Annotated in this window: 51 protein-coding genes and 1 tRNA gene; 16 read left to right on the top strand and 36 right to left on the bottom strand. The window is 63.6% G+C overall.

Features of this window, described 5'->3' with window-relative positions; genetic code table 11:
- From NZ993_04820 to rplU, 3 genes are all read right to left on the bottom strand, one after another.
- The coding region (locus NZ993_04820; protein MCS7155114.1) for a type I restriction-modification system subunit M N-terminal domain-containing protein at window positions 1–455 on the bottom strand (455 nt) is incomplete at its 3' end.
- Window positions 456–649: 194 nt separating this feature from the next.
- Window positions 650–904, bottom strand: a complete 255-nt coding sequence (gene rpmA, locus NZ993_04815; GenBank protein ID MCS7155113.1) for a 50S ribosomal protein L27 — start codon at window positions 902–904, stop codon at window positions 650–652.
- Window positions 905–913: 9 nt separating this feature from the next.
- Window positions 914–1,228, bottom strand: coding sequence for a 50S ribosomal protein L21 (gene rplU, locus NZ993_04810; protein MCS7155112.1), 315 nt, complete (start codon window positions 1,226–1,228; stop codon window positions 914–916).
- 109 nt (window positions 1,229–1,337) lie between these two features.
- On the opposite strand from rplU, the gene NZ993_04805 reads away from it, so the two are divergent.
- From NZ993_04805 to rpe, 3 genes are read left to right on the top strand one after another with little or no spacing between them, the layout of a single operon-like run.
- Complete coding sequence (locus NZ993_04805) at window positions 1,338–2,648, top strand: glycosyltransferase family 4 protein (GenBank protein MCS7155111.1); 1,311 nt, start codon at window positions 1,338–1,340, stop codon at window positions 2,646–2,648.
- Window positions 2,645–3,403, top strand: coding sequence for a PASTA domain-containing protein (locus NZ993_04800; protein MCS7155110.1), 759 nt, complete (start codon window positions 2,645–2,647; stop codon window positions 3,401–3,403). Before NZ993_04805 ends, NZ993_04800 begins: the two co-directional genes overlap by 4 nt.
- Complete coding sequence (gene rpe, locus NZ993_04795; protein MCS7155109.1) at window positions 3,393–4,076, top strand: ribulose-phosphate 3-epimerase; 684 nt, start codon at window positions 3,393–3,395, stop codon at window positions 4,074–4,076. Before NZ993_04800 ends, rpe begins: the two co-directional genes overlap by 11 nt.
- Here the strand turns inward: rpe and NZ993_04790 are convergent.
- Window positions 4,073–4,513, bottom strand: coding sequence for a helix-turn-helix domain-containing protein (locus NZ993_04790; protein MCS7155108.1), 441 nt, complete (start codon window positions 4,511–4,513; stop codon window positions 4,073–4,075). The genes rpe and NZ993_04790 overlap by 4 nt on opposite strands.
- Before the next feature lie 131 nt (window positions 4,514–4,644).
- Between NZ993_04790 and NZ993_04785 the strand changes: the two genes are divergently transcribed.
- Window positions 4,645–4,728 (top strand) — tRNA-Leu (locus NZ993_04785).
- Between the two features lie 55 nt (window positions 4,729–4,783).
- On the opposite strand, the gene NZ993_04780 is transcribed toward NZ993_04785, so the two are convergent.
- Window positions 4,784–7,585 carry a TonB-dependent receptor gene (locus NZ993_04780; GenBank protein ID MCS7155107.1) on the bottom strand — a complete coding sequence of 934 codons (2,802 nt, stop codon included), beginning with the start codon at window positions 7,583–7,585 and terminating at the stop codon, window positions 4,784–4,786.
- 186 nt (window positions 7,586–7,771) lie between these two features.
- On the opposite strand from NZ993_04780, the gene NZ993_04775 reads away from it, so the two are divergent.
- A complete protein-coding gene (locus NZ993_04775; protein MCS7155106.1) occupies window positions 7,772–9,916 on the top strand; it encodes a TonB-dependent receptor in 2,145 nt (714 codons plus the stop codon).
- Between the two features lie 57 nt (window positions 9,917–9,973).
- On the opposite strand, the gene NZ993_04770 is transcribed toward NZ993_04775, so the two are convergent.
- A complete protein-coding gene (locus NZ993_04770) occupies window positions 9,974–11,167 on the bottom strand; it encodes an acyl-CoA dehydrogenase family protein (GenBank protein MCS7155105.1) in 1,194 nt (397 codons plus the stop codon).
- A 181-nt stretch (window positions 11,168–11,348) separates the two neighbouring features.
- Between NZ993_04770 and NZ993_04765 the strand changes: the two genes are divergently transcribed.
- The 5 genes from NZ993_04765 to NZ993_04745 all read left to right on the top strand — a co-directional run bounded on the left by NZ993_04765 (window position 11,349) and on the right by NZ993_04745 (window position 13,190).
- A complete protein-coding gene (locus tag NZ993_04765) occupies window positions 11,349–11,678 on the top strand; it encodes an FxLYD domain-containing protein (protein ID MCS7155104.1) in 330 nt (109 codons plus the stop codon).
- Window positions 11,679–11,747: 69 nt separating this feature from the next.
- Window positions 11,748–12,338, top strand: coding sequence for a sigma-70 family RNA polymerase sigma factor (locus tag NZ993_04760; protein MCS7155103.1), 591 nt, complete (start codon window positions 11,748–11,750; stop codon window positions 12,336–12,338).
- A complete protein-coding gene (locus NZ993_04755) occupies window positions 12,335–12,565 on the top strand; it encodes a zf-HC2 domain-containing protein (GenBank protein ID MCS7155102.1) in 231 nt (76 codons plus the stop codon). The genes NZ993_04760 and NZ993_04755 overlap by 4 nt, the downstream gene beginning before the upstream one ends.
- Window positions 12,562–12,783, top strand: coding sequence for a DUF1858 domain-containing protein (locus NZ993_04750; GenBank protein MCS7155101.1), 222 nt, complete (start codon window positions 12,562–12,564; stop codon window positions 12,781–12,783). The genes NZ993_04755 and NZ993_04750 overlap by 4 nt, the downstream gene beginning before the upstream one ends.
- Window positions 12,780–13,190 (top strand): DUF302 domain-containing protein, encoded by a 411-nt coding sequence (locus NZ993_04745; GenBank protein ID MCS7155100.1) that lies wholly within the window; start codon window positions 12,780–12,782, stop codon window positions 13,188–13,190. The genes NZ993_04750 and NZ993_04745 overlap by 4 nt, the downstream gene beginning before the upstream one ends.
- On the opposite strand, the gene NZ993_04740 is transcribed toward NZ993_04745, so the two are convergent.
- The 9 genes from NZ993_04740 to NZ993_04700 all read right to left on the bottom strand — a co-directional run bounded on the left by NZ993_04740 (window position 13,187) and on the right by NZ993_04700 (window position 24,941).
- Window positions 13,187–16,582: a chromosome partitioning protein ParA gene (locus NZ993_04740; GenBank protein MCS7155099.1), complete on the bottom strand. Its 3,396-nt coding sequence runs from the start codon at window positions 16,580–16,582 to the stop codon at window positions 13,187–13,189. The genes NZ993_04745 and NZ993_04740 overlap by 4 nt on opposite strands.
- A gap of 97 nt (window positions 16,583–16,679) precedes the next feature.
- Window positions 16,680–17,975, bottom strand: a complete 1,296-nt coding sequence (locus NZ993_04735; protein ID MCS7155098.1) for a tetratricopeptide repeat protein — start codon at window positions 17,973–17,975, stop codon at window positions 16,680–16,682.
- Window positions 17,976–17,997: 22 nt separating this feature from the next.
- Entirely contained in the window at window positions 17,998–19,266 is a 1,269-nt protein-coding gene (locus NZ993_04730; protein MCS7155097.1) for a hypothetical protein, read from the bottom strand.
- 1 nt (window position 19,267) lies between these two features.
- Window positions 19,268–20,428 carry a hypothetical protein gene (locus NZ993_04725; protein MCS7155096.1) on the bottom strand — a complete coding sequence of 387 codons (1,161 nt, stop codon included), beginning with the start codon at window positions 20,426–20,428 and terminating at the stop codon, window positions 19,268–19,270.
- A gap of 95 nt (window positions 20,429–20,523) precedes the next feature.
- Window positions 20,524–21,324, bottom strand: a complete 801-nt coding sequence (locus tag NZ993_04720; protein MCS7155095.1) for a glycogen/starch synthase — start codon at window positions 21,322–21,324, stop codon at window positions 20,524–20,526.
- 88 nt (window positions 21,325–21,412) lie between these two features.
- A complete protein-coding gene (locus NZ993_04715) occupies window positions 21,413–21,712 on the bottom strand; it encodes a hypothetical protein (protein MCS7155094.1) in 300 nt (99 codons plus the stop codon).
- A 122-nt stretch (window positions 21,713–21,834) separates the two neighbouring features.
- On the bottom strand, window positions 21,835–22,260 hold the full coding sequence (locus NZ993_04710) for a F0F1 ATP synthase subunit epsilon (protein MCS7155093.1): 426 nt from the start codon (window positions 22,258–22,260) through the stop codon (window positions 21,835–21,837).
- An 11-nt stretch (window positions 22,261–22,271) separates the two neighbouring features.
- Window positions 22,272–23,768: a F0F1 ATP synthase subunit beta gene (gene atpD / locus NZ993_04705; GenBank protein MCS7155092.1), complete on the bottom strand. Its 1,497-nt coding sequence runs from the start codon at window positions 23,766–23,768 to the stop codon at window positions 22,272–22,274.
- Between the two features lie 96 nt (window positions 23,769–23,864).
- The gene (locus NZ993_04700; GenBank protein MCS7155091.1) at window positions 23,865–24,941 is read right to left on the bottom strand and encodes a M42 family metallopeptidase; all 1,077 of its coding nucleotides are present in this window, start codon (window positions 24,939–24,941) and stop codon (window positions 23,865–23,867) included.
- Between the two features lie 61 nt (window positions 24,942–25,002).
- Here NZ993_04700 and NZ993_04695 point away from each other — a divergent pair, with 61 nt between their 5' ends.
- Together NZ993_04695 and NZ993_04690 are read left to right on the top strand one after the other, a co-directional pair.
- On the top strand, window positions 25,003–27,198 hold the full coding sequence (locus tag NZ993_04695; protein MCS7155090.1) for a PIG-L family deacetylase: 2,196 nt from the start codon (window positions 25,003–25,005) through the stop codon (window positions 27,196–27,198).
- Between the two features lie 3 nt (window positions 27,199–27,201).
- Window positions 27,202–28,275 (top strand): DUF1611 domain-containing protein, encoded by a 1,074-nt coding sequence (locus tag NZ993_04690; protein ID MCS7155089.1) that lies wholly within the window; start codon window positions 27,202–27,204, stop codon window positions 28,273–28,275.
- Here NZ993_04690 and NZ993_04685 read toward each other — a convergent pair.
- The 11 genes from NZ993_04685 to NZ993_04635 form a co-directional block, all read right to left on the bottom strand.
- On the bottom strand, window positions 28,272–28,616 hold the full coding sequence (locus NZ993_04685; GenBank protein ID MCS7155088.1) for a histidine triad nucleotide-binding protein: 345 nt from the start codon (window positions 28,614–28,616) through the stop codon (window positions 28,272–28,274). The genes NZ993_04690 and NZ993_04685 overlap by 4 nt on opposite strands.
- Window positions 28,617–28,623: 7 nt before the next feature.
- Complete coding sequence (locus tag NZ993_04680) at window positions 28,624–29,469, bottom strand: TonB family protein (GenBank protein ID MCS7155087.1); 846 nt, start codon at window positions 29,467–29,469, stop codon at window positions 28,624–28,626.
- Window positions 29,439–29,849, bottom strand: coding sequence for a biopolymer transporter ExbD (locus tag NZ993_04675; GenBank protein MCS7155086.1), 411 nt, complete (start codon window positions 29,847–29,849; stop codon window positions 29,439–29,441). Before NZ993_04675 ends, NZ993_04680 begins: the two co-directional genes overlap by 31 nt.
- A gap of 12 nt (window positions 29,850–29,861) precedes the next feature.
- Window positions 29,862–30,569, bottom strand: coding sequence for a MotA/TolQ/ExbB proton channel family protein (locus NZ993_04670; protein ID MCS7155085.1), 708 nt, complete (start codon window positions 30,567–30,569; stop codon window positions 29,862–29,864).
- 31 nt (window positions 30,570–30,600) lie between these two features.
- On the bottom strand, window positions 30,601–31,671 hold the full coding sequence (locus NZ993_04665) for an SPOR domain-containing protein (GenBank protein MCS7155084.1): 1,071 nt from the start codon (window positions 31,669–31,671) through the stop codon (window positions 30,601–30,603).
- A 9-nt stretch (window positions 31,672–31,680) separates the two neighbouring features.
- Window positions 31,681–31,881, bottom strand: a complete 201-nt coding sequence (locus tag NZ993_04660) for an HU family DNA-binding protein (protein ID MCS7155083.1) — start codon at window positions 31,879–31,881, stop codon at window positions 31,681–31,683.
- A 14-nt stretch (window positions 31,882–31,895) separates the two neighbouring features.
- A complete protein-coding gene (locus tag NZ993_04655; GenBank protein MCS7155082.1) occupies window positions 31,896–33,653 on the bottom strand; it encodes a hypothetical protein in 1,758 nt (585 codons plus the stop codon).
- Window positions 33,654–33,655: 2 nt separating this feature from the next.
- The gene (locus NZ993_04650) at window positions 33,656–36,676 is read right to left on the bottom strand and encodes a tetratricopeptide repeat protein (protein MCS7155081.1); all 3,021 of its coding nucleotides are present in this window, start codon (window positions 36,674–36,676) and stop codon (window positions 33,656–33,658) included.
- Between the two features lie 44 nt (window positions 36,677–36,720).
- Entirely contained in the window at window positions 36,721–37,584 is an 864-nt protein-coding gene (gene ispE, locus NZ993_04645) for a 4-(cytidine 5'-diphospho)-2-C-methyl-D-erythritol kinase (protein MCS7155080.1), read from the bottom strand.
- Between the two features lie 73 nt (window positions 37,585–37,657).
- Window positions 37,658–38,599 (bottom strand): site-specific integrase, encoded by a 942-nt coding sequence (locus NZ993_04640; GenBank protein ID MCS7155079.1) that lies wholly within the window; start codon window positions 38,597–38,599, stop codon window positions 37,658–37,660.
- Window positions 38,600–38,605: 6 nt separating this feature from the next.
- Entirely contained in the window at window positions 38,606–39,958 is a 1,353-nt protein-coding gene (locus tag NZ993_04635; protein MCS7155078.1) for an aminopeptidase P family protein, read from the bottom strand.
- A gap of 241 nt (window positions 39,959–40,199) precedes the next feature.
- Between NZ993_04635 and NZ993_04630 the strand changes: the two genes are divergently transcribed.
- The gene (locus NZ993_04630) at window positions 40,200–40,412 is read left to right on the top strand and encodes a cold-shock protein (GenBank protein MCS7155077.1); all 213 of its coding nucleotides are present in this window, start codon (window positions 40,200–40,202) and stop codon (window positions 40,410–40,412) included.
- A 309-nt stretch (window positions 40,413–40,721) separates the two neighbouring features.
- Here the strand turns inward: NZ993_04630 and NZ993_04625 are convergent, their stop codons facing one another.
- From NZ993_04625 to NZ993_04605, 5 genes are read right to left on the bottom strand one after another with little or no spacing between them, the layout of a single operon-like run.
- Window positions 40,722–41,816: an AI-2E family transporter gene (locus tag NZ993_04625; protein ID MCS7155076.1), complete on the bottom strand. Its 1,095-nt coding sequence runs from the start codon at window positions 41,814–41,816 to the stop codon at window positions 40,722–40,724.
- Window positions 41,817–41,818: 2 nt separating this feature from the next.
- Complete coding sequence (locus NZ993_04620) at window positions 41,819–42,394, bottom strand: regulatory protein RecX (GenBank protein MCS7155075.1); 576 nt, start codon at window positions 42,392–42,394, stop codon at window positions 41,819–41,821.
- Between the two features lie 56 nt (window positions 42,395–42,450).
- Window positions 42,451–43,512: a recombinase RecA gene (gene recA / locus NZ993_04615; protein ID MCS7155074.1), complete on the bottom strand. Its 1,062-nt coding sequence runs from the start codon at window positions 43,510–43,512 to the stop codon at window positions 42,451–42,453.
- A gap of 50 nt (window positions 43,513–43,562) precedes the next feature.
- Window positions 43,563–44,096: a hypothetical protein gene (locus NZ993_04610; protein ID MCS7155073.1), complete on the bottom strand. Its 534-nt coding sequence runs from the start codon at window positions 44,094–44,096 to the stop codon at window positions 43,563–43,565.
- On the bottom strand, window positions 44,068–45,222 hold the full coding sequence (locus NZ993_04605; protein MCS7155072.1) for a glycosyltransferase: 1,155 nt from the start codon (window positions 45,220–45,222) through the stop codon (window positions 44,068–44,070). The genes NZ993_04610 and NZ993_04605 overlap by 29 nt, the downstream gene beginning before the upstream one ends.
- 132 nt (window positions 45,223–45,354) lie before the next feature.
- On the opposite strand from NZ993_04605, the gene NZ993_04600 reads away from it, so the two are divergent.
- Entirely contained in the window at window positions 45,355–47,070 is a 1,716-nt protein-coding gene (locus NZ993_04600; GenBank protein MCS7155071.1) for an amidase, read from the top strand.
- Between the two features lie 1,609 nt (window positions 47,071–48,679).
- Here NZ993_04600 and NZ993_04595 read toward each other — a convergent pair.
- The 3 genes from NZ993_04595 to rnhA all read right to left on the bottom strand — a co-directional run bounded on the left by NZ993_04595 (window position 48,680) and on the right by rnhA (window position 52,368).
- A complete protein-coding gene (locus NZ993_04595; GenBank protein ID MCS7155070.1) occupies window positions 48,680–51,370 on the bottom strand; it encodes a protein kinase in 2,691 nt (896 codons plus the stop codon).
- 86 nt (window positions 51,371–51,456) lie between these two features.
- Window positions 51,457–51,897: a tRNA (adenosine(37)-N6)-threonylcarbamoyltransferase complex ATPase subunit type 1 TsaE gene (tsaE, locus tag NZ993_04590; GenBank protein MCS7155069.1), complete on the bottom strand. Its 441-nt coding sequence runs from the start codon at window positions 51,895–51,897 to the stop codon at window positions 51,457–51,459.
- On the bottom strand, window positions 51,898–52,368 hold the full coding sequence (gene rnhA / locus NZ993_04585) for a ribonuclease HI (GenBank protein MCS7155068.1): 471 nt from the start codon (window positions 52,366–52,368) through the stop codon (window positions 51,898–51,900).
- Between the two features lie 441 nt (window positions 52,369–52,809).
- Between rnhA and NZ993_04580 the strand changes: the two genes are divergently transcribed.
- Both NZ993_04580 and NZ993_04575 read left to right on the top strand, forming a co-directional pair.
- Window positions 52,810–53,964: a citrate synthase gene (locus tag NZ993_04580; GenBank protein MCS7155067.1), complete on the top strand. Its 1,155-nt coding sequence runs from the start codon at window positions 52,810–52,812 to the stop codon at window positions 53,962–53,964.
- 103 nt (window positions 53,965–54,067) lie between these two features.
- The gene (locus NZ993_04575) at window positions 54,068–54,874 is read left to right on the top strand and encodes a hypothetical protein (protein MCS7155066.1); all 807 of its coding nucleotides are present in this window, start codon (window positions 54,068–54,070) and stop codon (window positions 54,872–54,874) included.
- 2 nt (window positions 54,875–54,876) lie between these two features.
- Here NZ993_04575 and NZ993_04570 read toward each other — a convergent pair whose 3' ends face one another.
- Both NZ993_04570 and NZ993_04565 read right to left on the bottom strand, forming a co-directional pair.
- On the bottom strand, window positions 54,877–55,365 hold the full coding sequence (locus NZ993_04570; protein ID MCS7155065.1) for a hypothetical protein: 489 nt from the start codon (window positions 55,363–55,365) through the stop codon (window positions 54,877–54,879).
- A gap of 127 nt (window positions 55,366–55,492) precedes the next feature.
- Window positions 55,493–56,429 (bottom strand): hypothetical protein (locus NZ993_04565; protein MCS7155064.1); only part of this gene is annotated, 937 nt, incomplete at its 5' end.

The raw sequence follows: 56,429 nt of genomic DNA, 5'->3' as shown, positions 1-56,429 counted from the left end.
CCCAAGCGGTGGCGCGAGAGCACATCAATGAGCCGAGCCAAGTATTCGTCGGGCACGATGCGCTGCCCGGCAGCAGTGGCGTTGAAGTCCACCATGTCGATCACGCCGGAGAGCATCGGGTTTTCCCGTGCCACCGCGCGGACAGCATCGGTGAGGTATTGCCCCAGCCCACTGGTCGCGCGGCGGCGGATCGCCTCCCAGCGGGCATTTTCGGGGATGTAGAAGCGCACTAAGGTGATCTTCCCGTGCGCGCGCTCCTCTTCCACGAGACGCTGCGCCACTTCCGTACTGCCGAACTCCTCGGAGAGGCGATGAAGCTCGTCCTCGAAGACGTCCGAGAGGCGCTTGAGGAAGACCAGCGGCAGGATGTAGTCTTTAAACTTTGGCGCATCCACTGGCCCCCGGATTGCGCAGGCAGCGTCCCAGAGCCAATTTTCTAAATCCGAGAGCCGCATCCTAGGCTGTTGCTCCTCCCAAAAGCTAAGTTGCTTTAAAGCCTTGGCTTGCACAGAAACAGGCTTGCTCAAAGAGCCCCCCTCTTTACAAGCCGGAGATGTCTCGGCTGTAATTTAGCTTTACAGCGAACTCGAGGCAAAAAAGCCGGCCTCCAAGGGAGGCCGGCCTTGCTTGCATACGAGAAAGGCTTTCGTCAGAGCGGATCTACGTGCACAAAGGTCCGATCTTTGGCGCCGCGGCTAAAACGCACCTGACCGTCGATGAGGGCGAAGAGCGTATCGTCGCCGCCGCGGCCCACGTTGCGGCCAGGATGAAACTTCGTGCCCCGCTGGCGAACCAGTATGCTGCCGGCCGTCACAAACTGCCCGCCAAAAGCCTTCACCCCCAGCCGCTTGCTGATGCTATCGCGGCCGTTTCGGGTGCTGCCCATGCCCTTTTTATGCGCCATGGCCGCCTCCTACGCCTCTAGGCTCGTGATCTCGATCTCGGTATAACGCTGCCGATGCCCCCGCTTTACGCGGTAGCCTTCGCGGCGCCGCTTCTTGAAGACGATCACCTTGCGATCCCGGACCTCGCCCAGCACACGGGCCCGAACGGAGGCGCCCTCTACATGGGGCGTTCCCACCCGGACCTGCCCGGAGTCGTCGGCGATCAAAAGCACGCGATCAAAGCTCACCTCGGCGCCTGGCTCCAGCTTGAGCCGGGGCACAAGCAAACGGGCCTTGGGCTCTACGCGGACCTGATGACCCTGAATGTCTACTAGCGCGTACATGTTTACCGCTTCCGCATACCTAGAACGTCCGCAAAGGTACACCCAAGCAGGGGGGTTTGTCAAACCAGCCGGCTTGGCGGCTTGCGCTGGACCGGCGTATCTTCGCTTTGTGTCCGCGGAGAGCTCGACATCGGTTCACTTGTGCTTCGTCAACCGGTACTTCTATCCGGATGACTCCTCCACAGGCCAGCTGCTCTTTGAGCTGGCCGCGGCGCTTGCCCGGCGCGGTTTTTCCGTTACGGTCTGGTGCGGCTATCCGGCCTATAGCGCCCGCGGGCGCGCGCTCTCGGTTCCGGCCCGAGAGACGATCGAGGGCGTGCGCATCGAGCGGATCCGTGCCACACGCCTATCGAAGGACCGCTTGGGCGGCCGCGTGCTCAACGACGTAACCTTCTTTTTAGCCGTTCTGGCGCGGCTGCTGCGTCTACGGAGGGCCGAGCACCGCCGGACGCTCTTCCTGTACGGCACCAACCCCCCGTTTTTGGCGTGGGCCGGGAGGCTCTGCCAAGGGCTTAAGCCGCATCGCTACGTGGTCCAACTGCACGACGCCTATCCGGAACTGGCCGTGCGCTTTGGGGCCCTGCCGCGGGGCTCGGCCCTGTATCGGATCTGGGAGGCCGTAAACCGCTCCCTGTACCGCGGCTGCCGGCATACGGTGGTGCTCTGCCAGGCGGCCGAGCGCTTTCTAGAGGAGCGCTACCCGGAGGTGCGCGGCCGCACGAGCGTAATCCCCAACTGGGCCGACGGTGCCTTTTTGCGCCCCATCCCGAAGGAGGCCAACCCGTTCGTGCGCGAGCACGGCCTGGAGCGGCACTTCGTGCTCCTGTATTCGGGCAACCTGGGCCTGGGCTACGAATACGAAACGCTCCTGGAGGCGATGGCCCTGCTGCGGGAGGATCCGGCGTATCTATTGCTCTTTATCGGGGAGGGCGGCAAGCGGCCGGCCCTGGAGGCCGAGGTGCGGCGGCGCGGCCTGGAAAACGTGCGCTTTCTTCCGTATCAGCCCCGAAGCGTGCTGCCGTATTCGCTCGGGGCCGGAGACGTCTCCTGCGTTACGATCGCGCCGGGCGTTGAGGGGCTTTCGTTTCCCTCGAAGCTCTACTCGGCCCTGGCTGTGGGCTCGCCGGTGCTCGTAGTGGCCGAGCGGGGATCTGAACTGCGGCGCATCGTCGAAGAGGCCGGCTGCGGGCTGGCCTTCGACTACGGCGCAAGCGCGGCCTTAGCTGAGGCCGTGCGCCAGCTGCGGGCCCAACCAAGCTGGCGAGCCGAGCTGGGCGCCCGGGCCCGGGCCCTTTTTGAGGCACGCTACACGCTGGAGCAGGCCGCCTCGGCCTACGCGGCGCTCTTTGGGAGGCTAGCCCGGGAAACTGAACCGGAGCCGCATCGTTCAACCGTGGGCCTGCCGGTGGACGCACCATGAAAAAAGGCGCTCACAAACTGCCCTGGAAGCGAGCCCTGGGCGTCGGGGCCGGGCTTCTGCTTTTCGTGCTGCTGCTGGACACCGTGCTTATGCCCTGGTATACGCGGCAGCGCGTATCGGTGCGCGTGCCTGCGGTCGTGGGCTTAGCCGTTCAAGACGCGCTGCAGAAGCTTAAGGCCTACGGGCTGCGGGCCGAGCTTATCGAAGTGCGCTACGATCCGGACTTCCCGCGCGATCACGTGCTCAACCAGGCCCCCGCACCCGGGTCCGAGGTCAAACCGGGCAGGCGCATCTACCTTACGGTCAACAGCGGCGAAGTGCCCATGGCCACGGTGCCCAACCTCAAGGGGGTGTCGCTGCGCAACGCCCGGCTGCAGATCGAAAACTACGGCCTGAGCGTGGGGGAGATCACCTACGTCAACTCGCCTTTTCGGAACACGGTCATCGATCAGTCGCCGCCGCCTCTGAGCCGCGTTCCCCGCGGCTCGCCGGTGAACCTGGTCGTCAGCAGCGGTCTAGGCGATAGCACCGTGGTCGTGCCCAACGTGGTGGGGCTGGAGCTGACGGAGGCCACGCAGGTGCTACAGGGGGCTGGGCTTCGGGTGGGGCTCATCAGCTTCGAAGAGCAGCCCGATGCCCCTGCCAACAGGGTGATCCGCCAGCTTCCTCCCGCGGGGGAGTCCCTGCTAGAGGGCGCCGAGGTGAACTTGATCGTCTCCCGACCCCGCGCCGGAGCAGAGCGCGATGGCCGCTAAAGTCCGCATAGCCCCCTCTGTGCTGAGCGCCGATCTTGCGCGGCTGGCTGAGGTCGTGCGCGCCGTCGAGGCCGGAGGGGCCGACTGGCTGCACTGCGACGTCATGGACGGGCACTTCGTGCCAAACATCAGCTTCGGCCCTATGCTGTTGGAGGCCCTGCGGCGCATCTCGGCGCTCCCGCTCGATGTGCACCTCATGATCGCGGATCCGGACCGGTACCTGGAGGTCTTCGCCCGGGCCGGGGCCTTTCAGATACACGTGCACGTGGAGGCCTGCGTGCACCTACACCGGACCGTAACGCGCATCCGCGAGCTGGGCTTGCGCGCGGGGGTGGCGATCAATCCGGCCACGCCGCTGGGGGCGCTCGAGGAGATCCTGCCCGAGGTGGACGCGGTGCTGCTCATGTCCGTCGATCCGGGCTTTGGGGGTCAGAGCCTGCTACCCCGCACCTACGAGCGGCTGCGCCGGCTGCGCGAGCTCTGCCGCGCCCTGGGCGTGGCCCCATTGGTGCTCGTAGACGGGGGCGTGGACCCGCGGAACGCCCCGCACCTGGTGGAGGCGGGGGCCGATGTGCTCGTGGCCGGCCACAGCGTCTTCGCGCAGGCCGATCCGGAGCAGGCCGTACGGGCCCTGCGGGAGGCGGCCCAACAGGCCTTCGCTCGATGGGCTTAGGAAGGGCCGCGGCGCAGGCGCAACCGGTGGCGCCGAAATAGCGAGCGCATGCCCCAGTACGTATAACACACCCCAAAGCGATGCTCTACCCAGAGGGCGGCCTCCTTCCAGGAGCTGAAACCCTGGCGGCGGGCGTGCTGGATGAGCTCCGCAAGCTGCTCCGCGTTTAGGCGCGGCGGCCGGCCCTTTCCTCCCCCCTGCTTGTGCAGCCGTAGCTCCTGTAAGCCCCCATCTCGGTACCAGCTCACCCACCGCTGCAGCGTTCGGTAGTGGACCCCAACCACTAAGCTTACCTCGGCGAGCGTGCGCCCCTGACGCAACAGCATAAGGGCCTGCAGTCGGGCCCGCATGTCCGGATCGCGCTCATGGCGAAACAGAACCACAAAGGTCTGTAGATCATCCTGCCACGGGATCACCAGTGGGCGTCCGCGCCCCATCCGTGAGCTCCCTACGCGCAAAAGCGATGAGACCGGAAAAAGCGCTGCAGTATACGACCGAGCCTGAGCCGAGCGCAAACGCATTCGTTCTTGACAGCCCTCCCCTGGGCTTTGTAAGTTTACCGCGTCGTGCCCAGGTGGCGGAATTGGTAGACGCGCTACATTCAGGGTGTAGTGGGCGTAAGCCCGTGGAGGTTCGAGTCCTCTCCTGGGCACAATAAGGAGGGCCGCCACATGAGGCGGCCCTTCCCTTTTCCCCAAAATCGTCTCTTAAAACTCTACGCGCAGCCCGAGTTGCCCTTGCCGGGGGGCGAAGGTGCCGTTGGGCTGGCCGAAGTTGGCCAGCGGGTTTCCGCGCTGATCGTAGCGGGTGCCGAAAAAGCCCGAGTAGTTGGTCCAGTTGAAGAGGTTAAAGACCTCGGCGCTCAGCGTAAGGCGGGCTCCCCGGTACGGACGGGACCAAGACAGGCGCAGGTCCACGGTCCGATACCAGTAGGCCCACTCCGCCGGCGGCATCATGGTGCGCACCCCGTCGGGCCAGTCGTCGACGGTAGTGTTGTTGTCGTTTAGATCCCGACCGTCGATCACGCCAAAGGGCCGCGGGCTGGCCAGGATCACGATGCCAGAGAGCTGAAAGCCATAGGGCAGTCGGCCGATGCCGGAAAGCACAAGCCGGTGGCGCTCCTCGCCGGCCAGGCGCTGCAGCCGATACGAGCTGCGCTCCGGATAGGCCGGGGGCGTGACCCCGTCGAAATCCGCCTGAGCCCAACCCAGCGTATAGGCGAGGTTCAACCGCACAGGTCGGCTCTGGTAGGTAAGGCTAGCGATGAAGGCCCGATAGCGGGCCCGGCCGAAATCGTCCCAAGCCAGGATGTCGCCGTAGCGGCTTGTCAGGCGTCGAGTGCGCGTGCTGGGCTTCAAGGGGTTGAGGTTAAGCTGCACATACAGATTGCGGGCCCGCTGGTCGGTGTAATCGACGTTCAGGGCCAGCTCGGGGCTCAGCTGATGGCCCAGTCCGATCGAGTACTGCCAGATCTCCGGGGTGCGCATGCGGTCTTTGATGACCGTAATCGACAGCGTGCCCGCCGGCGCTTGCCCCTGAAGCACGCGCTGGCGCAGGACGGCCACGTCCAGGGTGCCCGGATTGAGGAACGTGTACGTGCGCCAGGTGGCGGCCTGTTTTTCGTTGAAGGCCATGAAGTTGGGCACCCGATCGTACATGACCCCGAAGCCCCCGCGCAAAAACGTCCGGCCCGTTCCCAGGGCGTCCCAAGAGAGGGAAAGCCGGGGGGAGAAGTTGTCGAGGTCGTTTTTGCGGTCTCCCGTATTGAGGTACTCCGGGATCTTGCTCAAAAGCTCGGGATCTTGCGCCCACGGGGCCCGGAAGCGCTGATTGAGCGTGTGGATGTCCGCATCATAGCGCAGGCCGACGTTCAGGATTAGACGCGGCGTGGGCTGCCACTGGTCGTTCAGGTAAGCGCCCACCACCCACCCGCTCTGGCGCACCCGGGCGTCGACGTCCGAGTTGGGGTCCGTGTAGCCCACGGCGATCGTGGCCTGCCGGGGCAGGCGGCTTGTGTCCGTGGCGAAGACGAAAAATCCGTCGCGAAAGGCCGTTCGGTACGGCTCGGATACGACGCGCGTCAGCTCCAGACCGGCCTTGAGCGTGTGCTGACCGCTGCTGTGTTGGGCCACGTACGTGGCCTTGTTGGTGAGTCGAAAGTACTGCTCCAAAATCACAAGCGGGAACAGGTTGTTGCGGCCCCGTACGAGCAGGCTCGGATACTGTAGCGTAGGGCCCGGCACCAGAGGGGATTCGTTGTGATACCAGGACAGGAAATGCAACGTGAGCTCGTTCATGAAATCCGCTCGCGGGATCCAGGTGTTGCGCAGCTGCACGGAGTTGATGAAATACCGGGCCCGCAAGCCCGCATCGCGGGCCACGGTGCCGCCGAAAAAGGATTCGTTTTCGTGATACCGGCTCGCCCAAGTGGCGTCCAGCGTGTGCCGGCCGTTGAGCAGATACGTAAGGCGCAGCACGCCCGTGTGATTGTAAAAGGGCGAGGGGAACCAGCCGGCATACGCCCTCCACAGATCGGGGTTGTAAGCCGGCCTTCCCGGGCTGACCTCGACGGCGTTGATCGTGCGGCCCAGCTCGTAGTTTAGGGCGAAGAAGAGCCGATCCCGCACTATCGGACCCCGCAGGTTCAGGCCCACCTGCTGCCGGTTGTAAAAATCCGGCCGCTTGAAGGTGCCCTGGGCGCGCAGTTGGCGCTGGTAGTCGTTGATGTCCTGCAAGGCTTTGTTTTGGTAGTAGAGGAAGGCCGAACCTTCGAGCGCATTTGTGCCGCGCTGCGTAATGGCGCTGATGATATAGGCGCCCCCGCGCGCGTATTCCGCGTCATAGGAGTTCAGGTACACGCGAAACTCCTGCAGCGCCTCTGGGGGCAACGGAGAGCCCGTCTGGGGGATGCCCACGATGTTGCCATTAAAAAGGCTCTTCCACTCCGATCCGTCGACGTACAAGTTGATGAAGCGCAGATCCGGTACAGCCCCGGCCGAGGGCAGAGACCGACCGCCGATCGTGGCGTAGGTGCGGATCCCCGGGGCGATCGCGGCCAGGTTCATCGTGTTGCGCGTATCCAGGGGCAAGTTGAGGATCTCCTGGCGCAACACGGGTATCGAGACGTCCACGCGCCGCACCTCAAAGGAGCCCACGCGCTGGCCCACGACCTCAACTTGGCCGACCTGCACGGCCTCGGGCCGAAGGCTGAAGTCCAATACGGCGCGCTGGCCCAGGACGAGCTGCACATCCAGACGCGTTTCGGTCCGGTACCCCAAATGCCGGGCCATGACGTCGTATAGCCCCGGGGCGAGCCCCAGGATCCGATAACGGCCCTCGGAATCCGTCACCGCCCCCCGCTGCTGGCCCGTCTCCTTGTGCACAACCAGGACTTCGGCATTCGGCAAGGGCCGGCCCTCGGCGCCGTAGACCCGACCCTCCAAAACGACCGTGGTCGTCTGCGCCCACGCCCAGACGGGCACCAGAAACCAAAACAGCAAAGCGACCATGACCGCCCTCCTTCCCTGAAGCCGGCACAAGCTAGCAGAACGAGCGCTACTCGATCAAGCGAAGACCACACCCGACGCATCCGCAAACGAGCCAGCCCGCACCGGTTGCGCCGCACGGCCAGAAAGGTTACCTTTGCGTTTACTAATTTGGATTGAGTCTAAATAAGAAACAAGGAGCACACCCACATGGCGGCGCTGGGATTCTTGTTAGGTCTGCTCGTCGTCTCCGACAGCCTACCCAAGCCCGTTTTGCAGGGTCAAGCCCTGCCGGTTGTTACGATCATCGGAGATGCGGAGTCGGCCCTTCGGGCCGTTGCGGGCTCCGGCACCCTGGTTTCGGCCCGGTGGATAGCGGCGCTGCAGCCGATAAGTCTGGAGGAGGTGCTGCGCACCGTGCCCGGTCTGTATGTGCGGCCGGAGGAGGGCTTCGGGTTGCGTCCGAACATCGGGGTTCGGGGCCTCCCGCCTACGCGCAGCACCAAAGTCTTGCTCCTGGAGGACGGGGTCCCCTTTACGCTGGCCCCTTACGGGGATCCGGCCACGTACTATCATCCCCCTCTAGATCGGTTTGCCTCGATTGAAGTGCTCAAAGGGGCTGCTCAGATCCTGTATGGACCGCAGACGATCGGCGGCGTGATCAATTATCTTACGCGCCTGCCCGAGGGCCCTTTGGGCGGGCAGCTGCGTCTTTCGGGTGGCACGCGCGCCTACGCGAACGCCCACTTTACGTATGGCGGCACCTGGGCCGGGGGGGCTAGCGGGTTTCTGCTCGACGTGCTGCACAGGCGCGGGCGGCTCAACCGCGAGCACACCTTTAGCCGGATAACCGATCTTACGGTCAAAGCTGTGCAGCGCACCGACGGGCTCGGGCGTGTCGTGCTCAAGCTCAACGCCTATTGGGAGAACTCGCAGGTGACCTATCCGGGCCTAACGCAGGCTCAATTTGAGGAGAACCCATATCAGAACCCCTTTCGAGACGATAACTTCCGGGTCAAGCGTTTGGGCGCGCACCTGGCTTATCAGCAACCCCTGGGGGGCCGCTGGATGGTGCTCAGCAACAGCTACGGGTACGTGATCGATCGGCACTGGTGGCGCCAGGGCACGCTCGTGTGGCGAAACGGCCAGTGGGTGACGGAGGATAACTCCGCCGATCCGGGTAACTATCCGGGCGTGCGGGTTATACCGAGCCCGAACCGCAACGACGGCCGGCTGCGGCACTATGAGGTCTTGGGCCAGGAGCTGCGCTTGCATCACAGCGGACGCACGATGGCCTTACGGCACGAACTGGATCTGGGCCTGCGGTATCATCAGGAATTTCAGCACCGCTATCAGATCCGGGGCGACGCTCCAGGGGCGCGCACGGGAACGATCGTGGAGGACAACGACCGCTACGCGTGGGCTTATTCCGGATTCCTGCAGGATCGCATCCTGTGGAGCGACTGGGTCCTGACGTTGGGGGCGCGCCTGGAGGCCGTCCGGTATCGCCGCGTCAACCAGCTCGGCAACCGGGGTTTGGGATCAAGCGGCCGCGCGCGCCTGTGGGCCTTTGTGCCCGGAATGGGCCTGACGTATGCGCCGGCCTCGGGCTGGACGATCTTTGTCGGCCTGCATCGGGGCTTTGCCCCGCCCCGGGTCGAGGACGCGATCACCAATGAAGGGCTAAGCGTGGAGCTGGATCCGGAGCTAAGCTGGAACGCAGAGCTCGGATTGCGCTACCAGCGGACCGAAAGGTTGCGATTTGAGCTTACGGCCTTCAGGTTGGACTTCGAAAACCAGATCATCCCCGCCTCCCTGGCCGGAGGGATAACGAGTGTGCTCACGAACGCCGGGCGCACCCGGCATGCCGGTCTAGAGCTTTCAGCACGGCTTTCGGGCGCGCTCTTGGGCGCGGCCCTGGCCCCCGTCTCGGCTCATCTGGCCTATACGTACCTACCGGTGGCCCAGTACGTAGGCGAGCGCTATAGCATCTTGAACCCGCGCGTGCGCATCACGGGCAACCGGCTGCCGTATGCGCCTGAACACCTTCTGGAGGCCGGCCTGTGGGTTGCGCTCCGAAGCGCCTTGCAGCTGGGGCTTGAGTTTTCGCACGTAAGCGCCCAGTTCTCCGATGATCTCAACACACTCGAGCCCACCCCCAACGGCCGGCAGGGCCTGATTCCGGCCTATTGGCTTTGGAACCTCGCGCTTGAGTACCGCACGCCGATTCGGGGGCTGAGCTTAAGCGGTGCGGTCAAAAACCTAACGGATGCGCTTTACATCGTCGACCGCAGCCGGGGTATTTTGGTGGGCACCCCTCGGACGGCGCAGTTGGGGATTCGATGGGCGTTTTAGAGCCGAAGCGGACTTCTTTCGGCCGGGGTCGGGAGCCGGACTCCCGACCCCGGGTTTTTATTTAAAGGCAGGAAAGCCCGTGATATCGGCGCCCAAAATGAGCGTGTGGATCTCGTGCGTGCCCTCGTAGGTGATCACGGACTCAAGATTCATCATATGGCGCATGATGGGGTATTCGCCCATGATGCCGTTAGCGCCCAGGATCTGCCGGGCCGTTCGGGCCACTTCGAGGGCCATCGCCACGTTGTTGCGCTTGGCCAGGGAGACGTGCGTATACGACATCGTGCCCTCGTCCTTCATGCGCCCCAGTCGCCAGGCCAGCAGCTGGGCCTTGGTGATCTCCGTAAGCATAAAGACGAGCTTTTCCTGGATCAGCTGGAAGCTCGCGATCGGGCGGTCAAACTGCGTCCGCTCTTGCGCGTACCGGAGCGCTATGTCGTAGCAGTCCATCGCCGCCCCGATCGCCCCCCAGGCGATGCCGTAGCGGGCCTGCGTCAGGCAGGAAAGCGGAGCCTTTAGCCCCTGCGCGTACGGCAGCTGGTTCTTAAGCGGGATCCGGCAGTCCTCAAAAAGGAGCTCGCTCGTTACGGAGGCGCGCAGAGACCATTTGCCCTTCATGGTGTGCGCGGAGAAACCCGGGGTGCCCTTCTCGACCAAAAACCCCCGGATCTCCCCTTCGTCGTCCCTAGCCCATACCACGGCCAGGTCGGCGATGGAGCCATTAGTGATCCACATCTTGGCCCCGTTGAGGATCCAGTGGTGGCCATCCCGCCGCGCGCGCGTGATCATGCCTCCGGGATTGGAACCATAATCGGGCTCGGTGAGGCCAAAACAGCCGATCACCTCGGCACGGGCCAACTTGGGAAGCCAGTAGCGCTTCTGCTCTTCGGAGCCGTATCGGTAGATCGGGTACATGACCAGGGCCCCCTGCACGGAGGCGAAGCTGCGGATGGCCGAATCGCCCCGCTCAAGCTCCTGCATGATCAGCCCATAGGCGACGCTGTTGAGCCCGGCGCAGCCGTACTCTTCGGGCAAGTTGGCCCCCAGAATGCCCAGCTCGGCCATTTCCGGCACAAGCTCTATCGGAAAGCGCTCCTGTTGCGCGCACTGATCGATAATCGGCACCACGCGCTCCGAGACCCACTCGCGAACCGTGTCTCGGATCATGCGCTCCTCTTCCGAGAGCAGGGCATCCAGTTGATAGTAATCCAGCCCCGTAAAGGGGCGCGTAGCTACGAGGTGCTGCGGCATAGCTCACCTTTCTGGGTTTGACGGAAAAGCTAAACCCAATAAAGCTTCAGTTGCAATCCAGAAAGGCCGAATAAAGGGCTCCTCTGGGCGCTTTTGCGCTTTAAAATATGCGGCGCAACGGAACCGATCGGATCTTCATTCGTTTGAAAGCACGTTTTGTTTTCCTGGGAGTAGAGCGTTGATGGGTCGCTGCATAGCCCTTCTCATGGTTCTGGGGCTTCTTGGAGGATGCATCTCCGGTGCGGAATCTAGCCTAGAGGTGCAAGGGCTGCGCTTGGTGCAGACCCGAGCCGGGGATCGGTACGTGGAGTGCCGGATCAAAAACCCCAACCCGCATCCCATTGCGAATGCTCAGCTCGTCTTTTCGCTTTTCGACGCCCAAAACCGCCGGGTGGGACAGCTTGTGCTTTCCGTGCCGAGGCTTGAGCCGGGCCAGACGGTTACCTGTAGCCGTTACGTAGAGCTTCCCGAGGCGCGGACCGTGCGGCTGCGCAGGGCTGTGCGCTTCTAACGGCTAGCCGGATGCGACGGAGGGCGCGTATCTTGACCGGGTGACACTTTTTGTGAGCCCCTGCATCCGATGGAACGCAGGCCGGAACACGAGGCCAAACTCCTAGAACGGCTTCGGGCCGGGGACTGTCGGGCGTTCCGGGAGCTGGTCGAGGCCTACCAGGACAGGCTCTACGATCTGCTTTACCGGATGCTGCGCAATCGCGCCGAAGCCGAGGATGCGCTACAGGAGGTGTTCTTGCAGGCCTATCGGGGGCTACCCCGCTTCGATGGGCGCTCCAGCCTGTACACGTGGCTGTATCGGATCGCGACCAACGTCGCGCTGATGCGGCTCAGGCGCTTTCGGCCGAGCTTGATTTCGCTAGAAGACCCCCCCGAGGCGGCCGCTCAGGAGATTCAGGCCAGCCTGCAGACCAACGCCACCAACCCCCTGGCGCAGGTGCTCGCCGATGAGCTTCGGGAGCAGCTGGACCGCTGGCTGGAGGAGCTTCCGCCCTTGACCCGGCTTGTGTTCCTGTTGCGGGACGTCGAAGATCTCCCCATTGGGGAGGTGGCCGCTTTAACAGGACAGACCGAGTGGGCGGCCAAGGGCCGGCTCAAGCGGGCCCGGGCTCATGTGCGAAACCGGCTTGTGGCGTATATGCGGGAGCAGGGTCGATGAGCTGCCGGCAGTACATAGAACAGCTCTGCGAGCACTTCGAGGAGGCCCTCGACCGACCGGAGTGCGCTCGGCTGCGTGAACACCTGGAGGCCTGCCCGGAATGCCGGGCCTACTTGGATTCGCTGCGGCAGACCATCCGGCTCTATCGTCAACTGCGACACCAGGCCCCCGAGGATTTGTGCCGACGTCTCCTGCAAATGCTCGCATTAGAGGAGGACCAGTCGTGATCGGGCCGGAGACGACAATAGAGCACATCGTCCGAGACCATCCGGAGCTTGTGCCGGTACTCATGGATCATGGCATCGTCTGCGTGGTCTGCGGAGAGCCCGTATGGGGCACGCTGGAGGAGGTAGCCGCTTCCAAGGGCATTCGGGATCTGGAGCCGATCTTGCGCGCGCTGCGCGAACACCTGCGAGAACCCCCAACTGAGGAGGCCTCACGATGAACGCGCTACTGGATACGTCGACGCGCTACGGGCTTAAGCGCACCGTACCGTATGATTTTCAGCAGGCCGTAGAGCGGGTTCGGGCCGCCCTGGCCCAAGAGGGCTTCGGGGTGCTGACGGAGATCGATGTGCCCGCGACACTTCGCAAAAAGCTGGGCGTGGAAGATTTTCCCCCTTATCTGATCCTGGGCGCCTGCAATCCCCCCCTAGCCTACCGGGCCCTGCAGGCGGAGTTTGACCTGGGCTTGCTTTTGCCTTGTAACGTGGTCGTATACGAGCGCGACGGCCGCGTCACGGTGGCCGCCGTAGAACCCGAGGCCATGATGGAGGTGGTGCAGAACCCCGCCGTGGCCGAAGTGGCCCAAGAGGTGCGCGCGCGTCTGGAGCGGGTGCTGGAGGCGCTTTAACGCGGAGGTCGCTTTTGCAGCTGTTCAAAGTAGCGGCGGATAAGCGCCTCGTAATCTGGCGCGTATCCCGCTTCAAGGGCCCGTAGCAGATCTCGCTGCAGCCGGTCTTGCAGCTCCGGCAGCCGAAGCGGAGGTGGGGTTTCGCGATCCGGAGGCGTTTGGGCCGTGCGGCCCTGCCGGCGGGGCTCTTCGTCGCGCTCCCGAATAGAGCGCTGCGCGTCCAAGAGCCGCTGCAGGATCTGCTGCTGGCGTCGGACGGTTTGGCGATCCAGCTGGTTTTCCAGAAGCTCTCGGATCGTCTCCTGCATCTGACGAGCGATTTGATCCAGGTTCCCCAGAAGCTCACGGGCCCCGGAGCGCCTTTCTTGGCGGGCCATTTGTTCGATCTGGCGGCGGATCATCTCTTGTTGGAGGGCCATCTGCTCAAGCCGCTGCTGTAAGTCCACGGGAAGCCGTCCCTGCTGCAACTGGTTGAGCAGCTCTTGGATCTGCTGGTTGAGTCGGGCCTGTTGCTCGGCCATCTGTTGTAGTTGCTCAATCAGCTGGGGCATGGAAAGCATGCCGGCGGCTTGCCCGGCCTGCACTTGGCCGAGCACGTCGGCCAACATAAGGGCCAGATCGTTGAGCCCCTTCATGGCCCCCCGTTGGTAGCCGATGGCCTCAGCGGCCCGGAGCTCGGAGAGCGCCTCGATGGCCCGGGCCATCTCGGCCTGGGCCTCTCGGGAACGCCTTAGCACGGTTTCGTTCATCTCCGGCACGCGGCGCGACAGGGCCGATAAGCTGTCCGCAACGCGGGAGAAGTGGCGTCGGATTTGCTCTTGCTCCCGGGCCTGGGCCCGCAGCAGAGAGGCCGATTGCGCCTCCGGATTCAGCTGCCGCCGCAGGGCCTCCTGCCGTTGCGACAGGGCCAGCACCTCATCCAGAACCCGCCGCAGGGCCGCCGCGTTGAGCTGTTGCTGCTGCGCCTGAAGCTGCTGACTCAGCTGGGCCATCTGTTCGGCCAGCTGCCGAAAGCGCTCCTCTAGTCGTTCCAGCTCCGAAGCCGCCCGGTCTAGGTTCCCCCGACGAAGCTCCTCGGCGTTTTGGCGCATCTCGTCGGGAGCGGATTCCAGGCCGCGCTGCTGGCGTTGGACCTCATCGGCGGCCCGTTCGCGGCGCAGTTGGCGCAGGCGCTCTTCGAGTCGGCTCATCTCCTGTCGGAGCGCTTCGGCCCGGTCCGCGGCGCGCTCCTGCTCCTGGCCCAACCGCTGGCGTGGGGCTTCGTCGCGAGGGTCGATTTCGGCCGTCTGCCGGCGCAGCGCCTCTTCGGTGCGGGCCAGCTCTTCAGCCCGGCGTTGGATTTCGTCTAGCTGCTGCAAAGTCTGAGCCTGTCGCAGCAGTTCCAACGTGCGCTCCAGCCGCCTCCGAAGCTCAGCCTCGTTGATTTGCACGCGCTCCAGAAGCTGCTGAATCTGGGGCAGAGACAGGCGCTCCATGGCCTCCTGGAGCCGTCTTAGGGCCTCTTGAAACTCCGGATCCTGGATCTCTTCGAGAACCTGCCGCAGCTGCTCCAAACGCGCCAGCGTCTCCGGCGAAACAAGCCGGTTCTCCTGCAGATGCTGGCTCAGCGCAGCTGCCTGCTGGGCCAGCTCCAGGGCCTGCTCCTGCAGCGCCTCCTGCTCTTGGCGCAGCTGCTCCAGGCGGCGCTCGTCTTCCCAGCTCGGTTCTCCTTTGCGCCGAAGCTCCCGCTGAAAAGACTCGTAGGCCTGCTGGAAGCGCTGGGCGCGGGAGAAAAGCGCTTCTAGCGCCTGTTCCAAACCCTGTTGCGCCGCATCTGCAGCCGCATAGCGTTCCGCTAGCGTCGGAAAACGGACCGTAAGCAAGCCCGTCCGGGCCGCCTTGGGGCCGGATACCCTGTCGTTGTCCCGCACCTCCAGGTAGTACTCCAGCACGTCTCCCGGCACAAGGTCCAGGGGCCTGAGGTCCCAGTCCCAGCTCAGCTCCTGTATCGTCGGCTTGGGCCGCTCGATGGGCAGCTCCTGTGCCCTCCAGGCCGAATCCGCCTCCCCGTAGGAGGAGGCGCTGCGCCTATAGTAGAGCCTGAGGTCCAGGAAGCCCAGATCATCGGCGATGCGCACGCGCAGGGGCACCCGTTGGGCTTCGGTGAGCCGGAAATCGGCCTCCGGGCTCAGCACGGTGATCTGGGGCGGCTCATCCGGAACGGGCAGGATCCGATATGGAATCGGGTCCACCGTGGAAAGCCCTCGTTCATCCTGGGCCCAGATCCAATACGTGTCGGCCTGCTGCACGATGAAGCGGCCCCGAAGCCGGCTGCCCTGCGCTTGCAGCGGCAGGCTGCGGCTTGAGGCGAAGCGCACTTCAGCCCGCACAACGGCCTTGTTGGTAAGGGCTTCCAACAGGACCTGTGTGCCCACGGGGGCTACGATTTCGCCCGCATTGGGCTCTAGCGTCTGAGGAGGCAGAGCCATGTAGGCGGGGAAGATCAAACGCAAGGAGAGCTGCCGCACAACAGGGCGATCTACGACAGCGGCCGTAAACCAGCGGCTGCGCACTCCCTCGGCGGCGAGCCTATAGGCTAAAGGGGCGCGCACATCCGGCACGGTGTAGCGAAAGCGGCCCAGGGAGTCGGCGCTGAGCCAGACGGTGTCCGAGCGCACGACGCCTAGAGGGCGCAGCTCCAGAAGGGCCCGCCGAGGGGCGATGGCCCCCTCGGTCCGGGCCACGATCGCCAATGGCGATCCGCGCACCAGCTCGGCATCCGCCGGCTGCACGACCCACCGGAAAGGCTGGGGGCGTTCAAAGACCGCAAACGGATGCAGTAGTCTAAAGGCGGCCTGGGAAAACGGCTCCGGTCCCCCGGCTAAGGCGAGCCCATAGAGCGCCCAGGGCATGAGCGCCGCGGCCCAGCTGCGGGCCGAAATCGGCTGATCCAAGGCCGCCTCGATCGGGACGCCGCGCAAGCGAGCGTCCAACTGCTCCAGGGCCCGCTCCCAAAGCGCTCTTGAGGCCTCTTCGGGCACTCCGCGGCCTAGTTGCAGGAGGTTCACCAGCCGGTCCCCCACCTCGGATTGCACCCGGCCCACCCAGCGGGCGAGCTCCTCCAGCGAAACGGCCGAAAGCCAACCCGCACGCCTCAGCAGGGGAACAAGAACCCCATAGGAAAGCCATCCGGCCACCGCGGCCGCGCTCAACGTCCAGAAAAGCTGCCGCAAAAGGGGCGGGGTCCACAGCAGGGCCTCGCCCAAGGTGCCAAGCCAAAGCAAGGCCCCGGCTCCGCCTAAGACCTTGAGCCCCCCTTGCAAGGCCTGTCGGGCGTAATGGCGGGCGCGGATTCGATCCAGCCGTCTTGCCCAGCTCTGAGCGGGCCCGAAAAAGGGAACACCGGAGCGCATACTATCATCTGGAGTGCTCGCAGAGGCAACATAACGAAAGCGGGGCCGACGCGCAAGCCCGCGTGCGGCCCCATGGTCTGACTCTGCTTCGCATTTCTTAGCGGATTGTCGTGGCCTCGCTAATCCACTCGTAGCAGCCGTAGTTAATGAGGTAGCGCTCCCCTTCCTTCCAGCCTTTGAAGAATTTGTCCTCGGCTGTTGGGAAGTAACGCCGGTACTGCGCCTGCAGTTGGCTGGCGCGCGCGGCCGTGCCGGGATCACGCTTGGCCCGCTCTAGGTAGTCGTCCACAAGCCAATAGACGGCCCGGTCTTCACGCTCAAATTTGCCGCAATTCTGCACGGCTGTGGCGTATAAAGTGGCGATCAGCAGATACGGTTCGCCCCAGTTGGGGTCGATCTCCAGAGCCCGGCGCGCATATGTGCGAGCCACGGACAGGCGCCCCATGCTCTGATTAGCCAGGGCCATGTTGTAGTAGACGATCTTTCGCGTCTCCGCATCGGGGTTGAGCGCAAGGGCTTTTTCGTAAGCTTGCAGGGCCTGAGCGTACTGGCCGTCCTCCAGGTCCAACTGGCCTAGCATCACATAGAGCCTGGCCGAGGGCTCCAGGGTGAGGAGCTTTCTGCCGAGCTCCCGCATTCTGTCGCGCATACCCAGCTGCCGATACAGCTCCAGAAGCTCGCGCGCCAGGTCCACGTTGGTTGGGTTTTCGCTGAACTTGCGCTCCACGAACGCCACCCGATCTTCAGGCCGCCGCAGGAGCTGATTGCGGAGCTGATCGAAGTAGTCCTTTACCTCTGCGTTGTCCTTGTAGTGCGGTTCCGCCTCGTCCATAAAAGCCAGCGCCTCTTCTTGACGGCCCTGCCGCACCAGCTCGGCAGCCACATAAGAGGCGTAATAAGCAGGGGTACGATCCGGAGCCATACGGAAAGCTTTCAGGTACCATTCCACGATGGCCCCCTGGCTGTCTGGATATTCGGCCGCATGGCGCTGCAAGAAGCTACCCCGCATTAAGTACCAACGGGCCTCATCGAAATCGGAGACCTGGTGTTGCTTCATCACCGCGATGACCTGATCATGCAGGGCCAGGGCGGAGTCCAGGTAGGCCTTTTTTCGGGTTCCGTCCTTCTGCAGCATCGCCACCCCCTCGTAGATCTCCACGGCTCGCTCCCAGTTGCGATCAATCGGTACGGAGGCCGCTACCCGAAAGAGGGGACGGTTGCGGAGCATCCAGCGGATGTAGGGAAGCGCGCTTTCGTAGTCCTTGTTTTTGTAGTACTCGTAGTACAAACTGTATTGCGTCAAGGCCTCGGGGTCGTTGGGCACCTGCGCCTGGGCGAAGGCCGAGAGAACCAGATACCCGGACAGGAGCAGTCCGATGAAGGCGCTTCTCATGGGCGGATGACTCCTTTTGCTGCTACTCTATGCGGCGGCGTATGAACCATCGTTCGGCGTAGTTGAACACGAGGCTAAATCGGTATTGCCATTCTTGTACCAAACCGGCCGCCAGGGCGCCACGACGGCTGAGTTCTACGTTCAGATCAACCGTGGTCCGTGGATCCCGTGTCGGCAGGCCCAGGCCAAAACTCACCCCCCATCGGCTGATGGGCCGGTCGTGCACCACCAGAGGGGTTTGCTCGTAGAAAAAGCCAACGCGATAAATGATACGCTTTAGGTAGGTGCTAAGATTCTCTGGATCCGGAACCCAAAACCCCCCCACGCCTACGCGCCACAGGTCCTGCGCTCTGTCCCACTCTGCGGACAGGGTGTGCTCCAGACGGCTCCAGGGTTGGTAGGCGAAGGCCGTCTGCAAGCCCCACCGTTCCGCCACGTGCACCGCAGCTCCCAGGGACCAGCGGGCCGGAATCGTGACCCGCTCCGCCCCTTGCAGGCTTAAAGTATCGGTTTGAAGCGCGTTGGTAGCGATCTGCCCGTACTGCAGCGTCCAGGTGCGCCGGGCTTGCAGACGGGCTGGGGGGGCCCACTCGGCGGCCAGGCTCCAGACCGGTCCGCCCCGATCGCGCTCCCGGCGCACGTAGAGCATCGATAGGGAGCCACTCCAGCCCGTGTAACGGGTATAACGTTGGTAGCGGCTGTCCAAAAAAGCGGCGGCGCTGTCCTGACTAAATTGCACGTTCCATTGGTGGCTGATGGCGCCCATCCAGCGGTATAGACCCAGGCCCAAACTCCAACCCGGCAACAGCCCGGCGCCCATGCCCAGGGCGAGCTGGTGCAAGCCGCCATCGCCCTCAGCGCTCACCGTATAGGCTTGCGCCTCGACCTGACCGCTCTGGCGGATGCGATAACCCACCTGGCTGTATGGCCAGAACCCCAGACCCAATCCGATGCGATCTCCTATCGGAAAACCCAAGGCCACTTCGGCCAGGTTGCCGGAGAATAGGCGGGCCCGGTTCTGAGCGGAACGATACTCCCAGCCCTGCACGTACAGCCGAGCGCTGGCTCGGGTAAACGATAGCGCTGCCCATGCGGCCGGAAGTCCGAGATTCCAATCCCGCTCCGAGACGCTGGCCAGTCCGCTATGGCCCATGGCGGCTGAGGCCCCCGAAGCCGGCACCCACAAGTCCCCTATGCCGAAACGGGAGTACACGGAGCCGGTCCAGCCTGCTTGCGCCCACGCGATCGTCGCGCTCGCCCATATTGCGCCCGCAACGCACGCCCACCGCATGTTATCGCTCCGTCATCGCAGCCGGGGCAGAGGACCAAAACAGCTCCAGGCGGGGTCTGCGCCCGACCTCCCCCTCTGGTCCAATCAAGACAACCCACCCCAAGGTAGCTTTCTCAGAAGCCGCCATTACCAGCAACGGACGCGCAGGAACGCGGCCCAGAACCAACTCTTGGATGTGGGCGGACAAAGCGGAGCTGGAAAAGGCGAACCCCCCCTCCCGCTCCCGATAGTTACCGATGGCCAGCAAACGGTCCGGCTCCCCGGATTCCGTGCTCGTGTACAGCTCTAGACTCCGCAAAGGCTCCCAAAAACGGCCGGGCTGCGGCTCAATGGGCCGCGCATACAGCCACACCACGGCGCGATGCACGGCGGCCTTGGGTGGAAGCGAGGGGGAAAAAGAGGCCAAAACCCGACTGCCCACCCCCCCCTGTATGAGCGCGCTCGGGGGGGCAGGGCTCAGACGCCGCACGGCGTTTGCGCGACCCTTTATGAGGAGCGAAAGAGAATCCCGCACCCCCTCTCGGCTGTACCAGATACGCACAAACGAACGCGCCGCATTGAAGCCCACAGCGGCTTGCCCTTCTAGCAGTTCCAGGGCAAAGCCGTGTATGCGGCTGGTGAACTCCGCCTCACTTGAGGCGGCAGCCTGAAACAGGGCTGTCCAAGAAGCCGAAAGCGGTATCCGCACCAGGCTATCCCGTGACGAAAAGGGCGCCGAGAGGCCCACTACCTCCCCCGCAGGCAGCGTGGTATCGGCGCGAAAGCGCGCATCGCTCCAGGGCTGGGTAAGGAGCCGCAATCGCAGCCGCAGTGTGCCTGTGGTATCCCCGTATGTTGCTTGGCGCACCAGACGCAGTTCGGCTCGCAGCTGGTAGTCGGCCAAGTTGGGCAACACCACGGTGGGGTATTCTAAGCTCAGGTAGGCCTGGGCTTCTAAGGCGCCCGTAAGCGGATGCTCGAGACGACCCACAAGCAGCACGCTCGCCTGGCCTGTAAGGGGACGGGCCGATACGGGGCGTAGCGCGCTCGCCTCAACAGCCTGCGCTTGCGGCTGTACCCGATCGGAGGCGGGCTGCACTTCGGTTCCGGTCTCGTTGACCACATCGCAGCCCAGGAGGGCCACCAGAGCGAGGCTTGGAATCAGCAGGTGCAGGTAACGCAACGGCCAGCCCTCTCTAGCTACTCTTGCCGATCAAGACATGTGAGCTTCACAAAGGCCATCCCCCGCCCCGCTTACGCGCAACCACTACGACATGATTACGAAGCTAGCTTGCGATAGAGCTCGGCGTACACGTCCACCATGTGCTCGATCGGCCCCTCGACCGCGATGGCTCGACTTAGCGGCAGCGTCGCCGGATCTAAATGGGGAGCTGTGGTCGAGACCGCATCGGCGTACAACAGACCGCCGTGCAACAGGTCTACGTGCCCATTTTGGGCCAACGGCGCGCGTTCTAATTCCTCCTCCGGCAACCCGATTTTGGACAGCAGCATCTGCTTGGGAAACTGCGTAGGCAGGTCCCAGTTGTGAACAGTGTAGATCGTCTTGGTATGGGCGAAGAGGGGATCATGCCGGTAGAGGGTCTTCAGATAGACCGGAATGAGGCTGGCCATCCAGTCATGGCAGTGGATGATGTCCGGACACCAACCCAGCCGACGAATCGTCTCTAGCACCCCTCGGGAGAAGAAGATCGCCCGCTCATCGTTGTCCGGGAAAGGTTCCCCGGTCTGTTCGTCGGCCAGGATGCCGCGGCGCTTGAAATAGCGTTCGTTATCCAGAAAGTACACCTGCAATCGGGCGCTGGGGATGGAGGCCACTTTAACTTTGAGCATCTCCGTTCGGTCGCCCACAGGCACCTCAATACTGGAGAGCCGGATCACCTCATGCAGGCGGTTGCGTCGATCGCTGATGAAGCCATACTTGGGCAGCATGATCCGGATCTCGTGACCTTGTAGTTGCAGCGCCTCGGGCAGGGAACGGATGAGATCGGCCGCGTCAGTGAGCTTGGCAAACGGGGTCATCTCGCCGGCCGCGAACAGCACGCGCAGGGACTTACGCATAGGTCTTCTTAGGGAGAACGCTCCACCGATGCCTTATTCAGCGTAAAGATACGCATCTCGGCGCCCATTTGCCAACCGGAGGGCGCGCTCAGTCCCATTCCAGGGCGCGTAGCGACAGCATCAGACAAACATCTCGGCTGATTTGATGCCGATCGGCGGTGTCGGGCACATCGACCGGCAGCACGTACAAGAGCGCGATCTGCGGTGTGATGGCGAAAAGACGCGCGCGCAGCGTGATCTCCAGGGGTACGCCCCAAGAGGGATGCTTGAGGACGTTCTGGAGCGGATTAGCGATCTCCCGGGAGCCCTCGAGGACTGTGTATTGACCGAGCAAGCCACCGTCGAACGCGTAAAGAGCACACCAGAGCCAGCCATGCTCCTGTGCCAATTGAGCAAGATAAGCATCCAATAAGCCTCTGGTGGGCGGATCGACCATGGCCCCCCTTTGCGTTGATATGGCGCCTGGTTGCAAGACGCCCATGGGGCCACCCTCTCAGATATCATGCCATCTTACGTTTGGTTTTGCTGGCCCTCCAGATGGGCCACACGGAGGCGGTTTTGGGCACGCGCAAGCGCCGCCTGAGCGCGGACGCGATCGACGTCGGGACCGTCCTCTTTGAGCCGCCTCTGGGCGCGATCAAAGGCGGCCTGGGCGCGCCGCACGTCGATCTCCTCGGCCGCTTCCGCCGTTTCGGCCAGCACCACTACGCGCGGGCCCTTTACCTCTACAAAACCACCGCTTGTGGCAAAGTAGCGCTGCACTCCATTCGGAAAGACCACTTTTAGGACCCCCACGCCGATCTGGGCCAGCATAGGGGCGTGCCCGGCCAGTACCTGAAATCCCCCAAGCACCCCCGGGGCGGAAAGCGAGACCACCTCCCCGCTATAGACCACGCGCTCCGGGGTGACGATTTCCAGATGAAAGCTCTTGGCCATGGCGTGCACCGTTAGGCGGCTGCTTGAGCCAGCATGCGCTCGCCCTTCTCGATGGCCTCCTCGATCGTGCCCACCATGTAGAAGGCCCCCTCGGGCAGGTGATCCAGCTCACCGGATAGGATCATCTTAAAGCCCCGGATCGTGTCGGCGATCTTCACGTATCGGCCCGGCGTGCCCGTGAAGGCCTCGGCCACGTGGAAAGGCTGGCTCAAGAAACGCTGCACCCGGCGAGCGCGGCTGACAACCAGCTTATCCTCCTCGGAAAGCTCATCCATGCCCAGGATGGCGATGATGTCCTGCAGGTCTTTGTAGCGCTGCAGGATTTGCTTAACGGCCTGGGCCACCTCGTAGTGCTCCCGACCCACGATGCGGGGATCCAAAATACGGCTTGTGGACTCCAAAGGATCGACGGCGGGATAGATCCCCAGCTCGGCGATCTGGCGCGATAGCACCGTCGTGGCATCCAGGTGCGCAAACGTCGTAGCGGGGGCCGGATCCGTAAGGTCGTCAGCCGGCACGTAAACGGCTTGCACCGAGGTGATCGAGCCGCGCTTGGTAGAGGTGATGCGCTCTTGCAATTCCCCCATCTCCGTGGCCAGGGTCGGCTGGTAGCCTACGGCGCTCGGCATGCGCCCTAACAAGGCCGATACTTCCGAGCCGGCCTGCACGAAGCGAAAGATGTTGTCGATGAAAAGCAGCACATCCCGACCGCCCTCATCGCGGAAGTACTCGGCGATCGTAAGACCCGTCAGGCCCACGCGGGCGCGCGCCCCAGGCGGTTCGTTCATCTGGCCGAAGACGAGCGTGGCCTGCGAACCCTTAAGGGCTTCGTAATCCACTAAAGACAGATCCCAATCGCCTGTCTCCTGGAAGTGGCGCCGGAAACGCTCCCCGTAGTTGATGACGCCCGACTCGATCATCTCCCGCAGCAAATCGTTGCCCTCTCGGGTGCGTTCCCCCACACCGGCGAAGACCGATAGCCCCGCGTGTTGCTTGGCGATGTTGTGGATGAGCTCCATGATGAGCACGGTCTTGCCTACGCCGGCCCCGCCGAAGAGCCCAATCTTGCCTCCTTTCGCGTACGGTTCCAGCAGATCGATGACCTTAATGCCGGTTTCGAACATCTCGGTCTGGGTGGAGAGCTCCTCAAAACGCGGCGGGGGTCGGTGAATCGGAAGCCGGCCCTCCGCCTTAGGGGGACGCAGCCCATCGATGGGCTTACCTACGACGTTGAAGAGCCGACCACGGATCTCCTCCCCGATCGGGATCGAAATGGGTTCGCCTGTGTTGAGCACCTCCATACCGCGTACCAAGCCATCGGTGGAGTCCATGGCCACGGCGCGTACGCGGGACTCACCCAGATGTTGCTGCACCTCCAGGACTAGCTCAGAGCCGTCTTCGCGATACACCAAGAGCGCGGTTAGGATTTCCGGCAGTTGGCCCTCGGGGAAATCTACGTCCACTACGGGCCCGATGACTTGCGCGATTTTGCCTTTGCCTTTATCCATCGATGCCGCTTCCTGTTTACCCGAAATCGCTTTTTGAGGAAGTCGGGCAAAGTTAGCCCGGACCGCTACCGAAAAACAACCCGGACTCCTTCGGGGCTACGAGAGCACGAAACGCTCTCCAGGCTTAAGGGCCCCGATGAAAGCCTCCAGAAGCCGAACGGCTCCGGCCACATCGGCCAAATGTACGGTCTCCACAGTGGAGTGCATGTAGCGCATGGGAATGGACAGAAGCGCGCTCGGAATGCCCCCCCGCTGATCGAAGATGTCATCTGTGTCCGTGCCCGTGGTCAGGCTTGAGGCCTCATGCTGCACGGGAACTTGAGCGCGTTGGGCGGCCTCCAGAAGCCGACGCACCAGCGTGGGATGGTTGACGGGTCCGTGTGTGAGGGTGGGGCCTTTGCCCAGGCGCACATCCCCGTGCTGCCTGCGCTCTATGCCGGGGGTGTCGGTCGCATGCGTGACGTCGATCACCACCGCCGCATCGGGCCGAAGCCGGTAACCGATCATGCGCGCTCCGCTGCCGCCTACCTCCTCTTGCACGGTGCTGGCCGCGATCACGGTGGCCGCGGGCCGCTCGGAGGCCTCGGCCAGCAGGCGCAGCACCTCTCCCAGCACGGCTCCGCCGATGCGGTTGTCTAGCGCCCGACCCACCACGAGCTTTTCATCCCAAAACCAGGGCTCATCGGCATATACGATTGGATGTCCGACCCGAATCCCTTTCTGTTCGACCTCCTCCCGGCTCTGCGCCCCAACGTCAACGTAAAGCTCATGCCATTTGGGGACGGTTTCGTCTTTGTTCTCGCGCAGATGGATGGCCGTATGCCCCACTACCCCGGGCACGGGCCCCTGTTCGGTGAGCACGTATACGCGCCGCGAACGCGCCAGGGCCCGATCCGCGCCCCCGATGCGACCGACCCAGAGGAAGCCCTGCTCGTCGATATAGCGCACCATAAGCCCGATTTCGTCTATGTGGGCCTCGAGCAGGATCCGCGGACCCTCAGGGCTTGCCCCCTGTCGAATAGCCCAGGCGTTGCCATACGCATCGCTCTGCACCTCATCGGCCCAAGGGCTTACGAAGGCGATCCAGCGACGCTGCCCCTCCCACTCGAAGCCAGATGGGGTTGCGGTCCTGAGGATGGCCTCTAGATATTGCCGCGTGCGCTCATGCAGCATTCGCGCTTTCTCCCGCTTTCGATAGCAGCAAAGTTAGCCGACCGCTCTCAGAGGCCGCAACATGGTACAGCATCTATGGCGTCTTTGGCCACTTTTTGCGTCATTTCTGGGAGCTTGTACCGACCCCGGGGATAGCCCCGAGCGGCGCCTGGCCGAGCGCGCCGCCCGAGAAGCTCGGGTGCTCATGGCCGTGGCCGCGCATCCGGACGACGAGGACGGCTTTACGCTGCTCTACTACCGCCACCGCTACGGGATGCGCACGTACACGGTATATCTGACGCGCGGGGAGGGTGGGCAGAACGCAATCGGGCCTCAGCTTTATGAGGCCCTGGGCGCTTTGCGCGCGCAGGAAACCGCGCGCGCGGCCGCGATCTTGGGCACGGTGCCGTATTTTCTGAACTTTCGCGACTTCGGTTACTCCAAGACGGCCCAAGAGACCTTCGCGCTCTGGGGAGGGCGACAGGCCGTCGTAAACCGGCTTGTGGCGGCGATCCGGCGCTTTCGGCCCGATGTGATCATCACGAACCACGACACCGTCACCACAGGTCCTAGCCGACAGCACGGACACCACCAGGCCGCGGCGCTGGCCCTGTGGGAGGCCCTCGGCCGGGCCGCGGACGCCGGCTATGCGCCGGAGCTTGGCCCTCCATGGCGCGTTCGACGGCTGTTTGTGCGCCTCTGGGATCCCCGTCAGGGCTTCGACGTGGCTCTACCCGTTTTTGAACGCGACCCCGTTACGGGCCGCACCTTTGCGGAGGGGGCTCGTCAGGCCCTGCGCCAGCACGCCAGCCAGGACATGGTCCGCGTGGCGGATACGCTTCGAATCCGCTATACGTATTACCGGCTTCTGTGGTCGGCCGACGGGTCGCGGCCGAACAACGACGACCTTTTCTGGGGAATCAGGCGCGATCTGAGCCCGGCGGAGCGTCGAGAGCTTGAAAACAAGCGCATCCTGGCGCGCCTGGGCACGCGCCTTTGGGTGCAGCCGGAGGACTCGATCGTCTCTCCCGGTCAGACGACGCGCCTGCGGTTTTTTGCTCAACGCCTTACCATCCCCAATCCCGTGCTACGGCTCTACTGCGAAGGGCGCGAGCTGGGCCGCTGGCCCGTTCCGGCAAGCGGCCGCCTGGAAGTAACGCTTCGCGTGCCGGCCGATGCCCCCCTGACTTATCCGCTTGAGCGCTATCAGTACGGTTGGCCGGATCCCGTCTATTACCCTCTGCGCTATGTCATCAGACCAGCTGTGCCTACAGAAGCTCTTCCCGAGGAGATCAGTGGGCCGATCCCGGTTTTGATCGCGGCTCCCGTGGTGTTGCGGGCCGAGGCCTGGCAATGGCTTGCCGAACCCAACCCCCAACTGCGCCTTATGCTAGAGGTCGCCCATTGGCGCGGCCAGGCCCCTCGGCTTACGATCCAGCGCATACCCGAGGGCGATACGCTCGGTGTATGGATCCGCGATCCCCTGGGCCCGGGCAGGCGTCGGGAGGTGCGCATCGGGCTGCGGCGCTGGCGCCCCTTGGAGGGAGAGCACCGGTTTCGCATCTGGGCCTCCGGAAGCCCGGAGACGCTTTCGGTTACCGGGCGCTATTATCGGCTGAGCCTGCCCGCGCAGGTGCGCGTAGGATGGATCCCGGGCCTGGAGCCGGGCACCGAAGGGGGGCTCAGAGCCCTCGGAGCGCGCTATGAGGTGCTGGACTCGGCCACACTGGCCCGGGGGGATTTGAGACGGTATACCGCCATCCTCATCGGGGTGCGCGCCTACTATCATCGAGCCGACCTAGGGCGGTATAACGGCCGCCTTCTGGAGTACATCCGCCAAGGGGGCCACGTGGTGGTGCTCTATCAGCGGCCTCCGGAGTGGAACGGGCTCTCCTGGCCCCCGTATCCGATCCGGATTTCAACGCGCCGCGTAAGCCGGGAGGACGCGCCTGTGCGCCTGTTGCGCTCCGATCACCCTCTGTTGCGCCATCCCTACAGGCTAGATGCGAGCATCTGGCGGGGCTGGGTGCAAGAGCGCGGCCTGTATTTTCCGGACACCTACGCGGCGGCCTACGAAGAGCTTCTGGAGATGGCTGATCCGGATGAAGCCCCCCTGCGCGGCGGGCTCTTAGTTGCTGCCTACGGACGCGGCAGCTATCTTTACACGTCCCTAGCCTGGTATAGGCAATGGGAGCTATACCATCCCGGCGCCTTGCGCGCTTTAGCTAACATGCTCGCCTATCCTTTGTATCGCCAGGCCCAAGCCGAAGGGAGGTAGCCCATGGCCGTCCCGTTTGAACGCCCCATCATCTACTGCGAGGGGCACTTCGACTCATACGGCTGCAAAACGGGAAACGGGATTCTGCGCTACGGCAACAAACGCGTGGTGGCGATCCTGGATAGCACCTCCCGTTGTCGGCAGGCCTCCGAGGTGTTGGGATCGGGATACGAGATCCCGGTGGTGCGCACGTTGCAACAGGCCCTGGCTTACGGGCCCGATAGCCTCCTTATCGGCACAGCCGGCAAAGGCGGGGAACCGACCCCGGAGATGTTGGAAACGATACGCGAAGCCATTCAGGCCGGGCTGCACATCATACATGGGCTGCATGTGCACATCGGCGAGCTTCCCGAATTTCGCGAGCTTGCGGCCCGGCATGGGGTGCGGATCTGGGATACGCGCAAACCTCCGGCTCGGCTGCCGGTGGGATCCGGGCGCGTGGCGCGCGAACTGAGCGTGCCCGTTGTGCTTACGGTGGGCAGCGACTGCTCCCTGGGCAAGATGACCGTGACGCTGGAGCTGCACCGCGAAGCCGAGGCTCGGGGGCTGCGCTCGGCCTTCATCGCCACAGGCCAGACGGGTATCATGATCGCCGGTTTTGGGGTGGCTGTCGACGCCGTGGTGAGCGACTTTATGGCCGGAGCCGTCGAAGAGCTTATTCTGGAGCAAGCGCCTGGTAAGGATATCATCTTCGTCGAGGGCCAGGGCGGCATCCTGCATGCCGGCTACTCGGGCGTGACGCTTGGGCTTTTGCACGGAAGCATGCCCTCGCACATGATCCTTTGTCATCAGCCCGGACGCCGTTGCCATAAGTACACGGACTGGCCCATACAGCCGCTCTCCACGTACATCCATCTCTATGAGGCGCTTATAGCCCCCTTCCGGCCCGCCAAGGTCGTGGGCATCGGACTCAACACATGGGGGATGGGCGAAGAGGAGGCCCGGCACGCAATCGAGGAGGTGGAACGCCAAACCGGGCTACCGACCACAGACGCTGTGCGTTACGGGGCGGCTAAGCTCTTAGAGGCCATTTTGCGGACCCCCGTGTCCCGCCCCCAGCCGGTGGGGGTCTGCTAACCCGGCGGCCAGCCCATCTGGCGGCCTCCGAGCAGGTGCAAGTGCAGGTGATAGACCGATTGGCCCCCTTCCGGATTGCAATTGAAGACGAGCCGATATCCCCGCTCCGCTATCCCCTCTTGACGGGCCAGGCGTTGGGCGACCAGCACCATGTGGCCGACGAGTTCGGCCTGATCTGGCTTTAGGTCGTTCAGCGTCGCAATGGGCTCCCGGGGCACGATCAAGATGTGCGTAGGCGCTTGCGGGTGGATGTCCCGAAAGGCCACCACGCGCTCGTCCTCGTAGACGATCTGAGCGGGGACCTCCTTGCGCACGATCTTGGCGAAAATCGTCTCGGCCATGGCGCACTCACTCCAGACGAAACCGAAACGTGATGACGCCGCTTTGGGGCAGCTGAGGCATATAAGCGGGCAAGGGGTTGAAGCGCCACTCTCGAAGCGCTTGCATGGCGGCCCGCTCCAGCTCCGGCGGCCCCTTCTGCAGGGGGATCATGCTGATGACTCGCCCCTGTGGATCCACGGTAAAGCGGATGCGGATCTCCGCTTCGACTTTGACCGGATACTCCGGCAACCGCTGTCGGAGGATGCTGCGCGCGATGTTGCCGTCCCAGACGAGCAGAAAGGGCGCGGCGCGGTCCGGATCCAGACCGGCTCCGGGGCTGCCCTCGGCCATCTTGCCGGAGCCTTCCGGCCCGCCGCTTGCGGGTGCACCTTCGGCGCGCTCCGGAACGCGGCCCATACCCACTTCGCTTCCCTGACCGGAACGCTCCGGGGCCGGCTGAGAGCGGCTTGGCTCTGGGCTGGAGCGCTCCGGGCGCACCTCAGGGGCGGTGGGCACCTGGATCCGCTCCGGGCTTTGCAGGGGCGGCTGTCGGGGGGCCTCCACGGGCCGGGCCGGAGGTTCCGGAATGCGCGGCGGCTCAGCGGGCTGGGCTGCGGCCTCCTGGGTGGCGCCAGCTGTCGCCTCGGCGGCGGCTTCGAAAGCGGCCGTTGCCTGCGGGACCGCACGCACGGGCCTGCCCTCTCGGAACGGCCCGAACTGGACCTCGATAAGCCCTATCGGGCCTACTTCTGAGCGCACTACGATGAGCCAAAAGGCAAGGGCCAGCGCCGCGTGCAAAGCCACGCTGCCCGCCCAGGCGATCCGCTCCTCTGGGGTGCGCATCAGGGTCTTTCCGGTTCTGTAGCGATCCAAATGCCCATCCCGAGAGCCCGGGCTACGTTCATGACCCAGACGGCGTCCTCGACCGTGGCGGCCCGATCGGCTTGCAAAACCACGACAGGACGAGAGAGGTGCTCGCGCTTGGCGGCCAGCCGAGCCCCCAAAGCGTCACGGAAGACCGGCTCTCCATCCACGAAAAAGCGCCCGTCTCGTGTGACCGCAACCGTTACGTACTGCCCCTCCTCGATGGGACCGGTTTGGGCTTGGGGCACGTTGACCCGGATCCCAAACTGGGTTACGAAAGAGGAGGTAAGCAGGAAAAAGATCAGCAACAGCAGCACGATGTCGGTCATCGAGGCCAAGGTGAACGTGGCCAGCGGCGGGCGACGACGCGCGATCACAACCCTAGCCATAAGTTTCGGCTCCTATAGGCCGCGCGCTCCCGGCCGAACAGGCTCCTCGAGCAGATCCAAGAAGCGCGTGGCCGCCTCTTCTAGCTCGAAGACCATTCGGTTGACCCGGCTGTTGAGGTAGTTGTAGAACGCATAGGCCGGAATGCCTACGGCCAGCCCGGCGGCCGTGGTGATAAGCGCCTCCCAGATCCCGCCCGCCAGCACGCTCGGGTTCACGTTGCCTTGTAGGGCTTGGATCTGCTGAAAGGCCTGAATCATGCCCGTAACTGTACCTAGGAAACCCAGCAGCGGGGCGATACCCGAAATCGAGGCCAGCAAATCCAGGCGACGTTCCAGCGCAAAAGCCTCTTGCCGTCCGGCCTGCTCGACGGCCTCCTTGATGTCTTCGATCGGACGCCCGAGCCGCTCAAGCCCCCGCTTAAGCACGCGCGCGATCGGGCGATCGACCTCTTCGCAAACGGCGATGGCCTGTGCCACGTCACCGGCCTGCAGCAGGGCGTGGATCTGGCGCAGGAAGGGCGGGATCTCCATGCGGGCTCGCCGCAAAACCAGCCATCGCTCCAAAATCACAAAGACGGCCAGAACCGAACAGAGGGCGATGGGGATCATGAGCCAGCCGCCCTTAAGCAGCATATCCCACAGGCTCATGGCCTGCTCCGGGGCTACAGGCAGCTGCACTAGCGTATCGGCAGGGTTAAGCAAGGGGGCTTGCCAGGGCATCCACACGGCGTGTAGCTCCTTTCTTGCTGCGCTACCGGACAAGACGCCAGATCCAGGCATCGGAGCGGCCGAGCCGGTCGATCAGCTCACGCCGGCGTGTTTCAGCCTCTCGACGCGTTGGAAATTGGCCGATTACGAGTCGAAAGCGGCGGCCTATGGGCGTCTGTGCAGGTAGGATGGTAGCTTCTACCCCAGAGCGCAACAACCGTTCCCGGTCGGCTTGGGCCTCCTGTTCCGTTGGCCAGGAGGCGAGCACGATCGTAAAACCGCCGGCCCCTGCCTGAACAGGCCTGCGCAGCCAGTCCGGGACGGCACGCTCGGACCTGAAGGGCTCCGCTGAGGACGGGGCCATAACGCTTGCCAGCGTATCGGTCCTAACCGTATCCGCGGAAAATAGGTCCAAGGCGCGCGGGGCCTCGGCGACCGAAGGCGGCACGTTAGGACCCGCTTGCGGGGCTCCGGGGTGCTGCCCCCGGAAGTACCACCACGTTCCTACGGCGGCCAGGAGGAGCCCAAGACCCAACAGCCACCAGACGGGGATTCCCTTTGGAGAGCGAGGCGAAATTTGAGCTGGATTGCGCATGCGAAGGCGCGCCGGGGGGGGCTCATACCGGGGCCGCTCGGACCATGCGCTGCCTTGCCGGTCGGGCCCCTCGACGGAGAGACCGCCCCACGCGATGGGGGTGTAGGTCTCTTCTGCTTCCTCCCTGGGGAAGTCCACTTCCCCCTGCTGTTGCAAGCCCTCTGAATAGATCTGCGCTTGCTTCCATTCTGGCGAGGTGGGACTTCCCTCCTCCGAATCCGCCTCGCCGGAATCCGCTTCGCCGATTGTGTCCGGCAGCTCCCAGGATTCAGAGACGAGCAGGGGTTCAAGACCCGCATATTTATCGTTTACGGCCTGCGCCAGATCGGGATCGGGCTCGAAAAGCAAGGCCCCCTCTGAAGTCCTCCGAAACCAACCCAGGCCGGGCCAGTGGGCCTGGCCGGTTCTTCGCAGCTCGGCCTGGAGCCCCTCTATGCGGGCCTGCAGCCAAGCGCGCGCTTCTTCGGGCGATGCCCCTAACAAGTCGGCCAAGCGATGTATCCAAGCCTCTGCGCGCACCTTATCCCTCTAGCTTTCAGATTCGAAGATCACCCGATCCGCAGGCGGCAAGAGGTAGATCTTGCCGTCCGGGCCGGGCTCGCGCCGGCTTTTGTGGTGCACGACTTTGAGTTTCCCTAAGCCCGGCAGGCGCACAACTTTGCGCTCCAGCAGAGCCTGTCGGATGACCGTGGCGGCGACAGTATCGAAGTGTTCGGGCAACGGCTCCATGGGTTGCGACTCTCCTACCAACGCACCCATAGTCCCATGCGGCTGTCTATGGGTCGCTCTGGGTAGTATTCCCATCTATAGTACGTTTGGTTGAGCAGATTCTCAAGCCGCACGTAAAGCCCGGCGAAGCGGCTCAGGCGAGCCGACAGCTCGGCGCTCACCCATAGGTAGGCCGGTAAAGAGCGGTAAGCCAAAGCCACAGGGAGCGCGGGGCCAACGGGGGAGGCCGTCCGGTCCTGGCCGACCGTCCGAAGGCCCACGTAACGCGCCTCGGCCGATAACACAACACCGGTGGGAAAGGCGTACCCAAGCTCAACCTGCGCACGCCAATCCGGCGCGTAGAAAACCGGACGGGAGCCGGCCTGCCGGATCCGCTCATAGCGCCCCAGAGCCTGCGCCCAAAGCCCGCTCGGGGGGCGCAGGGCGAGCGTGACCTCGCCGTATAGCTGGGCCACCTCGGGTGCGCGCCCCACTGCGAAGCGGCCCGGCGCTATGGCCTCTGGATAGGCCCAGTTGCGCCACCATGCCCATCCCGCGCGCCCGTGAACGCGAAAAGGGCCAAACAAATAGGCGTCTATGCCGAGATCGACCCGATACGGGGCGCGCGGCGTTGTCTGCCCGCTGCGGGGGTCTACATGAGGCATCTCCTCCAAGAGCGGACCCAAACCGGCCTCCAGCTTAAGCTCCCCCTGCAGGCGAGCCCACAAGGCCACTTGAGGGCTCAGGCGGTAGGCAATCCGCGCGTAGGGGCTAAGCTGTTCCCCCGGTAGCGAGTCGGCTAGACCGCGAAACAGATCCCACTGCAGCCCCGCATCGACGGCCCAGCCGGAAGAGGGCTCAAAGGAGCCCACCAACCGAGGGCTCATGCGCCACCCAGAGGCCGTTTGCATGCGCTCCTGAGGGGCCTGGACGTGTTCATAGGTGAGCTCCAGGCGCAGCCCAGAGCCGGTGCCCCGATAGCCCAAAAGCGCGTAAACGCGGCCATGGCGGCCGGATAGCCGCACTTTAGCCGGGATGCGCAGGCTGGAGTCCGCCACCCAGTCCGGACGGTCCAGCAGAGTATCCAGCAGCGCCCGGTCCGCGCGCAGCGCAGCTTGTAGGTCGACTAGCCATCCATAGGCCGCCTGAGAGCGCAGACGAGCCTGCCCTATAACGCTTGAAAGCCGGCGAGGGAGCTCGAGCTTGGGCACCCCGTAGAGGCGATAGCCGTGATCCCGACCCGTGAGCGCTAGCTCCATCGTCCACGGAGCCCTGCTCAGAGGGATGCGGGGCAGCCCCAGGAAGGCGAGCTCCAGCTCATCACGACGGAAAGCCGCGTTCGGCTGATGGCCTTGGGAGGAACGATGCGTATACCGAAGCATACCGAAGACATGGGAAAGGGGCCGCGGAGCAAACTCCAGGTCCAGCTCAGGGGATACGAAGCGTCCATAGCCACCCCGCAGGCTTACGCGCGAAGGCGGTTCCGGGATGCGCACCCGTGGGGGGCGCGGCTGCGGGCGGTCTGCCGTAGACCCCAGAGCAAGCTGCACGGCGGAGTCCCGGCGCAACACGTACGGCCCCCGCAGGGTATCGAGCTGCAGGCGACGAGGGGTGAGCTCAAAGCCCGTAAGCGGTTGCCGCTCTAAGGAGGGCAGCTCGATCCGCAGCTCCCCCCGTACCTCCACGGCCCTCGGGGTGAGCTCCGGCAGCCGGGTCGTGTCGGGACGCATCCCCTGGGCTTGAAGCGCGATCGGAGCTAGAGAAGCGCTCACGAGCAGCAACAACGAGCGCATGCTCATCTCCGCGGATTTGCCCTTTGCAGGGCCGCTAGTTCGCGCGCGGCCTCCAGGGCGGCCTGCGTGCCGGGATAATCTTGCAGGATGGACTCATAGAGCCGGATCGCCTGGGCTCGGTTGCCCATATCGCGCAGCGTGTGGGCCTGCTCCAAGCGGGCTCGGACGACCCATTCGAGCTCCCCACCGAAGACGATCCCCACCCGATTGAAGGCATCCACGGCCTGCGCCAGAAGCCCTCGACGCCGATATAGGATCCCCAGCCGGAACTGCGCCTCCGCGCCCGGATCGGCCTGACCCGCGTTGGCCACTTTTTGGTATAGCCGCTCGGCCTCCTCCAGACGGCCTTGGGCTTCAAGAGCCCGGGCCATAACGAGCTCGGCCCGCAGAACCGTGAGAGAATCGCCCCCGTCGCGGCCCAGGGCGCGGCGTAGGAGCTGCTCGGCCTGCGCCGCATTGCCTAGCTCCAGATGGGCCTGCGCCTGTCCTACGAGGGCCGAAAGCCGCTCCTCGGCCGTGCGTGCAGCTTGCTCCCAAAGCTGGTAGACCCCGATCGCCTGCCGGTAGCGGCCCTGCTCCAGGTATAGCTCCCCGAGTTGGCGCAAGGCGTCGCGGCGCTGATCGGCGCCAGGGAAATCGCTTACCAGGCGCTGCCAGGTGGCGATGGCCTCCTCCAATCGACCCAGCTGCCGATAGGCGAAGCCCAGGTTGTAGTAGGCCTCCGGAAGCCGTCTTGTGCCGCGTGCCGTTTCGATAAAACGCCTTAAGGCCCGGATGGCCTCTTCGTAGCGGCCCGCCTGCAGGCGAAGCTCCCCGATCCGATACCTGAGCTCCTCCACTAGCGGGTTATCCGGGTTTTGGGCGGCAAAACGCTCCAGGAGCGCCTCGCCTTGCTCGGAACGCCCCAAGGCCTCATAAGCGTACTGCGCGCTTGAGATCGCTTCCACCACAAGCGGATGTTGGGGGTATTGGCGCACAAAATCCTCATATGCGCGGACCGCCTCCTCCAGCCGGCCCGCGTTATAGTAGGCGTCTCCGATATTGTAGAGCGCCTGTGGGGCGAACGGGCTTGCGGGGTTTTGCGAACGCAGCCGCTCGAACTCCGCGATGGCCTCCGGGTAGCGGCCTAGCCGAAAATAGATCCAGCCGATCTGATAGTGCGCCTCATCGGCGTAGGCCGAGGACCGGTATCGCTCTCGCAGCAAGCGCAGCAGCCGGATCGCCTCCTGGGGGCTGTTGCCATAGTAGCGGGCCATAGCTTGCTGAAAAAGCGCGTAGTCGGCCCCAGCCCCCCCGCGGTCGATGACGGCTTGATAGGCCGCGATGGCCTCTGCGTATTGCTTGAGGGCGAAATGCGCATCCGCTAGCCGAAGCCGGGCGTCGTCGTCATAGCGGATAAGCGCACCTACAGGAGGCCTGTACGCCCCTAGAAAAGCCCGAAATTCCGGGATGGCCTCAACGTAACGGCCGGCTCGAAACAGAGCCCAAGCTCGGCCGTATCGAGCGGCCGTGCTGTAGGGGTGATCCCGAAACGCGCTCAGAAAGCGCCCCCAAAGCTCCGCGGCGCGTTCGGCTTGGCCCAACTGGAACTGGGCCTCGGCCGCCCAAAACAGGGCCTCTGGGGCCCAGGGGCCGGAGGGCGCCTCTTGATAAATGCGCTCGCACTCTTGCAGGGCCTGCCTATAGAAGCCTCCGCGCAGCAGCGTCCAGGCTTTTAGGAACCGGGCCCGGTGCCGCATTTCGAGGGGAACACCCCCTAGGGATGCGGCCACCTCGAGCACCTCGGCTGCGCGCGTGTACTCGCCCAACAACAGATGCGCCTGACCTAGCCACTCCAGGCCCTCCGAGAGCAGGGGGGAGTTGGGATGACGTTCCAAGAGGCGACGGAGGATCGGAATGGCCTCCGCGGGTCGGTTCTGGCGCAGCTCGAGGCGACCCCATTCCAGAAGAGCCCTATCCTGCCAAGAACCGCCTGAAAAGCGCTCAAGCAGGCTCCCATAGGCCCGGCGCGCCTCCTCTATGCGGCCGGCCCTCTCCCAGAAGGCCGCCGCATAGTAGGCGGCGGCCTCAGATAGAGAATCCAATCCCGAGGCAGCTAGTTCGGCAAAAGCGGCGGCCGCCTGCGCGTAGGCCCCCTGTTCGGCGTAGGCCCAGGCCATTTCGTATTGCGCCCGGCGCGCCTGGGGGCTTCTGGGGTGTTCTCGACGCAAGCGTTCAAAATACACCAGCGCCCGAGCCGGGTCGCGCATCTTCGCGTAAGCCGTCCCGATCCAAAACAGGGCCCGCGCCTGTAGATCAAAAGGCAGGCGATCTAGTCGCGGAACCAGATCCGCTACGAGCTCCTCTAGCCTTCCGGTGCGGGCCCGAAGCTCGGCCAGCCAGAGCACAAAATCCGGCCGCGTCGCCTGCTCCGGATAGGCCCGCTGAATCCGTTCCAGCACCTGCTGGGCCTCCTCCAGGCGTCCCTGCTCCAGATAGAGCTGCGCTAGCGTATACAGGGCGATCAAGGCGACCTCGGAGCGGGGATGGCGCCGGTAAACCTCCTGGTAGGCGGCCTCCGCCTCCTGCAACCGGCCCAGGCGCCTGTACGCTTCGGCGATCCAGAATTCGGCCTGCGCGCGCAGACCGGCTTCCCCGGCGCGAGCGCGCACCTGCTGCCAGTAAAGGAGGGCGAGCGCGTAGTTATCCGCCTTCAAGGCGGATTGACCTAGAAAGAGCAACGCCTCAAGGGCAAAGGGGTGATAAGGAAAGCGCTGTACGAAGCTCTCGTACAACTGTAGGGCCCGCTCTTGATAGCCCATACCCAGAGCGGCCTCGGCTTGATAATAGTAGGCCTCCGGCAGCAGCACATGATCGGGATAGAGGGCGATGAAGCGATCAAACTGACGCCAAGCGTCCCGATATTGACGCTCTACGAGTCGCTCATAGGCTTGACGAAAAAGCGCCTCGGGGTCCGCCTGCGCCCCGGACGCAGTGGACACACCCAGCAGCCCCAACAGGCCGATTGAAAATAAGGCGCGCATCGGAACCGGACGACGTAAACCGGCGATAAGCTAACACGACCCCTTTAGCCAAGGCAAGGAAAAAACGGACGTGGCGGGCTCAGCTTGGCCTCCAGGGGAGATAGGGCCTCCAGAGCGGCGCGCGCAGAGGGTTCGGTTTCGAAGATGGCCCAAAAGGCCGATCCACTGCCGGAGAGGGCTGCATAAAGGGCGCCCAGGGCATAGAGGCGATCCCGAAGCGCGCGCAACATCGGATGGCGATCCAGGACCGGCGCCTCAAAGTCGTTGACCAGCTCTCGCCGCCAACGAACCGGATCCAGATCCCGAAGCAGCCGCTCCAGATCAGGGCGCCCTTCAGAGCGGGGCCTGACCCATCGGTACGCCTCGGCCGTGGAGATGCGAATCCCCGGAAAGACGAGCACGGTCCAGAACGGCCAGTGGAAGCCCGGCCAGGGCTCCAGAAGCTCCCCCCGACCCCGCGCCCGGGCGGGGATGGCCTGAAGGAAAAACGGCACATCGGAGCCCAGCTGTGCGGCCCAGGTCTCAAGCTCCGATGGGGAGGCCTTAAGCCCCAGTTTGTTGAGGCCGCGCAGCACGGCCGCCGCGTCGCTAGAGCCGCCCCCCAGCCCGGCCCCGTAGGGTATGCGTTTGTCCAGGTGGATGCGCACGGGGGTCTGCCACCGGCCCGCGCGCTGCACCAGTCGCAGCGCGCGCACGCAGAGGTTCTCCTCCCCCAGGGGCAAATCGGGGTCCGTGCACGTGAAGGCGAAATCTGCTGCTGGCGCTTGCAGCAGCAAGCGGTCCTCCCAAGCTACGGGTAACAGCACCGTGTCGATCTCGTGATACCCGTCGGGTCTGCGGGCGAGCACATGTAGGCCCAGGTTGATCTTAGCCGGGGCGCTTTCTTCTATTTGGCCACGTGGCGACATACCTCCCGAAGGCCCCCGAGGCAAGCTGGCCGGGATCCGAGGCTCGGGGCCGACCGGTGCCGCATAAACGGCCCTAAACCCCGATGCCGATCTGACGCAGGTATACGAGCGTGGTTTCCAGCGTTTGGTGGTGCATGCGGCGATAGACGAGCTCTTTTAAGGATTCGATGATCTCGGCATCCGGCATCGTCTTACCCCGCTCGCGCAGCAGGTCCTCTAGCCACACGCGCACCGCCGTGTAGACCAGGCTATGGGGCGAGCGGCCCGGACCGGCCAATCCGGCGCGTTTGAGATGATCCTCTACGCGTTTGCGCAGGGCTCTTGTGTGAATAGGGCCGAAGCGGTTGCGGGGTCCCAGACCGGGTATCAACCCCCAGCCGGGCTCTAGGGGCTGGCGCGCCGACCAGGCCTGCAGGAATTCCTCTAGCAGGCGTATGCTTTGTGGGTGCAGTTCGGCCACGGCCGTTTTCTCTTGATACCCCTTGGGCTGCACCCGTAGCCACCACAGGTCCGCATGACGCTCCAGGTCCAGAATCCGCGCCCGCGAGATCTCGATCTCCGTTACGCCCGAGTAGGCCATAAGACCGACTAGCGCGCGGTCCCGCAGACCCATGAGGTCCGTCTTGGGGATGGCCTCCAGGAGCGCCTCCAGCTCTGTCAGCTCCAGATACCGACGCCGATGCTCACCGGGACGGCGGTTGCCGCGGATTCGCCGGGCGGGGTTTTCCGCCAGCAGGCCCACCTGAACCAGATATTGACAAAACCGCCTTAGGGCCGTCAGGTACGTGGAGACGGACACATCGGCCAGGTTTTTGGTCTGGACCAGATAGAGCCGGTAGCGCTCCACGTCCGTTTCGCGAAACCGGAAAGCCCCCTTTTGTCGGGCAAACCATTGCCGGAACGTGTTGAGCGCGCGCCGATAGGTACCCCGCGTCTCGGGGCTGGCTTCGGCCAGGTACTCGGACTCAAAGCGCTCCAGGTACAAGTCCAGTTCGCGGTTGGTGAAGTCCAGCATACGCGCCTAACGCACCAGGTGATAGCGAGTCTGCCGCGTGAGCACCCACGAAACTCGTCCATCGGGGCCAATGGCGGCGTCCTCCTCAAGCCCCACCCACAGCTCCTGATTGCCCCACTCGGGTATGGGGACGCGCACCGAAAGCTCGATCGAAAACCAGGTGTTGGGACGCACCTCCACATCGCCCCGACCCGGAATGGGCTCTTGCCGGTCCCAGAGCCCGATCAAGGGTCCGGCCCCGTGTCCATGGTCCCCGACCGGATGAGAATAGACGGACCCATTGATGCCCTCAGCGCGCATCTGCCGCAGGGCATTCAAAAGCACTTGGTTACCGGTTAGGCCAACTTTCAGGTTTTCCATAACGATGTCTTGAAGCCGGTTGGCGATCGCCAACGCCCGCTGAATGCCCGGGGGAGGTTCCTGCTCGCCTTCGCGCAGGACGTAGCCCATATGCTGCGTGTCCGTGGCCAGTCCCATGGCGCGGATGCCGAAGTCCACGTGCAGCACGTCTCCCCGTTGAATCGTGACCGGCCCCTGAGGCGTCAGCATCCGAGGATCGTCTCCGCCCATACGTTGCACCCGCACCGAGGGTTGAAACCACGTATCCAAGCCCCGGTCTGCCAGCTGCTGACGCAACCACCAGATTACGTCTTCCGTGGTCGTCAGGCCCGGTGTGATGACCTCCCGGGAGAAAGCCCGGCTGATGAGCGCATGCGCGATCTGCATAAGCCGCCGATACCAGTCTAGCATCCCAGGCACGCGTTCGGCAAGGTAGTCCAGCGCCAAGCGCTCCTCCCGCACCAGACGCGCCGTCCACTTAGGGCCCAGAGCCTGCACGAGCTGTTCATACTCGCCCACACTCAGCCCGTCGGAAAAGGCGTGCGTCTGCGAGATATTCACCGCGATGCGGCGCGGCTGGCGTTCCTCGATCAGCTTGCGCAATAACGCCCACTGGCTCTGACCCCATAGCTCCCGGTTTTCGACCTCGGGATCCCGATAGACTTGATATAACCCTCCCTGATCTCCTCCCCCCAAAGCCAGGCGCTCTAGGCCCTTCTCCGGACCCCGGTCGTAGAAAACGTAGATCGTGCGTCTTCGGGCAGCGAAGGTCGTCGGGGCCACCAGGGAGAAGAAAACCGGGTCCTCGTTGTACTCTCGACATATAACCAGCCACATGTCCACGTTGCGCTCTCGCATGAGCCGAGGCAGCACCTGCTCCAAGCGCGCCTTAAGCCACTGCATCCGAATTTCGTGCTGTACGCGTAGCGAGGGCAGGCTAAGCTCCTGCCCCTGCACGGGGGTGGTAAACAAAAAGGACAGCCCCAGCATCCCCATCCAGAATTTGGCTTTCGTCCCCATAAACGATGCCCTCCTGCTGTCATAGAACGATTCGCTTCCGTGAACTTGCGCATGGAGGGGTGCGTTTTGCAAATGCTGCGCTTGCGCTTGCGCCTTCTATCCCGTACTTTTTCCAGTGCTCTAGGCCCCTTCCGCGTTAGCAACGCAGGGGAATACCCGGCTTGCTTGACCCGCGGTCGCCCCAGGCGGACCCGGCTGGAACGGACCTGGAGCCGGTAAGCAGGTTCAAGGAGTTTTCATCATGGCGACCGGAACGGTCAAGTGGTTCAACCGGGAAAAGGGCTACGGCTTTATCAAGCCCGACGACCACTCTCAGGACGTGTTCGTGCACCGGACCCAGGTGCAGGGCCTGCGTTTTGGCGAGGGCCTCAAAGAGGGGGAACGCGTTAGTTTCGAGATCACCAAGGGCCCCAAAGGCTTGCAGGCGACCAACGTCGCACGGCTCTCCTCCTAAGCCGGAGGGCGAGCAAAAAGGTGCGCCTGCTCGTGGAAGCGCCGCTCGCCCAGAAGTCCTGTTATCTGCGCACCGGCCACGTTGCGCGCACAGGCTGTGCTTAGGTAAAAGCCTCTTCGTCGCCTCCCTGCACGAAGCGCTCCAGCGCAGAAGCGCACGGGAAGGAGATCTTGTTTATTCCTCGGCCTTTGGGTTTGCCGCTACGTCCTTGTGGCAGCATCCGAGCCGGGGGATGGCTTGGGTCTTTGACACGAAGAACTTTTCCTACTCCAGCAGCGAATCCAGAGGGCCCGGTGAAGGTATATTGGCCTAAAGCTCATGGGCCACGCGCTGGAGCATCCGCCGCTGGAAAACCCCGTATTGGGGCCTATTAGTCCGGATCTCCCCCCATAGGATGCGGGCGATCGTAACCGTAGGCACGGCCAGGAGCATCCCGATGATCCCCGCCACCTGAGCTGCAGCGAAGATCGCAAGCAGGACGACGACCGGGTGCAGATTGGCCGTACGCGAGTAGATCCACGGCTGCAGCACGGTGTTGTCAAAAAGCTGCACGGATACCAGCGAGCCCAGCACGGGCAGGGTGAGCGCTAGGTCGCCGGTTTGGGCCACCCCCACAGCCACCCCCACAAGATATCCAATAAGCGGGCCTAGGTAGGGGATCGTATTGGAGGCACCGGCTAAGATGCCGACGGCCAAGGCGTACTCTAGACCGATGAGGGAAAGGAGTATAGCGGCGAGCGTTGCCACGATAAGCGACTCCAGCAGCACCCCTCGCAGGTAACGACCCATCTGCTGGCGGATTTTATATAGCGTAGCGACGGTCATCTCGAAATATGCATTTGGCACCAGGCGCAACAGTTGCCGGTACAAGTAGGGCCCATCCTTAAGAAAGAAGAAGACCAAAAACGGTACCACAAGCAGGCCGGTGACGATGTTGGAGACGACCCCGATTGCGCTGCTGATGGCCTGTGCCACCGTCTGACGGTTAAAAAGCGTCCGAAACGCCTCCACGACGGGTTCGCTCAAAAAACCGGGCTCTAAGGGTAGACGAGCGCGGATGTACTCTTCAACGGTCTGCATCGTGCGCCGAATGGTATCCAAGGACAGGAGGTTGAGCAGATCCACGAACTGCACCACCACAGGCGGCACGATAGTAATCATCAGCAGCGCAAAGGCCCCCAGTAACCCCGCGAAAACCAGCCCCGCTGCGAGACCGCGGCGCATCCCCGAGGCCTGTATCCGGCTTACCAGAGGGTGCAGTAGATAAGCGATAAGGGCCGAGACCGCGGTGTATAGCAGCAGGGTCCAGTAGAGGTAGGCGAGCCCTAGGCCGATGCCGAGCAGAGCAGCCCCTTTAAGCACACCCCCCCATCGATCTGGGCCGCTTCCTGTGAGCGCAGCCATGCTCACTCCCGGTGGGCTTCGAGCTTGCGCAGCACGGCTTCAATGATCTCCCCGGGAAACCCGCGACGAGCCAGAAGCTGAGCTATACGCCTGCGGCGCACACGGGGCTCCAACCGTGCGTCCCAGCGTTTGCGGGCCAGCGCGAGGGCCGCCTCCAGGGTCTGGACCGGATCCGAGGCTTCGCACACCACGGCGCGCACCAGCTCAGGGTTCACCCCTTTTCGACGGAGCTCATAGGCCAGCGCCTTTGGGCCCCTTCGGGTGGCGCGTTGGCTCACCCATTGTCGTGCGAAAGCCAAATCATCCACGTACCCCCACGCCCGCAGACGCTCTATGACGCGCTCTACGACGCTCTCCGAAAAACTGCGCCGCAGAAGCCAGCGCCGCAGCTCGGCTTCACTCCGAGCGCGAAAGCCAAGAAGCCGCAGGGCCCGCTGCAGGGCTTGATGTTCGGCTTCCGCTTGCTGCAGCCGCTCCCACTGGGCTGCGGACACGCGGTCGCCCACCTTGAGGGCCGAGGCAGCCCATATGGCCTCCTCAAAGACCCCAACAAGACGCCCGTCTACGTATATCCGCACCCGGCCCGGCCTGCTATGGGGTTGCACGCCGGTGATGCATCCCAAAATCGGCTCCACTATGATTCGGGCTCCACCGAGGCCCAGCCAGCGCGCGCGGAGCTGGGCTGCCGCTGTTGATCCAGAAGCGCCTGTTTGACCGCGGCCAAGATCCTCTCGTAGGCTTCGCGGTTTTCTTGCAGATACGCCCGCACGGCCTGCACCCCTTGGCCTAATTTGACGTCTCCCCACGCATACCAGGAGCCGCTTTTTTGGATCACGTTGTAGGCTACGGCCAAATCGATGAGCTCGTGATAGTGCGCAATCCCCTCGCCGAAGATGATGTCAAACTCAGCCTGCCGAAAAGGCGGGGCGACCTTGTTTTTGACTACCTTGACCCGAACGCGGCTTCCGATCTCCTCGTTGCCGCTTTTTACGCTACCAATGCGCCGGATGTCCAGCCTGACCGAAGCGTAAAACCGCAGGGCGCGCCCTCCCGGCGTCGTCTCCGGGTTGCCGAACATGACCCCGATCTTCTCCCGCAACTGGTTGATGAAGATGGCCACGCACCGGGTGCGGCTGATCACCCCGGTGAGCTTGCGCAGCGCCTGGCTCATCAGGCGCGCTTGCAGGCCGACGTGGCTGTCGCCCATCTCCCCTTCGATCTCGGCCTTGGGCACGAGGGCCGCCACGGAATCGACCACCAGTACATCGATAGCGCCACTGCGCACAAGAGCGTCGGCGATCTCCAGCGCCTGCTCACCCGTGTCTGGCTGCGAGACAAGGAGGTTCTCCGTGTCCACGCCCAACTGACGGGCGTAGCGCACATCGAAGGCGTGTTCGGCGTCGATGAGCGCGGCGATACCGCCTTGTTTTTGCGCCTCGGCGATGGCGTGCAAGGCCAGCGTGGTTTTCCCGCTTGACTCCGGACCGAAGATCTCCACGATCCGACCGCGGGGCAGCCCCCCTACACCCAAGGCGGCATCCAGCCCCAATGAGCCGGTCGAGATCGCCTCAACCGACTCCGCCGGGCGGTCCCCCAGGCGCATGATCGTGCCCTTGCCGTATTGCTTTTCGATTTGCCCGATGGCCATCTGCAGGGCCCTTAGGCGCTGCTCATCGGGCCGCGTGCGTGCTTCCATGTGATCCATACTCCCCTGTTGCGTTAACGGCGCCGACCTTCGGGGCGCATTTAGCGCTCCGAGAAACCCTCGTAGTCGTAGATCTCCGCGATATCGAGATCGCGCCAGGAGCGCCCCTCAATGTAAAGGGGTACCTCATAAGCCTCGGCATACTGGAAGACGAGCTCCCCGATCTCGGGAAACCGGTCGAAGTCGGCCGGAATCTCAATATCCCGCCCCCGACTGTTGCGGATCCGAATACCTCCCCGGTCGAAATCCACCCGTTCGGCGTACAACCATTCGATGCGGGTTTTGCGACGGGCATAGTCATAGCCGACCACGGCCTCCGGGGAGATCTGCACACACCAGACCACACGCTGCATGCGCACCAGCAGGGCGCTTACGAGCGCGAGCACAGCGAGCCAGCTTCCGCCGAAAAGCAGCACGAGCACAAGCAGGCCATCTATGACCAGCCAACTGCCCAGCCCCAACACGATCGCCATCCCCGTGGCCGCAGACAACCCCCACAGCAGCAAGTGCACCCGCTGACGGATTCGGTACTGCACGCGCTCGTTTTCAAAGACTCTCCACGTCTCCGAACCCATAGGACACTATAACCCGTTGCGTGGCTAAAGATTCCAGCAAACGGTCGAATTCTTGCGCCCGTTCAGACCAATCGAAACCCCCAAGCGCCTCCTGCAGGGTGGCCTTCGGCAGCGGGCGCTCTTCGCCCCGCAGGAGCGCACGCAGGATTTCAAAGGCTTCTTCCTCGCTTTCATAAAGCGCTGGGGCGTGCAGCAGAGGTCGATGCAGCCGCTCTGGCAAGATCTCCGGATACGTTAGCCGATTGGGTAAGACGGGATGGGCACCGCAATAGACGGCCTCCCAGATAGCCGTGCCGAAAAACTCGTGTCGAGCTGTGGAGAGCACCACATCGGCTCGGTGCAACAGACGCGAATACTCGGCGAAATCCTCCACATAGCCGTAGTGCAGGATGCGATCCCCGTAGCGGCGCCAGACGATCTCAAAGCCCTCAGGTCGGTGCTCAAAGTGTTGTCCGGACAGAATAAGCCGGAATTTGAGCCCTGCCTCAAAGAGTCGATTGATAATCCGCCAGAAAGCCTCCGGGTTTTTGTCGTATCCCCAGCGTTGGTTCCATAGGATCACCGGGGCATCGTTGCGATGCCGAAGGTCTGGAAAAGCGTCATGTCGGCGCAGGACCATCCCCGGGTAGACCACGCGGCTTTTACGAGCGATCTCGGGCAGCTCTCCCAGGTGATTGGAATCCGGAAACCGGCCCAGGAGTTCCGGCAGGGCGGCTATGAATTCGCGCAGATGATATTGGCTGTTGAACCAAACCGCATCGGCCACGAGCACACTGCTATAAACGATGTAGGCCAACTCCAGCTTGCGCTCCTGGCCCGGCTCCAAAGGAACGGTGAGGGGGTTTTTGCGCATGTACAGCGCAACCGGCAGCGAGCCCCAGCGATCCCGGATTAGGGCTAGCCAGAGGGGCAAGTTGAGCATATCCGTAGCAAACACCACATCAAAGGGCCCCTCTAGCCCTTGCGCTTTTCGCGCCAGGGTCACCGCCCCTCCCTGTAGGCGCCATTCCGGAAAACGATCCGATAAGCTCAGCACGGCCCACTCATGTCGGCTATGGGCTATAAGGCCTTCCAGGAAAGCCCGATACGAGCCCCCGTGATACGGATCAAGCGCCAACACACGCATAGGCTGCTACTGCGAAACCAGGTTCATAAAGGTACGTCCCGTCGCCCCGTTGGACAAGCCGCAAACCTTGAGATTGCCTTCAGCGTTCGGGTTTCGTAAATATCGCTCGTCCTTTTGGGGATGAAACCTGCTATGAAAAGCTTTCCGCTTGATCGTCGCCAATTTATGGGCTATTTCAGCCTCTTGGGGCTTTCGGGCACGCTTTTTCCCGGCCTGTTGTGGGCGCAAACCCAAGGGCGTGGCCCCATAACCAAGCTTCACCTTGAGGCCGCTGCCGAACTGGCCGGGCTTTCCTTTACCGAGGAAGAGCGCGCGCTCATGCTCGAAGACCTGCAGAACCTGCAGCAAGCCTATGAGCGCCTGCGGCAAGTACGGCTCGAAAACGCCACGCCCCCTGCGCTGGTCTTCAACCCCCTGCCCCGCGGCTTTCGGGTGCCCCGTCCAACGGGTCCGCCTAACCGTCGTCCCCGGCCCCGCCCCGTGGCGCCGGTGGAGGTGCCCTCGGACTTGGAAAACCTGGCCTTTCTGACGATCGCCCAATGGGCCTCCCTGCTGCGGAGCCAACGCGTAAGCAGCGAGGCCCTCACGCGCATGTATCTGGAGCGGCTCAAACGTTATGACCCCGTGTTGCAATGCGTGGTTACACTGACCGAGGAGCTGGCCCTAGAGCAGGCCCGACAGGCCGACCGGGAAATCCGCTCCGGCCAATATCGAGGCCCCCTGCACGGGATCCCCTGGGGCGCCAAGGATCTGCTGGCCACAAAAGGCATCCCCACCACTTGGGGCACAGGCCTTTATCGAGATCAGATCCTCGATTACGACGCCACGGTAGTCGAGCGGCTGCACCAAGCCGGGGCCGTTCTCGTGGCCAAGCTTACGCTTGGGGAGCTAGCCTGGGGTGACGTCTGGTTCGGAGGCACGACGCGCAACCCCTGGAACCCCGAGCAGGGCTCTAGCGGCTCCTCCGCCGGCTCGGCCGCGGCCGTAGCAGCAGGGCTTTTGGTTTTCTCCGTAGGCAGCGAAACGCTGGGCTCGATCGTGTCCCCCTCTAGCCGCTGCGGCGCCACGGGCCTGCGCCCCACTTTCGGGCGCGTTAGCCGCTATGGGGCCATGGCCCTGTCCTGGTCCATGGACAAACTCGGCCCCATCTGCCGCTCGGTCGAAGATTGCGCCCTCGTGCTGGCGGCTATTCAAGGCCCGGACGGTCGAGACCCTTCGGTTGTGGAGGCGGCCTTCGATTGGGACCGGCGGCCTGATTACCGCAGGCTTCGCGTAGGATACCTGGCCCAAGCCTTCGAGGCGGACTATCCGAACAAACGCTTCGACGAGGAGACGCTGCGCGTGTTACGCCAGGACTTGGGCTTAGAGCTCGTTCCGGTTTCCTGGCCCGATCTGCCGGTGCAGGCCCTCCGGTTTATCCTGGACGTGGAGGCGGCCGCGGCCTTTGACGAGATCACCCGAGACGGGCGCATCCGGCAGATGAGGCGTCAGGGCCGAAACACCTGGCCCAACACGTTCCGGTATGCCCGCCTGATCCCGGCCGTGGAATACGTGCAGGCCAATCGGCTGCGTACGCGCTTAATCGAAGAGACCGCCCGAGTCTTCGAGGAGCTGGACGTGGTGGTCTCGCCCAGCTTCGGGGGCGGCACGCTGCTGCTCACCAACCTTACGGGCCACCCCTGCGTGGTGTTGCCCAACGGGTTCCGCGAAGACGGCACCCCCACCTCGATCACGTTTATCGGGAAGCTCTTCGGTGAAGTCGAGCTCCTCAGCTTGGCCATGGCCTACCAGGACGCCACGGACTTCCATCGGCGGCACCCGCCGCGCTTTATGGCCCAGGCCCGGTGAGGGGCGCATGATCTGGGTTCGCCGGCTCGGACACCTGGGCTTTCTTGCGCTGCTGCTATGGGGCTTCGTGGCCCGATTCGGCTACACCTACGGCTGGGCGGACCAGGACGAATGGCTGCCCGTTGTGCTGCATCGCCTGGATCCGGCTCTGCTTAAGAGCGATTGGTTCGTCGGGCTATACGCGGAGGCTTGCGGGGTTCGGGAGCTCATCATTCGGCTTTTCGCCTCTCTGGGCCGCTGGATGCCGCTTCCCATAGCGGTGGCCCTGCTGTATGGGCTCGTTTTCCTGTGGCTTGCCGATGCGCTGTGGCGGTGGCTGCGCGCGCTCTGGGGCTCCGCTGCCGTGGCTTATATCGGGACGGCGCTCACCTTCTGGGGTGCGCTCACCTTCACGCTGGGGGGCAACCGGCTCGCCTATTCGATGCTCGTGCCCGAGATGCCAGCCGTGGCGCTGGCCCTCACAGGGCTGGCGCTCTTTACGCAAGGCCGTTGGCCTTGGGCCGCCCCTCTGATCGGACTAGCCAGCTGGTGGCAACCCCTCGTGGGGCTGCAGGTGGGGGCGGTGCTCACCTTGAGCTTGCTTACGGGTGGCCCGCTAGATCGCGCACGACGGCTGCTTCAGGGGCTCATCTTCGGTCTATGCGTGCTCGCCGCCGCCGCGCCGGTCCTGTGGCCTCTTTGGCGCACCCAGCAGGCTTGGCGCGCGCCGGGGCTTGAGGCGGACCTGTTCTACATCCTCGCGGTCTTTCGCAACCCCCACCACTACTTGGCCTCGGCTTTTCCCCCCGCGCAATGGGCTAAGTTCGGCCTGCTGCTTTTGGGGGCCGCCCTGGCGCGCGCCTTTGGAGCGCGGCCGGCTCGAGAGCACATAATCGGACGCTTTCTGGGCTGGTCCGGATGCCTCTGGATCGCATCCTGGATCGCGGTCGACGGGCTAAAATGGCTGCCCATGGCCCGCATGCAGTGGTTTAAGCTCTCGCTTTTCGTCCCCCCATTGCTCGTGGCCTACGCGGCGCACGGGCTCTGGCGCGCGCTTCCCGGGCCGTTTTACCGTCTACGGGCTTGGCCAGGATGGGCGATCGCGACCTTCGCAGCCGGACTGACCGCATGGACGTGGACGCTCGCAAACCAGAATAGCCCCTTCTGGCGGGCCCGCCTGGCCATTGCCGGACCGCCGGATGCGGCCTTCGAGGCCCTGTGCGCCTGGGCGCGAACGCAGACGGAAAGAGAGGCGATCTTCGCCGTGCCGCCTTTTGAGAGCCGGTGGCGCACGATGGCGCAACGGGCTACGGTGGTGAACTTCCCCGCTTTCCCGTACCTGGATCGCGCTATGCTGGAGTGGTATGCGCGTCTACAGGCCCTTACACGCATTGGCCGGCCCCGACGCGGAGGATATGCGTTAGAGCCCCTTATGAACCGCGGCTATCATGAGCTCAACGAGACGGACTGGCGCAAGCTTTCCGACCGTTATGGGGTCCGATACGTCGTGCGCCAGCGCGCTCAAGAAGGGCGCCCGCTTGAGCTGCCTATAGCGTATGCGAATAGCGCATGGGTGGTATATCGCATCCCGGAACCGTCGCCTCTGGAGGGGCCTCGCGGATATTTAGGGCTATGGCAGAGGAACCCAGTACCGCACATCACCGTCCTCGGCCCCGGAGAAGAGCCCTCCCCCCTCTGGATCGGGCATGAGCACGGTAATGGCGCCGTTATGACCCTTAAGCTCCGTGTATAGCTGCCTATCCCCCCAGTTCCAAACGCGGATCTGGCCTTTTTCGCTGCCCGTATAGAGGGTCCGCCCCCAGACACAGAGGGCCGTGATCGCCCCCTCGGGATGCGCCACAACGGGGGCACTGACCCGGCGGGAGGCTATATTCCACACTCGCCAAGCTCCTCGTTGGTCAGCTGTCAGGAGATGGTCGGGTCTAGAGAGGGGAACGAGAAACCGAATCGGATGCTCCTGGGCCCCTATCGGATGCGGGGATGACGAATCGAGCGCAAGCTGCCACAGGGATCCATTGCCAAAAGCTACGTACAGCAGCGCAGCCTCCGGATGCCAGGCCAACGCGTATACCGGTTCGCCCCTAAACGCCTCCAACAGCGGACGACCCGTAAGGGGATTGAGCACAACCAGACCCCCCTCACGCCTGCCTACAGCCAGATATCGGCCTTCCGGGGACCAGACTAGACACGAAGGATCTGCCTCCAGGGAGAAAACACCCACTCGGCGATGCTCTCGGCTATCCCAAATCTGCACTTCCTGCTCAAGCACGATGGCCAGGAGCGTACCCCCCTGATGGGGCACAAGCCGCAAGATGGGGCGCTCGCTATGCCAAAGGCTCCTCTCCCAGAGTCCTTCGGGGTAGCGCCATCGCTCGATCCCATAGGGCCCGGCAATCCAGATGCGCCTTGCTCCGGGCTCCCAGGCAAGGCCGCGCACACTAGGTAGACCCCCTCCTAGAAGCTGAGCAGTTTGACGGAAATGATCCCAGTAAAGCAGGTCCCCCCGTTCATCGCTCGATAGCAGCCCTTCTTGCGGCTTAGGCGACCATCGCACCCGGCAGGGGGTAGCCGTATGACCGGATAACTGCCGCAGCAGCCGCCCCTGCGGAACGTTCCAAAGGTATAATCGCCCATCCTCGCCTGCGGCCGCAAGCAGCTGGCCGTCGGGAGAGAGATCTAAACTGACAAGGCCATTTCGATGGACGGTGAGGCTCTGCTTCTGCACGCCGTGGAGCCAGTCCCAGATGAGCACCCGACCGTCTAAGCCGGCTGAGGCGATGCAGGCTCCCCCATCGAGCCAGGCCATATCCAAGATGTTTCGGTCGTGAGCACGAATAATACGCACACAGCGGCCAGAGGAAACCTCCCAGATCCGCACCTCCCCGCGCACCCACTGGCGCGCCAGATCGGCGTGCCAAGAGCTCGAGGCCAGATATCGACCATCCGGGGAGAAGCGCACAACTCCGACCACGTGCCCGTGTCCCGCAAGCAGGCGAAGCGGCTCCAGATGCTCCCGATTCCATATACCGACCCGTCCATCTCCTCCTCCCGTAGCGAGCCAACGCCCATCGGGGGAGCAGTCTAGGGCCGTTATCGAGTACCGATGAGCGAGTACCACCTCGACACACGTCCCGTCAGCAAGACGCCAGCGGCGCAGCTCCCCGCAAAACTCGCTTTCGGATTCTGCGCTCTGATGAAGACCCCCGGTGAGCAGGTGTTCTCCATCGGGCTCCCAGGTTAGGCTGAGAACGGGTCCAGATGGGTTGCGTAAAACGGCTCGACAGCCAAGCGGATCCAGATCCCAGAGCCGCACTGTGCCATCGGCACCGGCTGTGGCCCAACGTCCGCCCCGGGGATGCCAGGCCAGCGCCTCTATGGCGGCTACATGTTGCCCCCAGATGCTCCTCGTACCCAGCTTCGCGGGTCCATCCGACCCAGCGGCGGGGGAAGTTCCCCACAACATAGCCCTTAGGGGGACGTTTCGGACCCAGAGGGAGACCCGGGGGGGACGCGCCCTGGGGTTCGGCTCTAGGCCGGCGCGTAAAACAGAACGCCAGGGGGAATCGGAGAAGGCCTCCTCCAGCTCGGCGATCTCCGGACGCGCCCGCTTCTTTAGCCAGCGAAAGCCCAGCAGGGCCACTGCGCCCACAAGGGCCAGTCCGTAGACGTCGGCTGCGGGGCTCAGCTCACGACCCGTAAGCAGCTCAGGCGGGGTAAAGAAATCGGCGGAGAGTGCATTTAGGTAGAGCTCGATCATCCGGCGTGCTCCGGCATATCCCAGAAGCACGGCGCGCCGATCCGGTCCAATGTGCACTTGTTCTGGCCGCAGATCCAGATGCAACCAACCGAGCTCATGCAGGCTCTCCAGTCCCTCGGCTATTTGCAACAACCAGGAGACTACGAGCGCCTCCTCTAGTCCGCCTCCTAGGGGATGCTCACGCAACAAGGTCCATAGGCTTGCCCCCTCTGGGGGAGGCTCGAGGACCTGATAGACGGTGCCCCGTTCTTCAAACCAATCGATAAGCAGCTGCAAGCTCGGGTGACGCGCTTGCAGCAAGAGCTCCGCTTCCCGGCGAAATCGATCGTATGCCTTAAACCACAGCTCTTCGCGCTCTGGGCGCACCTGGACTTCCGCACCGGGACCCCGACCGAGCACACAAGCGGACAGCAAGAGCTCCCGTATCCACACGCGACGGCCGCTGGGCAGGTGCTCGGCCTCGTAGCACAGGTTTACCGCATCCCCGCCTTTGGCGGCCTCTATCCGGTAGACACCCCCTTTGAGCTGCGCGCCGGCCGGCAAGGCCTCAGGCGCAGAACACCTCGCCCCACAATAGGGACAGCTAAGGGGCGCGTTACCCTCCAGGATAGCCTGGCAACGCCAACACCTCATCCCCAACCCCGCTCAGGCGGCGGCGTAAGCTCTACGATGCGCTCTTGGGGATCTTCACCATAGCGCAGGCGCACACGCCAAGCGGCCTCTGGCAGGAGCGGCTCCATCCGATCGGCCCATTCAATCAGACAGACCCCCTCCCCATACAGGTAGTCCTCATAGCCCAGCTCGTAGAGCTCCTCTAGACTTGCGAGCCGATACAGGTCCAGATGATACACCGGAAGGCTCTCTCCCTGGTAAGCGTGCACCAAGGTGAACGTGGGGCTCGTGACGGGCTCCCGTACCCCCAGTTGCGCGCACACCCCTTGGACGAAGCACGTCTTGCCCGCACCCAGCTCGCCGTACAGGGCCACAACGTCACCGGGACGCAACCGCAGAGCCAGCTCCCGGCCTAGACGGCGGCTCTCCTCTGGGCTGTATGTGTGCAGGATGAGCACTTACCGCTCCTCCAGCGAGGTCATTAAGCTCATGGCCGCTTGACGAGCCAGTCGGTCGACGCGCTCGTTCATGGGGTCCCCGGCGTGCCCGGGCACTTTGATCCAGACGACCTCATGCGACCGCATGGCCTCCAGAAGCGCCTGCCACAGATCCTGGTTTTTGACGGGTTTGCCGTCTTGGGTGCGCCAGTTCCGCGCACGCCATCGATCGAGCCAGCCGGCGGAAAAAGCCTGGTGTAGATAAGCGCTATCCGTGTGCAGCCGAACCCGACAGGGTTCCTTAAGGGCGCGCAGCGCCTCAACGGCGGCCCGCAGCTCCATGCGGTTATTGGTGGTCTCGGCTTCGGCCCCGACTAGTTCGCGCTCGTGCTCCCCGTAACGCAGCAGGGCCGCCCATCCGCCGGGTCCTGGATTGCCCAGGCAGGCCCCGTCGGTGTACACGTCTACGGTTTTACGAGGCGTTCCCACGATTATCAAAATACAGCCCCTGAGGGCTCGGTTCAAAAAAGCACGGCGCCGCTCTCCACGGCGCCGTCGGGACCAAGGGGCTTCGGGGTGTATGGAGGAGGAGAAGGGTTTCGCTACAATTCGACGTCCGGGCTATAAGCCCGGTCAACCCGGAACAATAACCACAGACTTGCGATCGTAATGCTTACCACTAACAGCGCGCTCATCTTCTCGCCTCCAGCAGCAGGTACTAGAGAAAACCGTACCACCTTCCTCCCCTTGGCAAACGAGCCAAAATCCGAATCGCAATCGGAAGAAACGAACCCGGATGGGGGTAAAAACTACCCACCAGGGATCCTCGTTGACTGCTCGGGGCTAGCGCGGTATATTCAACTGGGACAGCCCCTGTCCACCGCGTTTTCCCCATAACCCACTACATAGATAGCCAGCGCACGGAGGTTGATTATGAGCACAGAACCCAACGTCCAGGCCAAACCGGAACTCAAATTCGGCCTGGAGGGCGTGATCGCCCTGGAAAGCCATCTGTGTATGATCGACGGGCAGCAGGGGATTCTGCTCTACCGGGGCTATGACATCGACACACTAGCCAAACGCTCTACGTTCGAGGAGACGGCTTATCTTCTTTGGTACGGTCGCCTGCCCAAGACAGAGGAGCTGGAGGAGCTTACGCGCCAACTGCAAGCCAACCGACAGCTCCCCGAAGCGGTGTTGGACTTCATCCGCCAAGCTCCTCCGAAAGCCGAACCCATGGACGTGCTGCGCACGGCCATCTCCCTGCTAGCCTTATATGACCCCGATGTGGAGGACTTCTCCCCCGAAGCGAGTTTGCGCAAGGCGATCCGGCTCACGGCTCAGACCCCTACCATCATCGCCGCCTTCCACCGGTCCCGTCAAGGCCTGGAGATCATCCCTCCACTTCCTAAAGGCAGCACGGCGCACAATTTCCTCTATATGCTCAATGGCGCCGCACCCGATCCCGACCGGGAGCATATTTTCGACGTCTGTCTCATCCTACATGCTGAACACGGCCTTAACGCCTCTACCTTTACGGCACGCGTGATCGCCTCCACGCAGGCCGATATGCACGCCGCCGTCACGGGAGCCATAGGCGCCTTAAAGGGTCCCTTACACGGCGGGGCCAATACCGGGGTCATGGAGATGCTTCTGGAGTTGAACCAAAGCGGCGCTGACATCGAAACCTGGATCAAGGATAAGCTTGCACGCAAAGAACGCATCATGGGCTTTGGGCATCGGGTTTATAAGACCGTCGATCCGCGGGCCATCGAACTGCGAGCGCTCGTAGCTCATCTCGCCGAGACCAACCCCGAAGCGGGGAAATGGCTGCAAATGGCCCAGCGCATCCAAGAGGTTATGAAGCGAGAGAAAGGTCTGGACCCGAATGTCGACTTCTACTCTGCCCCCGTGTACTACACGCTGGGCATTCCCTTGGATCTGTTTACGACCATCTTCGCCATGGCTCGGATGGTAGGCTGGACCGCCCACCTCATGGAGCAGTACGCCAACAACCGGCTCATTCGGCCTCGGGCGGCCTACGTGGGCCCCATGAACCTGGAATACGTGCCGATTGCTGAGCGCTAGGGGCGGGAGCTCTCCCCCGCAGAGGCCCTGTTCTTTGGGCAAGAATAGGGCCTCTGCGCTTTTCCGGCGTGGAAAGAAAGCGACCCTTCTCCGGGAGCATCGTATGGGAGCTGGGCTAGCTCTTCTGCTTGCGCTAACGGCGGATTCGATCTCCTGGACAGCGTACCGTTTCTTGAGCCCGGAGATCCAAGAGAGCTCCGGTATAGTACGCAGCCGTCGTTATGCAAACGTCTACTGGACGCATAACGATTCCGGCGATAGCCCCCGTTTGTTCGCTGTGGATTCCACAGGCCGTCTTATCCGCACCGTGCGCGTAACGGAGGCCCAGCATGTAGACTGGGAGGACATCGCCGTAGATGAGTCCGGGCTGCTCTATATCGCCGATATCGGCAACAACGGAAGCAGACGACGTGATCTGGGCCTTTACGTGGTGCCCGAGCCCGATCCGTGGGAGGACAGCGTAGCCACGGCTGTGCGCTTTATCCCCCTGCGATACCCGGATCAGCAGACGTTTCCGGCCGTTCCCTCCAATTTCGACGCCGAAGCGCTCTGGATTTGGCGCGACCAGGCCTACGTGCTCACCAAACGTTGGGGGGATGGGCGGACCGTTTTGTACCGGAGCACCTCGCTGCGACAAGATCCCGTAGCCTGGGAGCGGCTTGACTCGCTGGACATACAGGGCCTGGTGACGGCCGCGGACGTTTCCCCAGACGGACGTCGTCTTGCCGTGCTCACGTATACGGCGATATGGTTGTTTGAGTCCCGGGATCCTGACGTACCATTTCTGCGGCGCCCCGCACGGCGAGTTCCGATCGCTTTTGGCCAGGCCGAAGCTATCTGTTTTGATGGCTCGGTGCTTGTGCTCAGCAACGAAGCGGGGCAAATCCGGCGACTACGCCTTCTGCCTTGATCTCACCAGGGCCCCGAGGGACTGCGCAGAGCCGTTGCGATGCGGTCCTTAAGGTCGTTGGCCATCGCCCGAATCTGCGACAGGGCCTGCGGGGAGGGGACGGCAGAGACCCACTGCGGGCCGCGACGGACCTGATATTGGACCTCAAGGGTGAGCACCTGCAGCTCGGCGGCCGTAGAGCCCTTGCCCCGCGGGCGGCCGCGCACGATAAGGCGAGTACGCACCTCATCGGCTTCCGGCTCATCAGCCACCGGAAGCCGGCTCTTCCAGAGCGTCTCCAGGTAGAGATCGTCCATGGACTGGTCAAAGCGGTAAATCTGGTACTGAAAACGCTCCGTAATCCATCGCACAAGATCGTTCTGCACAAGCAACTTATCGGCCACTCCCAAGTCGTAGCGCAATGTGCCGGGCTCATCGGCAAGACCCCCGCTGGCTGCGCAGCCCACGACAAAAAGGCCTATACCCAAGAGCCAGCTCTGTGCTCGGCGCATACCCTTTCCTCCGAACGGATGAGCGTCTCCGAAGGCGAAATAAAGGGTTGCGGCTCCGAAACGCAATAGGGGCGGACTCCGGGGGGAATCCGCCCCTCTATGCGGTCTCACAGTGATGCCGGGACGGTTACTCGAAAGCCACCTGTCCTGTAAGGGGCTTGGGCGTGAAGGGCACGTTGGCCTGCACACGCGGGGCCACATCGCCGATATTGCCCCCGTGCGTGTAGACCTCGAGCCTGAGCGTCTCCAGCTCGTTAGCGGGAACGGGCAGATGCAGGGGTGTACCGGATACAAGCTCACCCCAGCCGCGCCGCGTAAAGTAGGCCAGCCCGGAGGTTACGTTGAAGTTCTCAAAGAGCCACTCCCGCTTGAGCTTGGCCCACAGGGTCTGATCCCGCACCCGAGCTGGGTTCTGCGCGTTTCCGTCTGAGGGCGAGCCCCGCCCATCGGCCGCGGAGGCGGGAGGCAGGCCGCCGTTGGCCACACGTGTTTCGTTGATGATCGCGGCCACTTCGTTAAGATCCCCACCGGTGCGGAGCAAAGCCTCAGCCCGCAGCAGCCGCATCTCGCGCACGGTCACGAAAGGCATGGGCCCCGTTGCGCCGCCCGTCCGGAAGTAGCGGTAGCGGCTGTGGAAGTAACGGGAGAAGTGATAAGTGCCCCGTTCAGCTCGAAACGACGAGGAGCCCGCCAGAGTGAAGTAAATGGCCCCCCCCGTGGCGTTGAGCACCGTGCCTATGCGACGGTCATCCGGGTCCATGACGAATTCCGTCCGGTTCAGCAGCGGCGTGTTGAGCCAGTCGATGTACCGATTGGAGCGATCCGCCAGCCCGATCGTCTTATAATCGGCCCGCGTCCACGTGGGGTCCTGACCTAGGTATATGTACCCAGCCCACCACAGGTTGCCGTCGCCCTGGGCAAAGTAGTCCCGCGTCACGGCTCGGGAGATCCACTGCAGGATCTGGTTCCAGTTGACTTGCGCCCGCTCCTGCGGCGAACGCGCCACCGCGGCCTCATAACGGGCCAAAAACGCATAACACAAAGCCGCCAGATCCCGATTCGTC

The organism is Bacteroidota bacterium, assembly GCA_025059945.1.
In the GTDB taxonomy this organism is placed as follows: Bacteria; Bacteroidota; Rhodothermia; order JANXDC01; family JANXDC01; genus JANXDC01.
This window is presented reverse-complemented; position numbering and strand designations above follow the sequence as displayed.

Bases quoted from the DNA above. Each gene is read 5' to 3' on its own strand.
- atpD (MCS7155092.1), bottom strand. From the start codon at position 23,768: ATGGATAAAGGCAAAGGCAAAATCGCGCAAGTCATCGGGCCCGTAGTG.
- NZ993_04740 (MCS7155099.1), bottom strand. From the start codon at position 16,582: ATGCGCTCCGGTGTTCCCTTTTTCGGGCCCGCTCAGAGCTGGGCAAGA.
- NZ993_04605 (MCS7155072.1), bottom strand. From the start codon at position 45,222: ATGCGTGTGTTGGCGCTTGATCCGTATCACGGGGGCTCGTATCGGGCT.
- rplU (MCS7155112.1), bottom strand. From the start codon at position 1,228: ATGTACGCGCTAGTAGACATTCAGGGTCATCAGGTCCGCGTAGAGCCC.
- NZ993_04580 (MCS7155067.1), top strand. From the start codon at position 52,810: ATGAGCACAGAACCCAACGTCCAGGCCAAACCGGAACTCAAATTCGGC.
- NZ993_04780 (MCS7155107.1), bottom strand. From the start codon at position 7,585: ATGGTCGCTTTGCTGTTTTGGTTTCTGGTGCCCGTCTGGGCGTGGGCG.
- NZ993_04635 (MCS7155078.1), bottom strand. From the start codon at position 39,958: ATGGGGACGAAAGCCAAATTCTGGATGGGGATGCTGGGGCTGTCCTTT.
- NZ993_04690 (MCS7155089.1), top strand. From the start codon at position 27,202: ATGGCCGTCCCGTTTGAACGCCCCATCATCTACTGCGAGGGGCACTTC.
- NZ993_04640 (MCS7155079.1), bottom strand. From the start codon at position 38,599: ATGCTGGACTTCACCAACCGCGAACTGGACTTGTACCTGGAGCGCTTT.
- NZ993_04575 (MCS7155066.1), top strand. From the start codon at position 54,068: ATGGGAGCTGGGCTAGCTCTTCTGCTTGCGCTAACGGCGGATTCGATC.
- NZ993_04695 (MCS7155090.1), top strand. From the start codon at position 25,003: ATGGTACAGCATCTATGGCGTCTTTGGCCACTTTTTGCGTCATTTCTG.
- NZ993_04775 (MCS7155106.1), top strand. From the start codon at position 7,772: ATGGCGGCGCTGGGATTCTTGTTAGGTCTGCTCGTCGTCTCCGACAGC.
- NZ993_04660 (MCS7155083.1), bottom strand. From the start codon at position 31,881: ATGGAGCCGTTGCCCGAACACTTCGATACTGTCGCCGCCACGGTCATC.
- NZ993_04800 (MCS7155110.1), top strand. From the start codon at position 2,645: ATGAAAAAAGGCGCTCACAAACTGCCCTGGAAGCGAGCCCTGGGCGTC.
- NZ993_04760 (MCS7155103.1), top strand. From the start codon at position 11,748: ATGGAACGCAGGCCGGAACACGAGGCCAAACTCCTAGAACGGCTTCGG.
- NZ993_04770 (MCS7155105.1), bottom strand. From the start codon at position 11,167: ATGCCGCAGCACCTCGTAGCTACGCGCCCCTTTACGGGGCTGGATTAC.
- NZ993_04790 (MCS7155108.1), bottom strand. From the start codon at position 4,513: ATGGGGCGCGGACGCCCACTGGTGATCCCGTGGCAGGATGATCTACAG.
- NZ993_04610 (MCS7155073.1), bottom strand. From the start codon at position 44,096: ATGGGTTCGGAGACGTGGAGAGTCTTTGAAAACGAGCGCGTGCAGTAC.
- NZ993_04675 (MCS7155086.1), bottom strand. From the start codon at position 29,849: ATGGCTAGGGTTGTGATCGCGCGTCGTCGCCCGCCGCTGGCCACGTTC.
- rpmA (MCS7155113.1), bottom strand. From the start codon at position 904: ATGGCGCATAAAAAGGGCATGGGCAGCACCCGAAACGGCCGCGATAGC.
- NZ993_04735 (MCS7155098.1), bottom strand. From the start codon at position 17,975: ATGAGAAGCGCCTTCATCGGACTGCTCCTGTCCGGGTATCTGGTTCTC.
- rpe (MCS7155109.1), top strand. From the start codon at position 3,393: ATGGCCGCTAAAGTCCGCATAGCCCCCTCTGTGCTGAGCGCCGATCTT.
- NZ993_04700 (MCS7155091.1), bottom strand. From the start codon at position 24,941: ATGCTGCATGAGCGCACGCGGCAATATCTAGAGGCCATCCTCAGGACC.
- NZ993_04655 (MCS7155082.1), bottom strand. From the start codon at position 33,653: ATGCGCTCGTTGTTGCTGCTCGTGAGCGCTTCTCTAGCTCCGATCGCG.
- NZ993_04650 (MCS7155081.1), bottom strand. From the start codon at position 36,676: ATGCGCGCCTTATTTTCAATCGGCCTGTTGGGGCTGCTGGGTGTGTCC.
- NZ993_04755 (MCS7155102.1), top strand. From the start codon at position 12,335: ATGAGCTGCCGGCAGTACATAGAACAGCTCTGCGAGCACTTCGAGGAG.
- ispE (MCS7155080.1), bottom strand. From the start codon at position 37,584: ATGTCGCCACGTGGCCAAATAGAAGAAAGCGCCCCGGCTAAGATCAAC.
- recA (MCS7155074.1), bottom strand. From the start codon at position 43,512: ATGGAAGCACGCACGCGGCCCGATGAGCAGCGCCTAAGGGCCCTGCAG.
- NZ993_04720 (MCS7155095.1), bottom strand. From the start codon at position 21,324: ATGCGTAAGTCCCTGCGCGTGCTGTTCGCGGCCGGCGAGATGACCCCG.
- NZ993_04600 (MCS7155071.1), top strand. From the start codon at position 45,355: ATGAAAAGCTTTCCGCTTGATCGTCGCCAATTTATGGGCTATTTCAGC.
- NZ993_04630 (MCS7155077.1), top strand. From the start codon at position 40,200: ATGGCGACCGGAACGGTCAAGTGGTTCAACCGGGAAAAGGGCTACGGC.
- NZ993_04765 (MCS7155104.1), top strand. From the start codon at position 11,349: ATGGGTCGCTGCATAGCCCTTCTCATGGTTCTGGGGCTTCTTGGAGGA.
- NZ993_04570 (MCS7155065.1), bottom strand. From the start codon at position 55,365: ATGCGCCGAGCACAGAGCTGGCTCTTGGGTATAGGCCTTTTTGTCGTG.
- NZ993_04670 (MCS7155085.1), bottom strand. From the start codon at position 30,569: ATGCCCTGGCAAGCCCCCTTGCTTAACCCTGCCGATACGCTAGTGCAG.
- NZ993_04710 (MCS7155093.1), bottom strand. From the start codon at position 22,260: ATGGCCAAGAGCTTTCATCTGGAAATCGTCACCCCGGAGCGCGTGGTC.
- NZ993_04625 (MCS7155076.1), bottom strand. From the start codon at position 41,816: ATGGCTGCGCTCACAGGAAGCGGCCCAGATCGATGGGGGGGTGTGCTT.
- NZ993_04745 (MCS7155100.1), top strand. From the start codon at position 12,780: ATGAACGCGCTACTGGATACGTCGACGCGCTACGGGCTTAAGCGCACC.
- NZ993_04685 (MCS7155088.1), bottom strand. From the start codon at position 28,616: ATGGCCGAGACGATTTTCGCCAAGATCGTGCGCAAGGAGGTCCCCGCT.
- NZ993_04730 (MCS7155097.1), bottom strand. From the start codon at position 19,266: ATGCGGTGGGCGTGCGTTGCGGGCGCAATATGGGCGAGCGCGACGATC.